At 46.0% G+C, this 57,671-nt stretch carries 51 protein-coding genes and 1 pseudogene (1 of these 52 running past the window's edge); 28 read left to right on the forward strand and 24 right to left on the reverse strand.

All coding sequences use genetic code 11. The annotated features are described in order from the left end of the window. Positions 1–71: 71 nt before the first annotated feature. The 6 genes and pseudogenes from AC1EK4_RS02350 to AC1EK4_RS02375 all read right to left on the reverse strand — a co-directional run. A pseudogene (locus tag AC1EK4_RS02350) lies at positions 72–4,133 on the reverse strand (N-6 DNA methylase); the annotation flags it as partial. Further along, on the reverse strand, positions 4,123–4,575 hold the full coding sequence (locus AC1EK4_RS02355) for a DUF1896 domain-containing protein (protein WP_004304266.1): 453 nt from the start codon (positions 4,573–4,575) through the stop codon (positions 4,123–4,125). The pseudogene AC1EK4_RS02350 and the gene AC1EK4_RS02355, both read right to left, overlap by 11 nt. Positions 4,576–4,737: 162 nt before the next feature. Then, complete coding sequence (locus AC1EK4_RS02360) at positions 4,738–6,825, reverse strand: type IA DNA topoisomerase (RefSeq protein ID WP_004291456.1); 2,088 nt, start codon at positions 6,823–6,825, stop codon at positions 4,738–4,740. 60 nt (positions 6,826–6,885) lie between these two features. Next, positions 6,886–8,457: a DUF3945 domain-containing protein gene (locus AC1EK4_RS02365; RefSeq protein ID WP_004291455.1), complete on the reverse strand. Its 1,572-nt coding sequence runs from the start codon at positions 8,455–8,457 to the stop codon at positions 6,886–6,888. Between the two features lie 20 nt (positions 8,458–8,477). Beyond that, the gene (locus AC1EK4_RS02370) at positions 8,478–8,828 is read right to left on the reverse strand and encodes a helix-turn-helix domain-containing protein (protein WP_004291454.1); all 351 of its coding nucleotides are present in this window, start codon (positions 8,826–8,828) and stop codon (positions 8,478–8,480) included. A gap of 3 nt (positions 8,829–8,831) precedes the next feature. Next, positions 8,832–9,257, reverse strand: coding sequence for a helix-turn-helix domain-containing protein (locus AC1EK4_RS02375; RefSeq protein WP_004291432.1), 426 nt, complete (start codon positions 9,255–9,257; stop codon positions 8,832–8,834). A gap of 138 nt (positions 9,258–9,395) precedes the next feature. Here AC1EK4_RS02375 and AC1EK4_RS02380 point away from each other — a divergent pair, with 138 nt between their 5' ends. Together AC1EK4_RS02380 and AC1EK4_RS02385 are read left to right on the forward strand one after the other, a co-directional pair. Next, positions 9,396–9,695 (forward strand): helix-turn-helix domain-containing protein, encoded by a 300-nt coding sequence (locus tag AC1EK4_RS02380; RefSeq protein WP_004291426.1) that lies wholly within the window; start codon positions 9,396–9,398, stop codon positions 9,693–9,695. Between the two features lie 31 nt (positions 9,696–9,726). Next, entirely contained in the window at positions 9,727–10,032 is a 306-nt protein-coding gene (locus tag AC1EK4_RS02385) for a helix-turn-helix domain-containing protein (protein WP_004291424.1), read from the forward strand. A 77-nt stretch (positions 10,033–10,109) separates the two neighbouring features. Here AC1EK4_RS02385 and AC1EK4_RS02390 read toward each other — a convergent pair whose 3' ends face one another. Beyond that, positions 10,110–10,472, reverse strand: coding sequence for a hypothetical protein (locus AC1EK4_RS02390; protein ID WP_004291423.1), 363 nt, complete (start codon positions 10,470–10,472; stop codon positions 10,110–10,112). Between the two features lie 11 nt (positions 10,473–10,483). Beyond that, the gene (locus tag AC1EK4_RS02395) at positions 10,484–11,719 is read right to left on the reverse strand and encodes a site-specific integrase (protein WP_004291422.1); all 1,236 of its coding nucleotides are present in this window, start codon (positions 11,717–11,719) and stop codon (positions 10,484–10,486) included. Between the two features lie 335 nt (positions 11,720–12,054). On the opposite strand from AC1EK4_RS02395, the gene AC1EK4_RS02400 reads away from it, so the two are divergent. The 5 genes from AC1EK4_RS02400 (at position 12,055) to AC1EK4_RS02420 (ending at position 19,590) form a co-directional block, all read left to right on the forward strand. Then, the gene (locus AC1EK4_RS02400; protein WP_480356879.1) at positions 12,055–13,347 is read left to right on the forward strand and encodes an MATE family efflux transporter; all 1,293 of its coding nucleotides are present in this window, start codon (positions 12,055–12,057) and stop codon (positions 13,345–13,347) included. Then, positions 13,338–14,615: a DNA recombination protein RmuC gene (locus tag AC1EK4_RS02405; RefSeq protein WP_480356880.1), complete on the forward strand. Its 1,278-nt coding sequence runs from the start codon at positions 13,338–13,340 to the stop codon at positions 14,613–14,615. Before AC1EK4_RS02400 ends, AC1EK4_RS02405 begins: the two co-directional genes overlap by 10 nt. Before the next feature lie 152 nt (positions 14,616–14,767). Beyond that, positions 14,768–17,035, forward strand: coding sequence for an aconitate hydratase (locus AC1EK4_RS02410; RefSeq protein ID WP_480356882.1), 2,268 nt, complete (start codon positions 14,768–14,770; stop codon positions 17,033–17,035). Positions 17,036–17,049: 14 nt separating this feature from the next. Then, on the forward strand, positions 17,050–18,231 hold the full coding sequence (gene icd / locus AC1EK4_RS02415) for an NADP-dependent isocitrate dehydrogenase (protein ID WP_036895950.1): 1,182 nt from the start codon (positions 17,050–17,052) through the stop codon (positions 18,229–18,231). Positions 18,232–18,243: 12 nt separating this feature from the next. Further along, a complete protein-coding gene (locus AC1EK4_RS02420; RefSeq protein ID WP_036895949.1) occupies positions 18,244–19,590 on the forward strand; it encodes a citrate/2-methylcitrate synthase in 1,347 nt (448 codons plus the stop codon). Between the two features lie 186 nt (positions 19,591–19,776). Here AC1EK4_RS02420 and AC1EK4_RS02425 read toward each other — a convergent pair whose 3' ends face one another. The 3 genes from AC1EK4_RS02425 to AC1EK4_RS02435 are packed head-to-tail and all read right to left on the reverse strand — an operon-like array spanning position 19,777 to position 22,212. Then, on the reverse strand, positions 19,777–19,911 hold the full coding sequence (locus tag AC1EK4_RS02425; protein WP_036895947.1) for a hypothetical protein: 135 nt from the start codon (positions 19,909–19,911) through the stop codon (positions 19,777–19,779). A gap of 10 nt (positions 19,912–19,921) precedes the next feature. Then, a complete protein-coding gene (locus tag AC1EK4_RS02430) occupies positions 19,922–21,358 on the reverse strand; it encodes a DUF4270 domain-containing protein (protein ID WP_480356885.1) in 1,437 nt (478 codons plus the stop codon). Between the two features lie 41 nt (positions 21,359–21,399). Next, positions 21,400–22,212 (reverse strand): glycogen/starch synthase, encoded by an 813-nt coding sequence (locus AC1EK4_RS02435; RefSeq protein WP_036895942.1) that lies wholly within the window; start codon positions 22,210–22,212, stop codon positions 21,400–21,402. Between the two features lie 162 nt (positions 22,213–22,374). On the opposite strand from AC1EK4_RS02435, the gene panC reads away from it, so the two are divergent. Next, entirely contained in the window at positions 22,375–23,226 is an 852-nt protein-coding gene (gene panC, locus AC1EK4_RS02440; RefSeq protein WP_480356887.1) for a pantoate--beta-alanine ligase, read from the forward strand. Positions 23,227–23,228: 2 nt separating this feature from the next. Further along, positions 23,229–23,570, forward strand: a complete 342-nt coding sequence (gene panD / locus AC1EK4_RS02445) for an aspartate 1-decarboxylase (protein ID WP_036895938.1) — start codon at positions 23,229–23,231, stop codon at positions 23,568–23,570. A 77-nt stretch (positions 23,571–23,647) separates the two neighbouring features. On the opposite strand, the gene AC1EK4_RS02450 is transcribed toward panD, so the two are convergent. The 6 genes from AC1EK4_RS02450 to hisG form a co-directional block, all read right to left on the reverse strand. After that, positions 23,648–24,073, reverse strand: a complete 426-nt coding sequence (locus AC1EK4_RS02450; RefSeq protein ID WP_036895936.1) for a biotin/lipoyl-containing protein — start codon at positions 24,071–24,073, stop codon at positions 23,648–23,650. Positions 24,074–24,077: 4 nt separating this feature from the next. After that, positions 24,078–24,227: a hypothetical protein gene (locus AC1EK4_RS02455; RefSeq protein ID WP_197421711.1), complete on the reverse strand. Its 150-nt coding sequence runs from the start codon at positions 24,225–24,227 to the stop codon at positions 24,078–24,080. A 22-nt stretch (positions 24,228–24,249) separates the two neighbouring features. Continuing rightward, positions 24,250–25,815 carry an acyl-CoA carboxylase subunit beta gene (locus AC1EK4_RS02460; protein ID WP_480356888.1) on the reverse strand — a complete coding sequence of 522 codons (1,566 nt, stop codon included), beginning with the start codon at positions 25,813–25,815 and terminating at the stop codon, positions 24,250–24,252. Positions 25,816–25,928: 113 nt separating this feature from the next. Beyond that, entirely contained in the window at positions 25,929–26,969 is a 1,041-nt protein-coding gene (gene hisC, locus AC1EK4_RS02465) for a histidinol-phosphate transaminase (protein ID WP_480356890.1), read from the reverse strand. 35 nt (positions 26,970–27,004) lie between these two features. Then, positions 27,005–28,294: a histidinol dehydrogenase gene (gene hisD, locus AC1EK4_RS02470; RefSeq protein ID WP_480356891.1), complete on the reverse strand. Its 1,290-nt coding sequence runs from the start codon at positions 28,292–28,294 to the stop codon at positions 27,005–27,007. 7 nt (positions 28,295–28,301) lie between these two features. Next, entirely contained in the window at positions 28,302–29,153 is an 852-nt protein-coding gene (gene hisG / locus AC1EK4_RS02475; RefSeq protein ID WP_480356892.1) for an ATP phosphoribosyltransferase, read from the reverse strand. 89 nt (positions 29,154–29,242) lie between these two features. On the opposite strand from hisG, the gene AC1EK4_RS02480 reads away from it, so the two are divergent. Then, positions 29,243–30,451 (forward strand): transglycosylase SLT domain-containing protein, encoded by a 1,209-nt coding sequence (locus AC1EK4_RS02480; protein ID WP_062432599.1) that lies wholly within the window; start codon positions 29,243–29,245, stop codon positions 30,449–30,451. Between the two features lie 575 nt (positions 30,452–31,026). Here AC1EK4_RS02480 and AC1EK4_RS02485 read toward each other — a convergent pair. The 5 genes from AC1EK4_RS02485 to mazG all read right to left on the reverse strand — a co-directional run bounded on the left by AC1EK4_RS02485 (position 31,027) and on the right by mazG (position 34,687). Further along, entirely contained in the window at positions 31,027–31,470 is a 444-nt protein-coding gene (locus AC1EK4_RS02485) for a hypothetical protein (RefSeq protein WP_062432601.1), read from the reverse strand. 99 nt (positions 31,471–31,569) lie between these two features. Further along, positions 31,570–32,289 carry a GYF domain-containing protein gene (locus AC1EK4_RS02490; protein WP_480356893.1) on the reverse strand — a complete coding sequence of 240 codons (720 nt, stop codon included), beginning with the start codon at positions 32,287–32,289 and terminating at the stop codon, positions 31,570–31,572. Positions 32,290–32,324: 35 nt separating this feature from the next. Then, entirely contained in the window at positions 32,325–33,239 is a 915-nt protein-coding gene (locus AC1EK4_RS02495; protein ID WP_036895923.1) for a ribonuclease Z, read from the reverse strand. Between the two features lie 3 nt (positions 33,240–33,242). Further along, positions 33,243–33,806, reverse strand: a complete 564-nt coding sequence (locus AC1EK4_RS02500) for a lipocalin-like domain-containing protein (protein ID WP_480356895.1) — start codon at positions 33,804–33,806, stop codon at positions 33,243–33,245. A gap of 5 nt (positions 33,807–33,811) precedes the next feature. Next, entirely contained in the window at positions 33,812–34,687 is an 876-nt protein-coding gene (gene mazG, locus AC1EK4_RS02505; RefSeq protein WP_480356896.1) for a nucleoside triphosphate pyrophosphohydrolase, read from the reverse strand. 102 nt (positions 34,688–34,789) lie between these two features. Here mazG and AC1EK4_RS02510 point away from each other — a divergent pair, with 102 nt between their 5' ends. Together AC1EK4_RS02510 and AC1EK4_RS02515 are read left to right on the forward strand one after the other, a co-directional pair. Continuing rightward, on the forward strand, positions 34,790–37,435 hold the full coding sequence (locus AC1EK4_RS02510) for a valine--tRNA ligase (RefSeq protein ID WP_480356897.1): 2,646 nt from the start codon (positions 34,790–34,792) through the stop codon (positions 37,433–37,435). 69 nt (positions 37,436–37,504) lie between these two features. Further along, a complete protein-coding gene (locus tag AC1EK4_RS02515) occupies positions 37,505–38,749 on the forward strand; it encodes a clostripain-related cysteine peptidase (RefSeq protein ID WP_036895915.1) in 1,245 nt (414 codons plus the stop codon). 60 nt (positions 38,750–38,809) lie between these two features. Here the strand turns inward: AC1EK4_RS02515 and AC1EK4_RS02520 are convergent, their stop codons facing one another. Continuing rightward, positions 38,810–40,558, reverse strand: coding sequence for a phospho-sugar mutase (locus tag AC1EK4_RS02520; RefSeq protein ID WP_036895913.1), 1,749 nt, complete (start codon positions 40,556–40,558; stop codon positions 38,810–38,812). 176 nt (positions 40,559–40,734) lie between these two features. Here AC1EK4_RS02520 and AC1EK4_RS02525 point away from each other — a divergent pair, with 176 nt between their 5' ends. The 11 genes from AC1EK4_RS02525 to AC1EK4_RS02575 all read left to right on the forward strand — a co-directional run bounded on the left by AC1EK4_RS02525 (position 40,735) and on the right by AC1EK4_RS02575 (position 48,956). Beyond that, positions 40,735–41,052: a DUF4491 family protein gene (locus tag AC1EK4_RS02525; RefSeq protein WP_036895911.1), complete on the forward strand. Its 318-nt coding sequence runs from the start codon at positions 40,735–40,737 to the stop codon at positions 41,050–41,052. Between the two features lie 14 nt (positions 41,053–41,066). Next, positions 41,067–41,537: a 23S rRNA (pseudouridine(1915)-N(3))-methyltransferase RlmH gene (gene rlmH, locus AC1EK4_RS02530; RefSeq protein ID WP_480356899.1), complete on the forward strand. Its 471-nt coding sequence runs from the start codon at positions 41,067–41,069 to the stop codon at positions 41,535–41,537. Positions 41,538–41,913: 376 nt separating this feature from the next. Next, positions 41,914–42,225 carry a T9SS type A sorting domain-containing protein gene (locus AC1EK4_RS02535; protein WP_480356901.1) on the forward strand — a complete coding sequence of 104 codons (312 nt, stop codon included), beginning with the start codon at positions 41,914–41,916 and terminating at the stop codon, positions 42,223–42,225. A 170-nt stretch (positions 42,226–42,395) separates the two neighbouring features. Then, on the forward strand, positions 42,396–43,793 hold the full coding sequence (locus AC1EK4_RS02540; RefSeq protein ID WP_480356902.1) for a L,D-transpeptidase family protein: 1,398 nt from the start codon (positions 42,396–42,398) through the stop codon (positions 43,791–43,793). Beyond that, a complete protein-coding gene (locus AC1EK4_RS02545; RefSeq protein ID WP_231725581.1) occupies positions 43,790–44,335 on the forward strand; it encodes an RNA polymerase sigma factor in 546 nt (181 codons plus the stop codon). Before AC1EK4_RS02540 ends, AC1EK4_RS02545 begins: the two co-directional genes overlap by 4 nt. Before the next feature lie 222 nt (positions 44,336–44,557). Then, entirely contained in the window at positions 44,558–44,929 is a 372-nt protein-coding gene (locus AC1EK4_RS02550; RefSeq protein ID WP_062432613.1) for a hypothetical protein, read from the forward strand. A 2-nt stretch (positions 44,930–44,931) separates the two neighbouring features. Then, entirely contained in the window at positions 44,932–45,375 is a 444-nt protein-coding gene (locus tag AC1EK4_RS02555) for a hypothetical protein (protein ID WP_036895991.1), read from the forward strand. Then, complete coding sequence (truA, locus tag AC1EK4_RS02560) at positions 45,372–46,109, forward strand: tRNA pseudouridine(38-40) synthase TruA (protein WP_480356905.1); 738 nt, start codon at positions 45,372–45,374, stop codon at positions 46,107–46,109. The genes AC1EK4_RS02555 and truA overlap by 4 nt, the downstream gene beginning before the upstream one ends. Further along, positions 46,109–47,029, forward strand: a complete 921-nt coding sequence (locus AC1EK4_RS02565; RefSeq protein ID WP_036895903.1) for a DMT family transporter — start codon at positions 46,109–46,111, stop codon at positions 47,027–47,029. Before truA ends, AC1EK4_RS02565 begins: the two co-directional genes overlap by 1 nt. A 139-nt stretch (positions 47,030–47,168) precedes the next feature. Further along, a complete protein-coding gene (gene dapA, locus AC1EK4_RS02570) occupies positions 47,169–48,056 on the forward strand; it encodes a 4-hydroxy-tetrahydrodipicolinate synthase (RefSeq protein ID WP_036895901.1) in 888 nt (295 codons plus the stop codon). A 12-nt stretch (positions 48,057–48,068) separates the two neighbouring features. Continuing rightward, the gene (locus tag AC1EK4_RS02575; RefSeq protein WP_036895899.1) at positions 48,069–48,956 is read left to right on the forward strand and encodes an AraC family transcriptional regulator; all 888 of its coding nucleotides are present in this window, start codon (positions 48,069–48,071) and stop codon (positions 48,954–48,956) included. A 9-nt stretch (positions 48,957–48,965) separates the two neighbouring features. Here AC1EK4_RS02575 and AC1EK4_RS02580 read toward each other — a convergent pair whose 3' ends face one another. Further along, complete coding sequence (locus AC1EK4_RS02580; protein ID WP_480356908.1) at positions 48,966–50,000, reverse strand: asparaginase; 1,035 nt, start codon at positions 49,998–50,000, stop codon at positions 48,966–48,968. A gap of 136 nt (positions 50,001–50,136) precedes the next feature. On the opposite strand from AC1EK4_RS02580, the gene uxaC reads away from it, so the two are divergent. The 5 genes from uxaC to carB form a co-directional block, all read left to right on the forward strand. After that, entirely contained in the window at positions 50,137–51,540 is a 1,404-nt protein-coding gene (gene uxaC / locus AC1EK4_RS02585; protein WP_480356909.1) for a glucuronate isomerase, read from the forward strand. A 256-nt stretch (positions 51,541–51,796) separates the two neighbouring features. After that, a complete protein-coding gene (locus AC1EK4_RS02590) occupies positions 51,797–52,594 on the forward strand; it encodes a polysaccharide biosynthesis/export family protein (RefSeq protein ID WP_036895894.1) in 798 nt (265 codons plus the stop codon). A 143-nt stretch (positions 52,595–52,737) separates the two neighbouring features. Continuing rightward, positions 52,738–54,624 carry an amidophosphoribosyltransferase gene (locus tag AC1EK4_RS02595; protein ID WP_062432617.1) on the forward strand — a complete coding sequence of 629 codons (1,887 nt, stop codon included), beginning with the start codon at positions 52,738–52,740 and terminating at the stop codon, positions 54,622–54,624. A gap of 20 nt (positions 54,625–54,644) precedes the next feature. After that, positions 54,645–55,721, forward strand: a complete 1,077-nt coding sequence (gene carA, locus AC1EK4_RS02600; protein ID WP_036895891.1) for a glutamine-hydrolyzing carbamoyl-phosphate synthase small subunit — start codon at positions 54,645–54,647, stop codon at positions 55,719–55,721. Positions 55,722–55,729: 8 nt separating this feature from the next. Next, on the forward strand, positions 55,730–57,671 hold the 5' portion of the coding sequence (carB, locus tag AC1EK4_RS02605) for a carbamoyl-phosphate synthase (glutamine-hydrolyzing) large subunit (protein WP_036895889.1). It continues 1,283 nt past the right edge of the window; 1,942 of the gene's 3,225 nt are visible here — the first part of the coding sequence; its start codon is at positions 55,730–55,732; its stop codon lies beyond the right edge, outside the window.

Genomic DNA, 57,671 nt, shown 5'->3' on the forward strand with positions numbered 1-57,671 from the left:
AAGAAACAAGCAATATCCGCTGTATTTCAGTCAGATATGAGTTTTATGCCATTTTCTGCTTTCTACTCCCATACTTCATTATAGAAGGCGGCAAGCTCCGGCACTTTGATGAAGTAGCGGAAACGCTCCTTCTGGACCACATTGTTCGTCACGTTAAATTCAAAATCCGTCGTCTTCTTGGCAAATATCGCCGCCCAAGCGTCGAAACACCTTATGTCCTGCCGTTCCAGCTCCTTCGGGCGCAGGTACTTGAACAGCAGGTACAATTCAGTCAGTGAGTTGCTGATAGTCGTGCCGGAGAGGAAGGTCGCACCCAAGTCTTTTCCTGTGCGCTCCTGTATGGTGCGTATGGCAAAGAGCATGTTAAGTGCCTTCTGGCTTCCCTCGCTGTTTCCCAATCCCGCCACACGGTCGTGGCGCGTGTTGAAAGTCAGATTCTTGAACTGGTGGCTCTCATCTATGAAGATGTGGTCGATGCCCATCTGCTTGAAATCCACCACGTCGTCCGTGCGTGACTTTATGGCGTGTTCCACCTTCTCCAGCTTCGCTTCAAGGTTGTGCTTGCGCTTCTCCAATCCTTTCAGCATCGCCCGCGACACGTTCTTTCCCTGCTGCCGTAGCACTTCGAGGTTTTCCTCCACCGTGTCAAGCTCTGCTTGCAGGATGCGCTGCTGCAATTCCGGCGACTGCGGTATCTTGCCGAACTGGTCGTGCGACATGATGACGCAATCGTAGTCGTTGTTCTTTATATTATTGAAGAAGCGCACACGGTTGGCGGTCGAAAAGTCCTTCTCCGAAGCGTACAGAATACGTGCGTTGGGATATGCCGCCTGATAGGTGGCTGCAATCTCCGCAACGTTGGCTTTCAGCCCGATAATCATCGGCTTGTGTGCCAAATTCAGACGCTTCATCTCATGCGCGGCGATGCACATTATCAGCGTCTTACCGGTTCCCACCTCGTGGTTGCAAATTCCGCCGCCGTTCTGTTTCAACATCCAGACGCAATCCATCTGTGAGGGATAGACGCTCTTGATACCCCGGCTTGCCAGCCCTTTCAGGTTGAGGTCGGGAAAGGTCTGATGGGAGCCGTCGTAGCGCGGGCGCACGAAACAGTTGAACTTGCGGTTATACATCGTCACAAGCCGCTCCTTGAACTGCGGCGACTGCTCTTCGAGCCATTCGGAGAAGCCGTTTCGTATCTCGTCAATCTTGGCGTTGGCGAGTTGTATTCCCTCGCTGTCGCGCATCTTGATGTCGTTGCCATGCTCGTCCTTGCCGATGGACTTCATCATGTCAGGGCAGGTGTTGTGCAGGGCGTGTTTTAGGAGGTGCATACCGTCATAGTTCCGGTAATACCCCTTCACCAGAAACTCGTCCGTGATTTTCATGGTGCGGTAGCCGCACACCACCGAAAACTCGTCCATGCTTGCGGAATAGGCGATTTTCACCTCCGTGTCGAACAGCCGGCTCATGTAGGCGGCATAGACACCCGTCGGAATCCAGCGTTCCCCGAAATTGAAGTCCAGATCCTCGAAGGCGATGCGCTGCGGCTCGGCATCTTTCAGAGCCTCCAACGCCTGCTTCACCTCCGGCATACGCTCATTTTCGGGATTGTCACCCATCCATGCCTCTATGCGTTCCGCTTTCTCTATGACATTTCCGGCGATGAAACGGTCTTTGATTTCGTAACCGGTCACGAGCGGATTGTAGTAGATGCGCCCTTGCAGGGCAGTGAGCAAATCCTCCGCCGTGCTGTCGGTTATCTCCCGCATATAGTCGAGATTGACCGTACCATATTTGTTGAGCGACGCAGACAGGGCTTCTTCGGGAGAGCCTACGTTGGCATGGCTCTCCACCGCGAAGGAAACAGGATGCTCGAAGATGTCCGCCTTGACGAACTTTCCGTTTTCCATCCGTTCCAGCGAAAGGATGTCGCGCCCGCCCGCATCCATCATCACTAACTTCACGTTCTGCTTGGCGTTGAGGTTGCCGTAGCGCATGACAAACTCATCGTAACAGGTATTCAGATGCTCTCGCCACGGAACATTTGCCTCGCGCCGGAGCGATTCATAACGGTACAGACGCTCGTAGGCGTCACGCAGCGACACATACAACAACGCCTTTTCCTTCTGGTATCCTTTCAGGTCGAGCGGCTGGAATGTCGCCCCGTATGGCGTGATGTCTTTCAGGTAGCCGATGTTATGACGCCCCCGGTCAGCCACCAGCGACCCTTCGCGCAGGTGCATCTCCGGCGTGCGGTGGTAGGCACGCGGAGAAAGGTCCACGACTTCCTCCTTCGGCTTTTCCGCTTCGATGTCGGGGAAAAGGAAAGTCCCCACCGCTTCCGATGGGGTATCTGTAACGGCAGGTGCGGCGACTGCCTCCGGCTGTGTTTCCTCCTGTCGTGGCTGCTCACGGGAAGTTTCCGGCACGGCTTTCACTTCCGTCTTTTCCGCCACTTGTTTCTCGTTATGCTGCCTTGCCAGTTCCCGAAGTTCTTTCCTACGCTCCGGCGTCAAACCCATCATCATTTCATAGAAACCGTTGATGGGAGGATTGGTATCCCAGTCCAGTGTGGCATAGATGTCGTCCGGGTCGGCAGGCTTGGCGGTGTTCTCCGCTTTCACCTCCTTATTCTCCATTGCGGGTTTTGCAGTTGGAGCTGTCGGTGTAACCGTGACTTTCGGTTTGGGCGGAGTGGACTTTGCCGTAACTGCCTTTTTCACCGTCTTTTTCTTTTTGGAGGTTTTCGGTTGGCTGACCTCTTCCGTCATCCCCCAGAGGTCAAGCAGGGTGAGCTGCACGCCTGCGGAATATTGCGGGCGCGGTTCTATCTCCGGCTTTTCATCTGCGGGTTGCGGCTTTTCTGTCGGAGTTTCCACCGTCTGCGCCGAGGATACTGTTTCCAATTTTATGGCAGGACGCTCTACTTTATTTTGAACGGCAACTTTTTCTTCCGTTCCTGCCTGCCGGATTGAACCCGAATACAAGCGCATGGCAAGCCTGTAATGGAAATCCTCGTCGAGCATACGGCGCAAATCCCCGGCGATGCCTGCTGCCTTGCCCTCGTGCAGATAAACCATAGCGGGCTTCCCGTAGGGGTCTGTGTCAAGTTTCGCCATCGTATGCACGATGCGTTCCGGGTGGTGGATGAAATAGGCGTTGTCGGTCAGGGCGGTTTTCGTGTCCGTCTGTATCACGGTCATCAGCCGCTCGTCCTGCGACATTTCCTTCTTGCTGAGGTTCTTTTGCAGGACAATCAGGTCACTGCCCACCTCCGTGCCCGCGTTGTCCGTGAACAGGTTGTTGGGCAGGCGTATCGCGGATACCAGATTGGCCTGACTGAACAGCTCGTTACGCACGGAGGTCTTGGTGCTATTCAATACCCCTTGCGAGGTGATGAACGCCACGATACCGCCGTCACGCACGGCATCCAGTCCTTTGAGAAAGAAATAGTTGTGGATGGTTTTCTGGGCGGAGCGTCTGCCGAAAGAGTCGCTCCGCTGAAACTCCGCGTCGAACACGGCAATGTCACCGAACGGAATGTTGGACACCGCCAAGTCGAAATAATTGTTGAACGGTCTTTCGATTTTCTCAAAACCGCAGGTGCGCATTTTCTGGTCGGGATAGAGATGCCTCAAGATTGTACCCGTGAGCAGATCCTTCTCGAAAGCCATCACATCCGCATTGGGGCTGTGCCGCAGCATGGAATCCACGAACACGCCGACACCTGCCGACGGTTCGAGCATACGGGCGGGGCGGACGCTGTAATCTGCCAGCACGTCCGCGATGGTGTCGGTTATCTCTTTGGGGGTGTAGAAAGCGGTCAGCACGGACGCTTTCAGCGAATCCACAAACCGCTTGTACTCTGTTTCGTCCTTGCTGTTCTCACGGATAAGCCTGTGCAGCTCCACCGTCGGGGCGAACAGTTCGAGGTCGGATTTCGCCCACCGGACGGCATCCGTCAGTTCCTTTGCAGGGTTGAGGATACATTTCAGACCGCCGAAACCGCAGTACCTTTGAAGTATGGCACGCTCTTCGGTTGTCGCTGTCCTATTTTCCCTGTCAAGGATGAATGCCGTCCGTATCGCCTCGATGTTGTCCCGCAGTTTCTGTTTGCGGTTAAACGCCATATTCGTCTAAGTAAAGGACGGTTGCTCCCGTCAGCTCCGTGTAGAGCAGGTCGTAATCGGAAGACAGGGCGAAATTGTCATCCGAGAGGTCATAGACGGAGAACACGTTGCCGACAAGCGGCAGCAGTTTCAGGACAAAGGCTTCACGCTTCTCTTCCGGCACTTCATCGGCAAACTCGTTTTCCACGACTTCGCGGAGGATGGCGTAACGGGAATAATGCAGCCCGCGCAGCAGCGTGTCCATCGCCAGTTCCTGCGCACCATCGGCGGGATAGCCTTCAAGCCGTGCCCTCTCATACGTTTCGGCGGCACGGTCGGCCCGTTCCCGTATGAAAGCGGTGTCGTCAGCCTGTTCAAACTTGTTCGTGCGGAGATAGTCCAGCAGGTACAGACCGTAATAGGAAAAGTCGGTCTGACCCTCGTTTTTCTTCTTGTTGTTCATTACTTTGGATTTAGCGGATTGATAATTAACGGGATAATCGGTTGGAAAAAGGAAGAAAAAGGCACTCGGTATCCCTCCGAGTGCCACCACTAAATCCAAAGTATGAGTGTAATCCGGTATCGAAGAACAATTCATTACTCTGAACAAGTGGCAAAGTTAATACTATTTCTTCCGTCCTGAAAATTTCTTGTCCTTTTTAGCCTCCGGGAACACAAAAGTCGTGTTATATTCCCCGTCAAAGGCGACAACAGCATCGAAACTCTTGCCCTGTTTGCTCTTGAACCCTTTGAGCAGCTTGGTATGCCCTTCGGTGAGCAGGTCTTTGATTTCATCGTCGGACAGGGTGCGTCCCGCTTTCAGCCGGAACACGGGCAGTCCGCACTCCGTGTTGTCGCAGCGTACCACCTTGCCGTAGAACCGCATCCTGCCCGTGCCACACTTGGGACACGCGCAGCCGGAGTCACGGCTGCCGAAGAGCTTGTCGCACGAGATCAGTTCGGAGGTTATCTCACGTGTGTACGCCTCTATCTCCTTGCGGAAGGTGTCGTCGGACAGTTCCCCGCGCTCGATACGCGCCAGCTCCTTTTCCCATTCGCCCGTCATGGCAACATCGGCGATGCGCATCGTCTTGACGACGGAATTGAGGGCAAGTCCTTTTTCGGTGGGAACAAGCGACTTCTTGCAGCGTTCCATGTAACCGCGCTTGAAAAGCGTTTCGATGATGGAGGCGCGTGTGGCGGGAGTACCGATGCCACAGTCCTTCATCGCCTGCCGCAGTGCGTCGTCCTCAATTTCCTTGCCCGCCGTTTCCATTGCCGAGAGCAGGGTGGCTTCGGTATGCAGCGGCTTGGGTTTGGTCTTTCCTTCGGTAATGGACGAGCCTTTCGGTGTCAGCGTGTCGCCTTCCTGCCAGCCGGGGATGGTAATTTCCTCTTTTTCCTCGCCATAGACGGCACGCCATCCGGTTTGCTTCACGACGCTGCCTTTTACGGTAAACTCCACTCCGGCACATTCCGCCGTGACAGTGGTCACATCCTTGACGCATTTCTCAGAGAATGCCTCGACCATGCGCCCGGCAATCATCTGATAGATGGTATTGTCCTCTTTGGAGAGGAAGAGCGGTTTCTCACCCGTGACGAGCAGGGCATGGTGGTCTGTCACCTTGCCGTCGTCCACGCTGCGGCGTGTCGGGGCGGCTTTTGCCCGCACCTTGTCTTTCCATTCGGGCTGTGTGCCGATGAAAGCGAGCAGTTTGGGAATTTCGGCAAACACGTCTTCGGGGATGTAGCGGCTTCCCGTTCTCGGATAGGTTATCAACTTCTTTTCGTAGAGTTTCTGCGCGATTTCAAGCGTCTGTTCCGCCGTGAAGCCGTGCTTGGCGTTGGCTTCTTTCTGGAGCGTGGTCAGGTCGTAGAGCAAGGGAGTTTCCTCCGTCTTCTCCTTGCGCTCGGCTTTCGTGACAGTGGCGCAACCTGCCGCCTTTACCTTATTATATAGTTCCATCGCCGGTTCTTTCTCTTTCCATTTCTCGGAGGATGAGAATTTCACGACTTCGCCGTCGCAACCGTCCGTTGCGATATGGAGCTGCCAGAATGCTTCGGACGTAAAGCGGCGGTTCTCCCAGTAGCGTTCACATACCATAGCCAACGTTGGTGTCTGCACCCGCCCCACGGAATACGTGCCGTGTCCGGCGGCGATGGATAACGCCTGTGTGCCGTTGATGCCCACGAGCCAGTCGGATTCGCTCCGCGCTTTGGCGGCGAGGTAGAGGTTGTCGTATTTGCTGCCGTCTTCGAGTTTCCGCAGTCCCTCGCGGATAGCTTTGTCGGTGAGAGAGCTGATCCACAGGCGCACGAAAGGAGTGGTGCAACCCGTATAGTGGTAGAGGTAGCGGAAGATAAGCTCTCCCTCGCGTCCGGCATCGGTCGCCACGATGATATGTTCGCTTGTGTCGAACAGTCTTTTGATGACTTTTATCTGCGACACCACGCCGCTGTCGGGCTTGTAACCTTTCTCCGTCCTGACCTGACGGGGGACGAGCGTGAATGTGTCGGGAATAATCGGGAGGTTGTCACGGACAAATCCGCGCACGCCGTAGCCGTCGGGCATGGCAAGCTGAACGAGGTGTCCGAATGCCCATGTCACGGCATAACCGCCTCCCTCGAAATATCCTTCCTCTCTCTTTGTCGCGCCCACGATGCGGGCGATTTCACGTGCCACGGAGGGCTTTTCTGCAATGATTGTCTTCATGTCTTCTTCTTTTTTGTTGATACTTTGGATTTTATTTTGGATTCAGTGGCGGACACGGGATTACATTTTCATGCCCTTGCCCGTTTTCTTCTGCGGCTTCTCCTGCTGCTGTTGCTGGCGGGCGTCCTTCGGGTTGGTCTGACCTTTCTGCAACGGCTCTCTCAGATTCTTTGTAGCCTCGTTGGTCTTGCCATCGTTGTTCACCGCCACCTGCGTGCGGCTCTCGTTGGACGGAGCAACCTGCTGTGCATTGTCAGGGTTCGTGTCGTAGCGGTACGGGCGTCCCTTCTCCGGGTTGAACTTGATATACATCGTGGCATGGAAGCCCTGCTTGTCGGTCACGTTCTCCAGCTTCACGGCTTTACCCGCCACATAGTCGGCTTTCTGCTGGTCGGTGAAGCTCACGCCGCTCCATTTGCTGATGGGGCGGATGCTGCCGTCCTCGTTCGTCCACGTGTTGCGGCGTTGCTCCTTCTTGGTCTGTGCGGCATTTTCCCCGCCCTGCGCCTGACTTTTCGATGTGTCGCCTTTGGTTTCCTGTGTCTGTGCGGTACGGGGCGACTTGCCGGTTCCCGGCACGAACTCCACGCCGCGCTGCTCCACGTTCACTTGCAGGGTGGTGACGAACTTTCTGCCGTCGTTGCGCTCGATGAGCTTGTCGCGTACGGGCAGTCCGGCGCGGAGCATGTCCCGCTCCTGCGTGGTGATTTCCGTCTTGCCGATGCGCTCCGGGATGCGCACCCTGCTTGCCGGAATGTCCGTGATTTCATTCGTCTTGCGGTCGATGCTGATGTAGGAGGGGATGATCTCGCCCGTTTCCCTGTCCACAATGTCCACGACCCTACCGAGATTGCCCGTTTCGCGGAGGTTCTTCCGGTCATTGTCGGAGAATTTGTGTTCCTTGTACTCATCCAGCTTCTGCTCCTTGCGGATGAAGTGCGGCACGAGGCTGATGTTTCCCTCACCGTCCTTCTTGAAGGAGAGGCGGGCGTCCAGCTCGAATGATTCGCCGCCGAAGGTCGGTTTGACCTTTACCAAGTCGGACTTGCCATAGTTGAGCATCTTCGTAAGGTCGCCGGACTTTTCAAGGTTGTCCCGCTTTACGCCCCATCTGTCCTCCAGCTCCTGCCAGTTGATTTTACTCTCGTCGATGGGCTGGTAGCCACGTTTGCCCTGCATCTGTTCGGATTTGTCCTGTTGCTGTTCTTTCCGTTGTTCCATGTTCTCCTGTTTTTGAGGTTCTTGTTTCTCTGTCTGTTGTGCTGCCATCTCTTCCTGCACCTTCTTCTCATAGTCGGAGGTGTCCACCTTGTGAGGGGCGAGCAGCTCCTTGTTCGCTTCGGGGTCTTTCAGCAGTTGCTTCATCACCTCTAAGAGATTTTCAGCTTGGTCTGCCGCAATGCGGTAGAAACCGAAGCGGCTGGGTTCCTTGCACTGCCGGAAGAAGTTCTTGAAGAAGTTGTCCAGCACGTCGCCATGTCGGTCGAATTGCAGGAAACTCTGCGCGTTCTCCGCTTTTGCGGGGGTGCGCTTGGGTGTGCCGTCCGCGTTCAGCCCGGCTACCACGCTGATCTCGCCTGTCTTCTCGTCACGGACTACCAGCACGTCCTTTTCGTCTTTTTTCTTTGCCATCTGAAAAATGTTTTAATGGGTTATTTATGAAAGAAATTATGGATACGAGCCTTGTAGAAGGCTATATCTTCCTTTTTGAAGTCCTTGATATGGTTGGAAAGGAATGTCAGCACGTCCTCCTCGCTGTAATAGGTCTTCTTGCCCAGCGTCTTGTAGGGCAATGCGCCTACGCTGCGGTAGCGTTGGAGGGTGCGTTTGCTTATCTGGAGCAACATGCACAAATCCTGATTGTCGAAAAGGCGGATGCTTTCCGTGATAGTGGGCTGTTTCCCCTCAGCCTTCATCGCCAGCAGCAGTTCGTCCTGACGGTCGAGCCGTTCCATCAGCTTCTGCATCCAGCCCTCGAAGTTGTTTCGTGTGAGCAGTTCCATGACCTATGTCCTCCTTCCTTTTGGTTTGCCGCCCGTGCGCAGCGTGTGGTTGTGGAACAGGGTGTCTATTGTCCCTTCCTCGTTCCTTACTGTGTTGTCCTCCAATAGCCGCAGTATCTCGGAAAGGCGGTAGCGGCAGCTTCCGCGTACCACCACATACTCGATACGGTGGTCGGTGCGCATACGCTGCATGGTGCGCTTGCTCACGTTGAGCATCTTCGCCGCCTGTGCCGTGTCAAGCAGCTTGTCTTCGGTTTCCCGCTTCCGTTTCTTCTCGTCCCTTGCCTCGCGGATGTACCCTGCGATGTTCGCAATCTGCGCCATCATCTCCTTGTAGGCGGAACTTTCCATTGTTATCACTTTCATGTTCAGTCCTTTCTTTTTGTTTCTGCGACAAAATTCGGCAATAAACAAAAGGGGCTTTAACAACTCACTACGTGACTCACGTAAGATTTTTGCGGAAGATGGCTCCGTAACCCGGTCAAACGGCGCAACAGGCAGCCTTTCAGCGGAAAACGATACGTCTTGTATGCCGTTTCGTTACCTTTGCGGCAAACTCTAAATGACATGAATATGGAAATAGTATCTATCGAGAAAAAGACTTTCGAGATGATGGTGGCGGCATTCGGCGCACTCTCGGAGAAGGTCGCCGCCCTGAGGCGCAAAAGCGACACGGGGCGCATGGAAAGATGGCTCACGGGCGAGGAGGTCTGCGGGCAGTTGAGAATAAGCCCGCGCACGTTGCAGACGCTGCGTGACAGGCGGCTTATCGGCTACTCGCAGATAAACCGCAGGTTCTATTACAAGCCAGAGGAGGTGAAGCGGCTGATACCGCTTGTCGGCACGCTCTATCCGCACGGCAGATGATTTGATTTATTCACCCACTGAATCCGAAGTTATGATGAACGAGAACAACGATGTTTTTACGATGGAAGACGAGCCGATAGCCTCTGTGGTGCAGGATATGCGCAAAGGCTCGAAATGGCTGTCCGCATTTCTGGAAAGCTACCGTCCTCCGCTGGACGGGGAACGTTACCTGACGGACGGCGAGGTGTCGGAACTGCTCCGTGTGAGCCGGCGCACCTTGCAGGAATACCGCAACAACCGCGTGTTGCCCTTCATACTTTTGGGAGGGAAGGTGCTTTACCCGGAAACGGGGCTGCGCGGGGTACTGGAAGCGAACTACCGCAAGCCGCTGGAGTGAGGCGGTTTCATGAAAAAGTAAACGGGTGACACCTTTTGTGGTGCTACCCGTTTACTTGTCTTATGGGGTATGTGCAATCAGCAATACCCGGCTTTTCCGTTCTGTATGAACATCACGTATGTCTGCCGTTTCTCTTGTGAGAGTGCCTTTCCCACCAGCCATGTGCGGAACAGGTGGGTGTTGTAGGTATTCACCCTGAAAGCGACCGGGATGATGATTTCAAGGGCGTACACGTCCGCGTGCAGCCCGTTTTCAAGCTGCATGTAGCGGCACACCTCGTAGTCGTTCAGCACGTCCGACTTGCGGACGGCTCTGATGGCGGCGTTCACTGCCGGGACGGTCGTATGGAACAATCCGGCTATTTCGGTGGCGGTCATCCACACGTCGTTACCGGTTACGCTGACTGCCTTGTCCTCGATGATGATTGTGTCACGTTTCATGGCTTTTCTTTTTAGATGGTGCAACCTGCAAATTCCTCGACGCCGTTCAATCTTGCGGCAAGGTTCTCCATGTCCTGATTGAGCTTCTCTTTGGTTATCTTTGCGTAAATCTGCGTCGTCTTTATGCTCTTGTGTCCGAGCATGGAGCTGACCGTTTCGATGGGAACACCGTTGGAGAGGAATATCGTCGTGGCTGCCGTGTGGCGGCTCTGATGCCACGTGATATGCTTGGTGATGCCGCAACGCTTGGCGACGGCACGGATACCGGCAAGGCACGTGTTATAATGCGGAACGGGAAATATCCTGCCGTCCCCGCACAGTCCCCGGTATTTGCCGATTATGCGGTTGGCGATGTCGAGCAGGCGGATGTTGGACACCACGCCCGTTTTCTGGCGGTTGATGTTTATCCACTCGTGTTCGTCGAAGTAGGTGCGGATATTCTCTTCCGTAAGGTTGCGCATATCCGCGAACGACAGCCCCGTGAAGGCGCAGAACAGGTAGAGGTCGCGGTACAATTCCTGTTTGGCGTTTTTCAGTTTCCCCTCCATCAGCAGGCGGATCTCATCTTTGGTCAGGAAACTGCGTGTTGTTTCCTCCTTCTTGATTTCATACTCGCGGAACGGGTCGCGCGTCAGCCACTCGTTGTTGATGGCGATGAATACCATCGTCCGTAACGGGCAGACGTACAGCCACACGGTATTGGTGCAGCAGTGCTTGTCCGTGCGCAGGAACATCTCGAAGTCGGAGATGAAAGCCGGGGTAAGCTCTTTTAGGGCGATGTCCTTCACATGGTAGCGGATGTCGAGGAACTCTTGCATGTGCTTGTAAACGGTGCGGTACTTCAGCAGCGTGCCTTTGGCTTTCATGCCTGCCTCCACCTGCTTCTCGTAGTCCTCGTTGTGCTGGCGGAACACCTGCATCAGCGTGTGGTAGCGGTGTTCCAGTCCGAGAAAGGCGTTCTTCACCTTCTCCGCCGTGACGAAGTTGTCACGCTCCATGATTTCCTGATAATGCCTGTTGATGCGTACCCGCATCTTGTCAAGCATACGGTTCGTTTCGAGTGCCGCCGTGCTTCTGCCCGTGACACGTCCACCTTTGGTGTCCCACAGTTTCGGATCGACAGTCAGTTTGCAGCTGAACTGTGTCTGGCTGCCGTCCACCGTGATGCGTCCCATGACGGGAACTGTCCCGTCCTTTTTCACTACCTGACGCTTGAGGTAGTAGATTACTGAAAATGTACTCTTCATTGTCCTTAATTTTTGGGTTTCAAAATTAGTTGGTGAAGAGTCCGGTGTTGGTACGCAAAACGGGGAGGAACGGCGCAATCTTTTTCCGTAACCTGATTTTTCGCATGAGTTATGGATAACTCACTATTCCTTAGAGCCTTGTTTCGCTATTCGTACCCGTTTGTCGCATTTTCGGGCATGGTTACGAACAAGTAACGTAGCGGCGTCAGGATTTGGCTTCGGCAGGGATTGTAATGGCTTCACGGATTATCGCCACTTCAACCAAAACCCTTGTAACTCAATTCTATCACTATATCTTTCCGCATTTCACTTTTTTGTAGTAACTTTGCAGACCAATGAAACCGATAGATAGGCGCATACTTCAACTAGCCGTTCCCTCCATCATCTCTAATATCACCGCCCCATTACTGGGTATGGTCGATTTAGCGATAGTTGGTCATCTCGGCGATGTGGCTCTTATCGGTGCTATTGCGGTGGGTTCAATGATATTCAATGTGATGTATTGGCTGCTTGGTTTCTTAAGAATGGGAACCAGCGGTATGACTTCGCAGGCATTGGGAAAGCGAGACTTCCAAGAAGTAATGACGCTGTGGCTGAGTTCTATGGCTGTGGGCATGGGCTTAGGATGTCTCCTCATTCTGCTGCAATGGCCCATTAGCCAACTCTCTTTTATAGCGATTCACCCCTCAGATAATATTTGGCAGTTTGTAGAAACCTATTTCAAGATTTGTATATGGGGCGCTCCTGCCATGCTAGGACTCTATGGATTGACCGGCTGGTATATCGGAATGCAGAATACGCGAGTACCGATGCTTGTGTCGATAGTACAGAATGTGGTGAATATCGTGGCCAGTCTGATTTTAGCACTAGGCTTGGATATGAAATTGGAGGGTGTGGCGCTCGGAACGGTAATAGCCCAATGGACTGGTTTTCTGCTTTCTCTGTTGATTTGGTTCCGGTACTATGGAAAGCTTAAAGGTTATATGACCGGTGTTCATCTGACGGGCAACTTTTTTACAGTGAACCGAGATTTATTCCTACGTACTGTATTTTTGGTGTCTGTCAATCTGTTTTTTGTTTCGGCGGGAGCAAGGAGTGGCGATGTGGTATTGTCGGCTAATACGCTGTTGATGACGCTTTATACCCTGTTCTCTTATATTATGGATGGCTTTGCCTTTGCCGGTGAAGCGCTTGGCGGTAAGAGTTATGGTCGGCAAGATCGCGCTGAATTCAATGAGGTCTGTCGTCGTTTAGCTTTATGGGGTGGCGGTATGGTGGTCTTGTTCACCTTATTATATATAGCGGGTGGGCACTTATTGCTCAGCTTGTTGACCTCTGATGCTGCCGTACTGGCTGTTACTGATAGTTATATGGGGTGGGCATTGCTGATTCCTGTTGTCGGTGTCGGGGCTTTCATATTAGATGGTATCTTTGTGGGATTGACTGCAACGCGAGGTATGATAGTCTCGTCGTTTTTGTCGACGATGTTGTTTTTGGTTGTTTATTTCGCAGGAATGAATGTTTGGAGTAATCACGCTCTGTGGCTGGCGTTTATTCTTTATCTGTTGAATCGTGGTGTTGTACAATTTATTTGGTTGAAAAAAATAAATCGAGTTATATGGAAATAGTTTATCTATTAATAGGTTTGGTAATTGGAGCATTGGTGGCTTATCTGGTTCTTAAGAGCAAAGCGCGTGAAAAATATATGAAGATGCTCATGGAACAGCAGCAAGAAACCAATATGGTCAAGCTGGAACTGGAACGTACCAATACTCAACTGGAAGAAGAGCGGAAGCATAATGAAAAGGAAACCGCACTGCGACAAGAGCAGATGAATCAACAGTTGGAAACGGTAAGGGAACAATTGGTGAACGCTGCTAATAAGATTTTGGACCAGACGACAGACAAATTGAAAGGACAGAACGTGGAGTCTATGGGGCATCTGACGAAGCCTTTGATTGACAATATGGCTCAATTGGAGCAGGCTATTCATCGTACTAACCAAGAAACTGCGAAGAATACGGCTTCCTTATCACAGCAGTTGAAGTCGATGGTAGAGCATACCGACAAGATAGATGCTACCGCTACGCGACTTGCAAACGTGATGAGAGGAGCTAATAAAGTGCAAGGATCGTGGGGCGAATTGGCTCTACAAAATCTTTTGGACAGCCAAGGATTGCGTTTAGGTATTGACTATGACATTCAACAAACAATTACCGACGAGAAGGGAATGGTGATTCTGAATGAGGATAGTGGTCGGCGTATGATTCCCGATGTGATACTTCATTATCCAAATAACGAAGATGTGGTCATCGATTCCAAGATGAGTATTGATGCTTATTCGAAGTACATGAATGAGGAAAATGAGGAGTTGAAGCGGAAATATGCCGACGAAGTAGTTCGCAGTATTCGTACTCAGTTTCAGAGTCTTGTGAAGAAAGACTATAGTCGGTATATCAAGAAGCCACGAAGAGCTATTGATTTCGTAATTATGTATGTACCTTATGATGGTGCGTTGCAGCTGGCTTTGGAGACAGATCCGAAACTTTGGAGTGAAGCTTTCGACAAGCAAGTGTTCATAACTAGCCAACAGAACCTGATGGCTATATTGAAAATCATTCAGATAGCTTGGCGACAATACTCGCAAACTGAAAACCAGAAGAAGACGTTTGAGTTGGCTGAAGAGATGTTAAAGCGCGTTGGTGACTTCATCAAGAAGTTTGATAAGCTCGGCAAAGACATTGATACGCTCCACAATGATTATACGGAGGTTTACAAAAAAGCGTATACCGGTAGACAGAGTATTGTGCAAAAGGCGAATGAATTGAAAGAACTAGGGGTGAAAGAGACAGCAACTCATCCTATTCCCACAACGGTAGCTGAACTAGAAGAATAGCTAACAAGATGTCGATAATTGCATATTAATACGACATATTTTTCGTTTTCATCAAATAATTGTTTCAATTTGGTGAAATAAAAGCGTTTGTAGTTATAGATAATTTTATTTTTGTATATTTGCAAAAATGAATTATTAAATAGCGAGAAGATATGATACTAGACATTGATATGCTACAATCGTTCTACTCTTCCTATGTAGGGAGGGTTCAAAAAGCCAAGGAGAAGATTCGCCGTCCGCTTACTTATGCAGAGAAAGTATTGTTTGCTCATCTATATGATATAGCAGATTTGAAGCCTTATAAGCGTGGAGTAGACTATGTGAACTTTCGTCCTGATAGGGTAGCGATGCAAGATGCGACCGCTCAAATGGCTGTATTGCAGTTTATGAATGCCGGAAAGAGTCGTGTAGCAGTTCCTGCTAGTATTCATTGTGACCATTTGATTCGTGCGGATGTGGGTGTACAAGCCGACCTACCGCAGGCAATGAAGACCAATAAGGAGGTATATGATTTCTTGAAATCGGCTTCTCAAAAGTTTGGTATTGGTTTCTGGGGCCCCGGAGCAGGTATTATCCATCAAGTCGTTTTGGAGAATTATGCATTCCCTGGCGGCATGATGATAGGCACAGATTCGCATACTCCTAACGCTGGAGGATTGGGAATGGTGGCTGTTGGAGTCGGTGGAGCAGATGCTGTAGACGTTCTTACGGCACAACTGTGGGAACTCAAGATGCCGAAATTGATTGGTGTGAGGCTTACGGGCAAGCTTTCCGGATGGGCATCTCCTAAAGATGTCATCTTAACGATACTGGGAATATTAACGGTGAAAGGTGGTACAAACTCCATTTTGGAATACTTTGGTGAGGGATTGGACTCTATCAGTACTACCGGTAAAGCCACGATTTGCAATATGGGAGCTGAACTTGGTGCTACATGTTCTATCTTTCCATTTGATACGCAAGCCAATGATTACTTACGGAATACCGGTCGTGAGGCGGTAGCATCGCTTGCTCAACAGTGTGCCGGTGAGCTTCGGGCAGACGCAGAGGTGTATGCTTCGCCCGAAAAATTCTATGATCAACTGATAGAACTCGACCTTTCGAAGATAGAACCTCATCTGAATGGCCCATTTACACCGGATGCTGCTACGCCAATTTCTCAAATGACTGCGAAGGCATCGTCCAATGATTATCCGCTGACTGTGGAGGTTGGACTCATTGGAAGTTGCACTAATTCTAGCTATGAGGATTTATGTAGGGCTGCAAGTGTGGCTCGACAGGCTGCTGAAAAGCATATCCGGGTGAAGGCACAGTTGATTATTAATCCCGGTTCGGAGCAAATAAGATACACCGCAGAACGCGATGGTGTACTCGCAGAATTTACCAAAATAGGAGCTGTTATTATGACCAATGCGTGCGGACCATGTATTGGTCAGTGGAAAAGACATACCGATGACAACGAACGCAAGAACTCTATTGTGACCTCATTTAATCGTAATTTCCGCCGTAGAGCAGACGGAAATCCCAATACATACGCTTTTATTGGCAGTCCGGAGTTGACTATTGCCTTGGCGATAGCAGGCAGATTAGATTTTAATCCGGCTGTAGATATGTTGTTGGATGAGGATGGTCATGCCGTAAAGTTGGATGAACCAACGGGTTATGTCTTCCCTCCGAGAGGCTTTGAAGGGCAAGATAAAGGTTTTATAGCGCCTTCGGATGAGTACAATGACATCGAAGTTATCATTGATGCACAATCTAATCGCCTGCAAAAACTGGCTCCGTTTGCTGCTTGGGATGGCCAAGACTTCACAGATATGCCACTGCTTATCAAGACCCAAGGGAAGTGTACGACCGACCATATATCCATGGCTGGGCCGTGGTTGAAGTTCCGTGGACACCTGCAAAATATCTCTGATAACCTGTTAATGGGGGCTGTGAACGCCTTTAATGGGGAGAGTAATCGAGTCAAGTGCCAAGAGAACGGCGCGTATATGGAGGTCTCTTCGGCTGCGAAAGCGTATAAGGAAGTTGGTCAAGGAAGCATTATTGTAGCTGAGGATAATTACGGTGAGGGCTCTAGTAGGGAACATGCAGCCATGGAACCTCGCTTCTTGAATGTGAAAGTGGTGCTTGCTAAGAGTTTCGCTCGTATTCATGAGACCAATTTAAAGAAGCAAGGTATGTTGGCATTGACCTTTGTTGATAAGGCCGACTATGATAAAATAGGCGAAGACGACCGCATTTCTGTGATGGGACTTACCGACTTTGCGCCCAGTAAATCGCTGCGTGTAGTCGTCAAACATCCCGATGGGACGCAGGAGGAATTCCTTGCCGAACATACATATAATGCGGTTCAAGTGGCTTGGTTTAAGGCTGGGAGTGCGTTGAACTATGCAAAATTGAATGAAAACTCATAAATCTCACGACGAATATGGCAAGAGTAAGTAAGACAGGACAGACGTTGAATGTACCCGATGTGGTCACTGTCCCGTTTATAGAGGGTGACGGTGTAGGACGCGAAGTCATGCCCGTGTGCCAAAAGGTTGTTGATGCTGCCGTGAAGAAAGCCTATCACGGCGAGCTTTCTATTGAATGGCTGGAGGTTTTGGCGGGTGGAAAAGCTTTTGAGCAGACCGGCGAATGGTTGCCAAAAGCGACGATAGATGCTTTCCAAGACTACCTTATCGGCATCAAAGGACCACTGATGACGCCCATAGGTGGGGGGATTAGGTCGCTCAATGTTGCTTTGCGACAAACACTTGATTTATATGTTTGCCAACGACCGGTGCGCTATTATCAAGGAATTGTATCTCCTGTCAAGCAGCCGGAGAAGGTAGATATGTGTATATTCCGGGAGAATACGGAAGATATTTATGCCGGTATCGAGTGGGAGAGTGGCAGCGATGAGGCTCGGAAATTCTATAGATTTCTGCATGATGAGATGGGGGTAGAGAAGGTAAGATTTCCGGAAACGTCAGGATTTGGGGTGAAACCGGTGTCTCGTGAAGGCTCAGAGCGCCTTATCAGAAGTGCTATTGAATACGCTTTGGCGCATAAATTACCCTCTGTTACACTTGTACACAAAGGCAATATCATGAAGTTTACCGAGGGTGGATTTAAGAAATGGGGCTACGAACTAGCTGAACGTGAGTATGGAGATGTCCTTAAAAGCGGTGCATTGGTGGTGAAAGATTGTATCTGTGATGCTTTCCTTCAGAACGCATTATTGAAGCCTGAAGACTATAGTGTGATAGCTACGATGAACTTGAATGGCGACTATGTGAGCGACATGTTGGCTGCTCAAGTAGGGGGTATCGGCATAGCTCCGGGGGCAAATATCAACTATCACACCGGACATGCCATCTTTGAAGCCACTCATGGCATTGCTCCCGACATCGTTGGAAAGAATATCGTGAATCCATGTTCACTGATATTGTCGGCTGTGATGATGCTTGATTATTTGGGATGGAGGGAAGCTGGCGAGCTCATCAACCAAGGATTGGAATGCTTGTTCTCCCAAGGTTATGCTACGTCAGACCTAGCTAAGTTTATGCTGGAGGGCAAACCGCTTGGCACATGTGAATTCGGTGATATGCTGATAAACTCACTTTAAAACGTAAAGACAATGAAGAAAGAATATCTAATATATAAACTTAGTGACGAAGTAAAGAATTCAAGCAAGATAGACAAGGATGCTTTTGCCAAGTTTGGAGTCAAACGCGGTCTGCGTAATGAAGATGGTAGCGGTGTACTAGTGGGCTTGACGAATATCGGAAACGTTGTAGGTTATGAGCGAGATGAGGATGGTAAGCTGCAACCTACGGAGGGAAAGCTCTTCTATCGTGGCTATGAACTTGACGATTTGGTATCGCCTTTGCTTAAAGAGAAGCGTTTCGGATTTGAAGAAGTGGCCTTTCTGCTCTTGTCGGGTAAGCTACCTGATAAGGAGGAACTGGGCGCATTCAAGGAATTGCTCAACGATAATATGCCGCTAGACCATCGTACCATCGTGCATATCATTGATTTAGAAGGCTCTAATATCATGAATATTCTGGCGCGATGTGTACTAGAAATGTATACCTTCGACCCTAATCCAGATGATATTAGTCGTGATAATCTGATGCGTCAGAGTATCGAATTGATAGCTCGTTTCCCCACGGTTATCGCGTATGCTTATAATATTTACCGTCATTCTGTGCAAGGACGGAGCTTGAATATCCGCCATCCGCATGAGAATTTGAGTATTGCAGAGAACTTCCTCTATATGCTGAAGCATAAAGATTATACCGAGTTGGATGCACGAATGCTTGACTTATTGCTCATCATTCAGGCTGAACACGGTGGCGGTAATAACTCTACTTTTACAGTACGTGTTACATCTTCCACTCGCACAGATACTTATTCTAGTATTGCAGCCGGTATTGGTTCGCTGAAAGGCTCGCTACATGGAGGTGCCAATATCAAGGTAATCAATATGTTCCATCATCTGAAAGAACAGATAAAAGACTGGAAGAATGTGGACGAGATAGATACTTATCTGAACCGAATGTTGAACAAGGAAGCATACGATCATACTGGATTGATTTATGGTATTGGGCATGCAGTCTACACCATGAGTGATCCTCGCGCAGTAGAATTGAAGCGCTTGGCAGGTGAATTGGCCAAAGAGAAAGGGCGTACAGAAGAATACGACTTCCTTTGTACGCTGGAACAAGAGGGGATTAAGTGTGTCTCGGCATTCCGTAATACTACAAAACCTATTTGTGCGAATCTTGATTTCTATAGCGGATTCATCTATGAGATGATAGGATTACCACAAGAAATCTATACGCCTATCTTTGCTATGGCGCGTATTGTAGGTTGGACGGCACATCGCATTGAGGAACTTAACTACGAAGGACGGCGCATTATTCGTCCTGCTTATCGCAGTGTACAGAACCAAAGAGAATATGTAAGCATTGATAAGCGTTAATTTTTACATGCTCATTGATATAGAAAAAGAGGCGAGGAAATTATCTTTCCTCGCCTCTTTGCATTATGTTAGCAAACAAATATTGCTATAGTTGGATTGCTGCTGTGGCTTTCCACATTTGCTGTTGGGGCTTGGCAGCATTGCTGCCTGATACGAACAGCGATGTTGCCATGCCTTTGCAGTCGGCTAAAGTGCTTCGTCTTCACCTCTTGATATGTTACCCTGAGGTTTCAAGCGAGGCAATCCTCGCTTTTTACGCAGCCACTCGGCTTTTCTTTTCTCGTAGTCTTGACGCTGACGTTCCAAAAAGTTGTCTGCCATGTGTCGAGGACTATTTGAACTTACTATAGATTACATTAATCTTAATAGGTGTGTCACCTCCCACGAGTTTCGTGCTCTTGAGCGTCATATCATGATAGATACCCGATGTGACAGTCTTGGAATTGGTAGTTACTGTGGTTGACTTGACCGGTATGATGAGTACCTTGTTCCAGTTGGCAGTAGCTTTTCCTGCTTTCTTGTTATCGTACATCTTCTTGATGAGAGAGCCGATGTTGTGGAACGTGTAAGTATTGGTATAGCTTGTTGTCTTATTATCTATCTTCTTTATGTCGGCCGTAGTGAGGAATGAGGTTCTTGAATCTGTGACCTTTTTGTTCTTGAAGAATGAGTCCAAACTGTCGGACGGAATGAGCAACAATTCTTTGGGGAAGTCGAAAGCATACTTGCTTGTCGTGGTGTTGTTAAGACGTTGTAGTACGATTTCGGCCGTGTTGATAGAGTCACGCTCATGGTTCTGCATGATTTTCTCAACAGGAAGAGTCATCTCGGTATAGATTCCTGCAGGACTCTTTAGATAGGTGCACGACTTATCTGCAATGAGTGACTCGATATTTTCGTTGGTAATTTCGTTGGATTGCAATACTTCGGTCGTACCGGAGAATCTTGCCGAAGCTGTATATTTCGCAGTATCTTTGGCGGTGTAGTAGATATTCATGAGACTGGCATAGATATATACCATTGAATTTTGTCCGCTCTGAGTCTTGAAATAGAATCCCGGAAGCACATTTTTGATAAGATTGTATGAGTTCTTGAAGTATTCTGGGTGTGTATAATAAGTCTGCAAAACGTAAGTACCAAAATTCTTATAAGTCTTACCGTCGGCTGCCGTATATGGCTCGTTCAAGCTAATTTTGATATTCCTAAAATATTTTTTGTCAGCACGTTCACGCTTTGAAAGTCCTAAGTCGGTGATAGTATAAGCTTTATCAACTTTCACCCCGTTGCTACGAATCATGCCTTCGGCTTCCGGATTGAAGTTGGTGTAGTAGTCTTTGCCTTCACTATAAGGTGTCTTTAGCTCCATAGCACGTACTTTCATGATTGCCAAGGTGTCACCAAAGTAATTGTCAAAGAACAGGCGGATGTCGCAAGAGTCTGCATAAATCTGTCCATCCGTTTTGCTGCTGATGTTGTCTAGAGGCGGAAGTTTGAAGTCTTCCAGCACATGGAATTGTGTCATAAAGTTGCCGGTAACGTAAGAACCAGTTTCCGTGTCCTTCACTTTTCCTAATGCTCCAAACGAACTTCGCGAGAGAACTTTATCTGCTGAGACTGATTGTGTGGTAACTTCGAAAGCATCGGTAGACACAATTATTTGGTCTCCGCTATTATTATTGAGTGATGTTCCAATTTCCTCTGTGGTACTATCGCATGCAGTAACCATCAGAACAGTAAGAATTGCACCTGCAAAAAAACTGAATTTCATACTTTGAATAGTGTGAATTAGTATTTAAGATTTGCCCCTTCTTATTCTTCAGTGGGGCAAATCTTATGATAGAATTCTGTATATGCACCTGAATAATCCTCTCCCGGATAATTCAGAATCTCTATTTTCCTGTCTTTGGCATAGCTTAATAGCTCTTGATTGACATTGGGGCCTGCCTCGATGATAGCATCGCTGTAATCAATAGCAAGCTTTCCGAGTTCTTTGAAATCAAAAGTCTCATTGTAGTTTTTCAGTAAAGAAGCTTTAGCACTACGGAACTCTACACAACTCTTGAAGTTTTTACCAAGATCGGTTTTTAACTGACTTTGGAAGAGAGAGGTAATGACTTTGGTATTGGCAAAGCATGGCTCTTCGTGGTAGGCAGTCTTGATATAGAGAGGAATGACAGCTCCCATCCATCCTTGACAGAGGATGATGTCGGGCGACCAACGCAACTTCTTGACAGTTTCGAGCACACCGCGAGCAAAGAAGATAGCTCTCTCGCCATTATCGGGGTACTCTGTGCCATCTTCGTCTTCTGTCATCTGGCGCTTCATGAAGTAATCGTCGTTGTCGATGAAGTAAACTTGAATGCGTGAAGTGGGTATAGAGGCCACCTTGATAATCAGTGGGTGGTCGGTGTCGTCGATGATAAGATTCATCCCCGATAGACGTATTACCTCGTGTAGTTGTCCGCGTCTCTCGTTTATGTTACCCCATTTAGGCATAAACGTCCTGATTTCAAAACCGCTCTCTTGTGCCTTTTGTGGGAGATCTCTTCCCATAATAGACATCTCTGATTCCGCTACATAAGGTGCAATCTCTTGGTTGATGAATAAAACTTTTTTGGCCATATAATCAAATTTATATCTTGCAAAGGTACAAAAAAAACTTCACATTATCGGTGGGGGTAGTTTTAAAACAAGTTATTCTAGGTTTTATTGGCATATTTTTAATAATATTCTTTCCCATTTAAGAAAAAAGTTGTTATTTTGCGGTGATTAAATTTTAAGGGAATGAAAGTTTTTCATACGGTAGTTGAACTCCAGAATGAATTGTTTTTAGTGCGTAAACAGGGTAAAACGGTCGGTTTGGTACCTACTATGGGTGCACTCCATGCAGGCCACGCATCGCTCATGAAGAAGTCAGCATCCGATAATGACGTAACAGTTGTTTCTGTTTTTTTGAACCCAACTCAGTTTAATGACCCTGCTGATTTGAAGCGTTATCCACGCACTTTGGACTCGGATTGTGCTATAGCAGAGCAGAGTGGAGCCGATTACGTGTTCACTCCATCGGTAGAGGAAATGTATCCAACGCCTGATGAGCGTCACTTTGAGTTTCCGCCTGTGTCTACAGTCATGGAAGGAGCGAAGCGTCCCGGCCATTTCAATGGTGTTTGTCAGGTGGTGAGCAGGCTTTTTTATATAGCCACTCCCGACCGTGCTTATTTCGGAGAGAAGGACTGGCAGCAGATAGCTGTGGTCAAACAACTCGTTAAGTATATGGGACGTGATATTGAAATCGTGGAATGTCCGGTTATACGAGAGGCTGATGGGCTAGCTATGAGTAGTAGAAATGCGTTGCTGGCGGCTGCTGAGCGTGCTATAGCTCCAGCAATCTATAAGGCTTTGAAAGAAAGCGTGAAGTTGTCGGAAAGTAAGAGTGTGTCCGAAATCCACGATTATGTGGTATCTACCATCAATGGGGTAGACGGATTGGATGTGGAATACTTTGAAATCGTAGATGGCAACACGTTGCAGAAAGTGGGTTCTTGGGAGGATAGTCCATACGTAGTTGGCTGTATTACAGTAAATTGTGGGAAGACTCCGATTCGTTTGATAGATCATATAAAATATCGTTCATAGGCATGTTGATAGAAGTATTAAAGAGTAAACTTCATTGTGTTAAGGTGACGGAAGCCAATCTTAATTACATGGGGAGTATCACGATTGATGAGGATTTGATGGATGCTGCCGGCATGATTGCGGGCGAGAAAGTCCAGATAGTGAATAATAATAATGGTGAACGATTTGAGACTTATATCATCAAAGGGGAACGTGGAAGTGGTTGTATCTGCTTGAATGGAGCGGCAGCACGTCGGGTTCAGGTCGGAGATGTTGTCATTATCATCTCTTATGCACTGATGGATTTCGAGGAAGCAAAGACATTTAAGCCTACAGTTGTATTCCCGGAGAACAATAAGGTATAAGTTTTTAACTAACAATAAACAGAAAAGGGATGACTTGCTTGAGCATGTCATCCCTTTTTATTTCCTGTTGGTGGCGATTATTCAATCACTACCAGCGCATCTTCTTCCATAACAGCCTGCCCTTGCTTTACGCAAATAGCTGTCACCTTACCGTCTTTCTCGGCTTCAATATTGTTAGCCATCTTCATAGCTTCCAATACTACGACCGTGTCACCGGCTTTTACCTCGTCGCCTACAGCCACGTTGATAGCTGTAATCGTGCCGGGTAGCGGTGCCTTGATGGCATTGGCAGTATTTACATTAGCTGCAGGAGTAGCTGAATCTTCGGTATCTTCCTGTACAGGTTTACCCAAAACAACCTTCTCTTTCTTGGGCTCTTGCTCCTGTTCCATCTCTACTTGATAGGCATCACCATTGACTGTGACGTTGGCAATGTTGTTCTCTATGTCGCCGATAGCAACCTTGTATTCCTTGCCATCGATTGTATATTTGAATTCTTTCATCTTTTTACGGTTTAGCGGTGAAACTCAGAAACTTGGCATTCCATAGCGTTTGCTTAGGCTTAATGGTTATAATGCCCGGTTCTTTATCATGCACATTGTTGCCTTGGTATTCAAATAAGGCAAGTGCAATGGCTGCATATACGTTTTTATCCATTTCTTTTCCTTATTAATTGAAATTACATTGGCATACAACCATGCTTCTTAGTCGGTAAGCTTTGGCGCTTTGAAGCCAATTGAGCCAGTCCTCGACAAATGCGGAAGCGAGTGTTACGTGGTTCGATAACATCGTCGATGTAACCAAACTGTGCTGCCTGATAAGGATTAGCAAACTTCTCTGTGTACTCATCTTCTTTCTCCATGAGGAATGCTTTGACGTCACCGCCGGCCTCTTTGATATCCTTTGCCTCTTTACCACAGAGCACTGCGACAGCTCCACTAGCTCCCATTACAGCGATTTCTGATGAAGGCCAAGCGAAGTTTAAGTCGGCACGGAGTTGTTTGCAGCCCATAACGATGTGGCTACCACCGTAACTCTTGCGCAGCGTAATGGTAATCTTTGGCACCGTAGCTTCACCGTATGCGTATAACAACTGTGCTCCGTGGAGGATAACGGCATTGTACTCCTGACCTGTACCGGGCAAGAATCCGGGCACGTCTACCAATGATACGATTGGAATATTGAAAGCATCGCAGAAGCGAACGAATCTAGCTCCCTTGCGACTTGCATTTACATCCAACACACCAGCGTATGCTGAAGGCTGGTTAGCTACGATACCTACGCTCTGACCATTAAAGCGTGCGAAGCCTGTGATGATATTTTTTGCAAACTTAGGCTGTACTTCAAAAAATTCACCGTTATCTGTTACGGCGGTAATTACCTTGTACATGTCGTAAGCTTTGTTTGGATCGTTGGGGATGATTTCGTTCAATAGGTCGTCTTTACGGTCTATTGGATCGGTGCATTCCACGCGTGGTGCCTCTTCTGTATTGTTGCTTGGAATGTAGCTCAACAGTGTCTTGATAATCTGAAGACATTCCTCTTCGGTCTTTGCTGTGAAGTGAGTAACACCACTCTTGGTAGCATGAACACTCGCACCACCTAGATGTTCGGCATCAATATCCTCACCGGTAACAGTCTTTACCACCTTCGGACCAGTCAAGAACATATAAGAAGTATTCTCGGTCATAGTGATAAAGTCGGTCAACGCAGGTGAATACACCGCTCCACCGGCGCACGGACCCATGATAGCACTGATTTGTGGAACGACTCCACTAGCCAAAATGTTGCGCTCAAAGATTTCGCCATAACCAGCCAAAGCAGAGATTCCTTCCTGAATACGAGCACCACCAGAGTCGTTCATACAGATGACCGGCGTTCCGTTTTGCATAGCCATGTCCATGACCTTGCATATCTTTTGCGCCATGGTCTCGCTCAATGAACCGCCATTAACGGTGAAATCTTGAGCATAGAGATATACTAAACGGCCGTCGATAGTAGCACTTCCGGCAACAACACCGTCACCAAGATACTGCTTTTTCTCCATGCCGAAGTTGTGGCAACGATGAAGTTTGAACATATCATACTCTTCAAAGCTTCCTTCATCCACCAACATATCTATTCTCTCGCGTGCTGTATACTTGCCACGTGCATGTTGCTTCTCGATAGCTTTAGCACCACCGCCCAAGCGAGCTTGCTCACGTTTGGCAATCAGCTCCTTAATCTTTTCAACTTGTTTACTCATAAATATAATTATGTATTTTTGGATTTTCGGGATTATATATTCGGTACAAAGTTACTAAAACTAATTGAAACTCGGAAATCCATCATTGTAAATTATGTTACACTCGGCTTGTGTCAGAGCCCATAGACGCGCAGTGCAGCCAACAACTCGTTGTTTTCAGACTTTGCACCGATTGTTATTCGCAGGCAGTTGTTACATAATACCACCTTTGTTCGGTTTCTGACAATGATTCCTTTGGCCACTAGATAGTCGTAAATCTGTTGTGCCCCATCCATCTCTGCAAGGAAGAAGTTGGCGTCAGAAGGGTATACCTTCTTGCATATAGGTAACTCTTCAAAAGCCATACACATTCTTCGTCTCTCTGCCAAGAGGGTTTTAACCCATTTTTCAACCTCAAAAGCGTCGTTCAAAGCTTCCATAGCTTGTTGCTGTGTCAGCAAATTAACGTTGTAGGGATACTTCACCTTGTTAAATAAGTCAATGATTTCTTGGCTCGCAAAAGCCATACCTAGTCGGATAGCTGCACATCCCCACGCCTTACTCATGGTGTTAAGAACGATGAGATTGGGATAGTTGGCCAGTTCAGAGCGCAATGTCTTTGCACCGGAAAAGTCGCTATAGGCTTCATCGACAATCACAATTCCATCGAATAGGGTAATTACTTTGACGATTTCTGCCCTGTCAATATTGTTTCCCGTAGGGTTGTTAGGGCTGCAAATCCAAATTATTTTGGTGTTTTCATCGGCTGCTTCCAACAGCTTCTCGGCCGAGATTTGGAAGTTGTTGTCCAACAATACCGGGCGGTATTCAACGTCGTTGATGTCAGCACACACCTCGTACATGCCGTAGGTGGGTGCTATGGCGACCACATTGTCTATTTCCGGACGGCAAAATATACGATAGGGAAGGTCTATAGCTTCGTCGCTACCGTTGCCAAGGAATATACATTGGGTCGGCACACTTTTTACTCGGCTTATCTTCTCTTTGAGTTCCGTTTGCAACGGATCCGGATACCGATTGAAAGGTTTATTATATGGATTCTCGTTGGCATCTAGAAACACATGTGCCCGATGCCCGGAATACTCGTTTCTGGCACTAGAGTAAGGTGCCAAATTCCATATATTCTCTCTGCAGAGTTCTTTTAATTCTTTCATGAATATCTCTTTTTGAGGGTGCGCGAAACCTTCATCTATTGTTCACCCAGTTGCTGAAGTCTAATACGCATAGCGTTGGCATGAGCTTCTAACTGCTCGTTCTCGGCCATGCTAACCACTGCTTTACCTATCGAATAAACGCCCTTTGGTGTCAATTCTTGGAAAGTCACCTTCCTATTGTAGCTATCTAGGTTCACTCCATTGTAGGCGTGGGCATATCCGTGAGTCGGTAATGTGTGGTTAGTACCACTTGCATAGTCACCGGCACTTTCACAAGCATACTGCCCCATGAACACACTGCCGGCATTGACAACCTTCTCTGCTAATGTCGTATAGTCTTCCGTGCAAAGTATCAAGTGCTCCGGTGCGTAAGCATTACTTAGTTTCATGGCCTCGTCTGTGTCATGGACAAGTACCAATTTTGAGTTCTCCAACGTTTTTGCAGCTACCTCTTTGCGTGGCAGACGCTCTAGTTGAAGTTCTATTTCCTGCATCACGGCATTAAGTTTCTGTTCACTTGTACATATAAGGATGACTTGCGAATCTACTCCATGCTCCGCTTGTGACAATAAATCGGCCGCAACAAAGGCCGCATTACTCTTATCATCGGCAATGACGCAAACCTCTGAAGGACCGGCCGGCATATCAATTGCCACGTCGTGGAGGCTTACTTGTTGTTTTGCAGCCATCACATATTGATTGCCGGGACCAAATATCTTGTAGACTTTTGGAACGCTTTCCGTTCCATAAGCCATTGCTCCGACAGCTTGGATACCACCAATCTTGAATATTTTACTGACTCCGGCGATGGAGGCAGCCATCAATATGGCAGGGTTCACCTTGCCCTCTTTATCGGGTGGGGTGCATAGTACAATCTCTTTACAACCCGCTATTTTAGCAGGAGTGGCAAGCATTAATACCGTAGAAAAGAGGGGAGCGGTACCTCCGGGAATATAAAGTCCAACCTTTTCGATAGCTACCGGCTTCTGCCAACAAGTGACTCCGGGGCATGTCTCAATCTTTTCAGGCTTGAAAGTCTGTGCTTGATGGAACTTGGCAATGTTGTTATGAGCCAAGACAAGAGCGTCTTTCAATTCCTTACTGATGAGATTTTTAGCTGCTTCCATCTCTTCCGCACTGACAGCCAAAGACTCCAATGCAGCATGGTCGAACTTCAGTTCATACTCTTTGACGGCTTGGTCGCCACGCAGTTTGATGTCGCTTAATACTCCGGCAACGATGTCGTTTAACTTCGAGACGTCCAAGTGCGGACGCTCGGTTATCTCCGTCCATTCCGAAGAGGTAGGATATTTATATATTTTCATTGCTTGCTTATAGAATCATTTTCTCGATTGGGCTTACGAGAATGCCTTGTGCTCCGAGTTCCTTTAGCTTTCCGATAATCTCCCAAAAGCGTTTTTCTTCGAGCACAGTGTGGATAGAACACCACTCGGCATCGGCCAATGGGATGATGGTGGGGCTCTTGATGCCGGGTAATACAGCCACAATCTCCTTCACCTTGTCTTTAGGTGCGTTCATCATGACGTATTTCTTGTCTTGCGCCGAACGCACTGCTTCGAAACGGAACAGCATCTCATTGAGAATTCGATGCTTGTCTTCGTCCATCTTCCAATTGCCGATGAGCAGGGCTTCGCTCTTCATCACGACTTCTACCTCGCGTAGATTGTTGCTCACCAGCGTACTGCCTGAGCTTACAATGTCGAAGATTCCATCGGCCAAACCGATGCCCGGACTGATTTCCACAGAACCTGTAATGACGTGGATATCGGCTTGTATGCCCTTCTCATGCAAGAAATTCTCAAGTATATGAGGGTAAGAAGTCGCTATCTTGCGACCGTTAAACCATTCGGGACCGGTATATTTTATTTCCTTGGGGATAGCGAGAGAAAGGCGGCACTTGCTGAATCCGAGTCTAGAAATGATTTGGGCGTTCTCGTTTCGTTCCACAAATTCATTCTCACCAACTACACCTATGTCGGCAACACCGTTTGCTACGCTTTGGGGAATATCGTCGTCGCGCAAATAAAGTACTTCCAACGGGAAGTTGAATGATTGTACGAGGAGGGTGCGCTTGCTTGAGCTCACCTTGATATCGGCCTCCGAAAGAAGATTCATAGTGTCTTCAAAGAGGCGACCTTTGGATTGTACGGCAATTCGTAACATATAATAATCTAATTCAATTAATTAGGCAAATTTACTTATTTCCAAGGATATGTGCAAATTAAATCTTAACTTTGTGCCGTTTTAAGAATATGGTATACACACTTACAAACAGCAAGTTGAAATACGCCTTATTCATCTTGGTGACGCTATGCTTAATCTTTGCGTCTTGTCAAGAAGCGAAAAAGCCGGAGTTGACACCGTGGGGAACGGTTCTAGGAGGTGATACAGCCACTGTATCATCTTCGCTTACATTCAGCGATATGGTGAACAATGGCGAACTGATAATGCTTACGCTCAGTGGGCCGGAAACTTACTACGACTATCACGGTCGTGGTATGGGTAGCCAATATCTGCTTTGTGAGAAGTTTGCGGAGAATATTGGTGTGTCGTTGCGCGTGGAAGTGTGCAAAGATACAGCCGAACTTGTTTCTCGATTGAAAAGTGGTGATGGGGATTTGGTCGCTTTTCAGTTGCCCGAAACCTATCGAGGTATAGTCTATTGTGGTGCTCGTGTAGATTCCGCAAAGACCCAATGGGCTGTACGCGAAGATAGTCGGGAGTTGGCCGATACGCTGAATCGTTGGTTCAGACCGGAATTGCTGACCGAGGTTAAGCGTGAAGAAGATTTCGCGCTATCTACTCGTAGTGTCGTGCGTCGCGTCTATAGTCCGATGCTCAATCGGAGTGGTGGCATCATTTCGCATTACGATGTGCATTTCAGACGCTATGCACCGATATGCCGATGGGATTGGCGTTTGCTTGCCGCTCAGTGCTATCAAGAATCTACTTTCGACCCTCAGGCGCGTTCATGGGCCGGAGCTTGCGGTCTCATGCAGATTATGCCGGGGACTGCTAGTCACTTAGGTTTGCCGCAATCTCAAATCTTTGAGCCCGAAGCCAACATCGCAGCGGCTTGTAAATACATTGCTGAATTGCGCCAACGTTTTAATGATGTGCGTAATCCCATGGAACAGTCGCTATTTGTATTGGCTGCTTATAATGGTGGCTTTTTCCATATTCGTGATGCCATGGCGTTAGCACGGAAATATGGTCGCAATCCTTATAGTTGGGGAGATGTGCGTGAATTTGTGTTGAAACTTAGTACACCGGCATACTATTCTGATGCTGTGGTGAAGTATGGGTATATGCGTGGCTTGGAAACGGTGGACTATGTCGACCGCATTAGAATGCGATGGGCGCAGTATCGGGGTGTTGCCGGCGGTGGTATTTCTATGGGGGGAATGTCTATCGGAGCTACTCCGAAGAAAGCAAAAAGGCGGAATCGCTTTCAGATATAAAAAAAGCGATAACCTTCACAGGCAACCGCTCCAAATCTTCAATAGGTATTAGTCTCTTTAAGGTAAAAAGATTGTTTTCAGGATAACGATTGCAAAGTTAACCTAATTTTTTTAACTTGCAAATGTTTCATACTATTTTTTTGCTCAAAACGGACTTTATGTGTATTAAATCGGAATTTTTTAGCAACCGCTGCAAGGACATTGCAATGATTTGAGTTTATAAGTTTTTGAATTCGTAAGTTTTTGAGATGATAAATGAGTTATTTAGTTTTTAAGTTTGTAAGTTGCTGAGTTGGAGGATAAGTTCTTTTGTATTGTCATTCTAACTTTCTTTACTCGATTTACTGCAAGGGTTCGGCAGGGATGCTGCAAGGGCGTTACTGCATTGCTGAAAAGGCGAGGCAGCGATGTTGTCGTGGCTTTGCAGTGCGTTAATAGTGTATTGACGAGTTTATAATATATACAAAAACCGGAGACAGTTTACGCTTATTTCAACTGTCTCCGGCTATGAATAGGTAGCTCTTTAGGCTATATTTGCTTGATTACTAATATTTCTCTATAGGTGGATTGAGATCTTATTTGTTGATAAGGTCATTGAAGAAATTATCCAAATCGTCGTCTAGCCCACTCATCAAGTCGCCACCTATAATAATAGTATCGTCGTCGGCCACATAAAGTTCGGCTATATTTTCGTTCTCATCGTCTTCCAATACGAAACTGTAAGGTTTGAGTAGACCTAGATTATTGGCTATGTCTGCGTTCTTGTGAAGGAAGTCTCGTAAGATTTTCGTCACACACTGATAGAAGTTATCATCCTTGTTGTCTATCCATTCTTCAACCACGCATCTTGTTATCTCAACATCGCTATCGTCTAGAGCCAACATTTCGCCGGAGTCTTGAGAGACCTTGATGTGGATGTCGGTCATCATTGTGGGAGTCTCGCAAGGTGACAATTTATGGGCAATCTTGTTGAGAAAACGTTCTAATTGCAGATGAGTTTGTTCGGTTGGTGATGTCATATTCTATATTAGTTTAGATGAATCGTTACAAAAGTAAGATAAAATTGTAAAGCACACAAACTTATATTGATAAATGTTGAAGCCTTTTTTATTTATCTATCAGAGCGATTGCAGGTCTTCGGTGTTATCATTACTATCACCGATGGAGTCTTCGGAAGAGATTCCATTCTTCTTTAATGCTTTCTGAATATCGCTCTTGTCGAACGTGTAGACGTGTCCTAAAACGCCGTATGAGACGGTGTGCGATTTGCCGTCTAGGCGAATGCTGCCGATAGAGAAGAGACCGTAGTTGTCTACATCGAGCATTTGGTCGACGATGGCAGCAGTGACGTGCTTCGTTATGAAGCCACTGATGATGCTCATGCCTTGTGAGAAAATGTCATCATCATTGTTGGTTTGCTGGTCGTCTATGACTTCTTTTACCGCTTTCTGAATAGCTTCGTTATGGTCTTCACGGCTGGGATTGGTGATGGCCAAGGTACCTAGGATGATGGCAATAGCCACAAATACGATGCTTCCCCAACGACTTTGCTTCTTTGCTTCGACGATAGTAACGGCTTTTGTTGGCTTTTCAGTCTCCGCCTGTGTCGTCTTTTCTTGTGTTGTTTGTTCTGTTTGGGGTGGGATGGGTGGCGGAACTGTAGAGGCAGAAGATAATTTAAAGAGTGGTTTTAGCTCTTCTACTTCCCATGCCGGTGTCCATTTGTCTAGTCCGGCCGACCATACCAATGTCTCTTGTCCGATGTGCAGGTCTTGCAGTTGAACAAGTGTGTAAGGTCCTTTTTGCTCGTTGTCGACGATGATAAAATATTGTGTCATATGTTGTATCGTTTTATGGTAGGTCTCCACCAGCATTAAACATTGATTATCATGCCCTCTGTTGTCAGTTCGGTATTGGGGAATATGGCTTTGGCTTCGTTGAGTAGAGTCGATTCATCGTTGTATCTGGCACTGTAATGCCCTAGCAACAACTTCTTCACCTGCCCATCCTTGGCTACCGTGGCAGCCTGTTCGGCCGTGCTATGGTAGTAAAGACGGGCGCGTTTTATTTGCGAAGCGTCGTACGTACTCTCATGGTAAAGCAAGTCTACTCCGGCTACACGGCGATGTAATTCGGGCATATATTTGGTATCACTGCAATAGGCGTAAGCCCTTGGAGGGTCGGCTGGTGTTACCAAGCGGGTGTTAGGGATGAGGTCGCCATCCTCGTTTGTCCAGTCTTTACCGGCTTTGATGTTGTTGATTTGGCTGATGGGGATATGGTAGAAATCTATCATATCGCGACGTATATGAGGTAGAGTGGGCTTCTCCCGGAATAAGAAACCGCAGCAATCAATGCGATGATTCAGTGGTATAGTCTCCACGCTGACGCCTCGATCTTCATAGATTATCTGTGCGACTTTGGTGTCTACGGCATGGAATGTCACCTGATATTCCAATCCGCTGCAAAACATTGGCAACTCTACATCTAGCAGTTTGCCCAGTTCGGCAGGCCCGTAGACGTGCAAAGGAGCGGTTCGTCCCAGCATGCCGAAAGTGGAAATCATGCCTATCAGTCCAAAACAATGGTCGCCATGGAGATGGGATATGAAGACGGCATTGATTTTTGTGAAGCCAATATGCAGCTTTCTTAATTGGTTTTGCGTGCCCTCTCCGCAATCTATCATGAAAGATTTGCCCCTCACTTCCACTATTTGTGAAGAGGGCTGGTGCTTCATTGTGGGCAGTGCACTGCCACAACCGAGTATGTAAACGCGGAAAGGTTCCATTTGTTATTTGCTACGCTTGTAGGTGAAGATGCCATCGTTGTTTCCCAAATACAGGCTGTCGGCACCTAGATTGTCAATATCGAAGGTGTCTTTATTGAGCACCAAACGGCCATTCCAAATCTTCCATTCGGTCCAAGGGTTGCTCTCGGCCTTGACATTACTGTTGACAATGCCACCCTCAAGAATCTCGAAGTTCTTGTCGAGGCTGATCCATTTGCCTAGGAGTGTGGTTAGATTGATGACTTTCAAAGCCACATTTCCCTCCACAGATTTCTTCGCAATGACGGCCATACGGTCTCCGGCAAGGAGTCCACCGCGCACAATGGCGGAGTCGGTTCCTTCGTCTAGCATCGCGTAGGTGAGTGTATCTCCACTGTCCGAGATGATTTCGAGATTGTGCATGGCTGTAGATTCGCCACATACACCATAGATGGTGCTGTCTGGTACGGTCGATATTGTCAAGCTATCTGTGATTTGCGGTGTTGCCACTTTGCCTTTTTGCTGGTGGCAAGCAGAGATAATGACAGCGCTTATGGCTACAAAGGCCAGTATCAATTTCTTAGTCATACGTGTTATTCTCCTTTCTTTAGTTGTGTCTTAGCCTCATTCCAAAGTGCATCCAACTCTGATAAAGTGCAGTCGTCGAATGTTTTCCCTTGTTCTTTGAGGCGTTTTTCAATATATTCAAAACGGGTTATAAATTTCTGATTGGTGCGTTCTAGAGCTGTTTCCGGATTCAGATGGTAGAGTCGGGCAGCGTTGACGAGACTGAAAATGTAGTCTCCCAGCTCGTCGGTGGCAGCTTCCTTATCTCCTTTGTTAAGTTCTGTCTCTAGCTCGGCAAGTTCTTCTTTCACCTTATCCCATACGTCTTCACGTTTCTCCCAATCAAATCCTACATTGCGAGCTTTGTCTTGTATGCGGTAAGACTTAATGAGAGCGGGCAGTGCTCCCGGCACTCCTGAGAGCACAGTGCGGTTTCCATCTTTCTCTTTTTGCTTGATTTGTTCCCATGTTCCCTCCACTTGTGCGGCGGTTTCGGGGCGATCTGATGTGACGTTGGTGTCTTCTTTACTCACCACTTGGCCTGCTTCGTTGATGGTCATATCGGGATTTGATACCTGCCAACCGGTCCAATCTATAAACGGATGACGGAACATCAGCTTGTCGGCTTCCTGATTACATACATCGGAAACATCGAAATGACTATCTTCAGCTCCCAAAATAGAGTAAAAAAGTACGTGCTCCATGACGTCTCCCAACTCCTTACATACATTCTTGAAATCACCCTTTGCGAGCGCATCGCAGAGCTCGTAGACTTCTTCAATGGTGTTAGGTCTGAGACTCTCGTTGGTTTGTTTGCGGTCCCAAGGGCATTCCTTTCTTAATCTATCCTGTACATCAAGCAGTCGACCGAATGCTTCTAGTTTCTCTTTGCGTGTATGCATGTCCTTAAATATTTCTGCAAAGATAATGAAATTCAATTATAAATTCGTAATTTTGCAACGTTTATTAAACAAGATAGAAATCAACATTACGCTATAAAACAGATGGAATTAGCAAGCAAATATACCCCACAGGAAGTGGAGTCTAAATGGTATCAGTACTGGTTGGATAACAAACTCTTTAGTTCTAAACCCGATGGGCGCGAACCATATACGGTGGTTATTCCCCCACCTAACGTGACCGGTGTGCTTCATATGGGACATATGCTGAACAATACGATTCAGGATATTCTCGTGAGAAGGGCTAGAATGGAGGGTAAGAATGCTTGTTGGGTTCCCGGAACAGACCATGCTTCCATCGCTACTGAGGCTAAAGTAGTGGCTCGTTTGGCTGAGCAAGGTATCAAGAAGACCGACCTTTCGCGTGAGAAATTCTTGGAACATGCGTGGGATTGGACTAACGAACACGGTGGAATTATCCTCAAACAACTTCGTAAACTAGGCGCTAGTTGCGATTGGGAGCGTACTGCTTTCACCATGGACGAGACTCGTTCAAAGGGTGTTATCAAGGTTTTCTGCGACTTATATAATAAAGGTCTCATCTATCGTGGGGCTCGAATGGTCAATTGGGATCCCCAAGCTCAGACGGCATTGAGCGATGAAGAGGTAGTATATAAGGAAGAACATTCGAAGCTTTATTACCTTAAATACATGGTAGTAGAGGAACCCGGCAAGTATGCTGTGGTTGCTACGACTCGTCCGGAGACTATTATGGGAGACTCGGCAATGTGTATTAATCCCAATGATCCAAAGAATACATGGCTCAAAGGTAAGCATGTCATCGTACCGTTGGTTAACAGAGAGATTCCAATTATCGAAGATGAGTATGTAGATATAGAGTTTGGAACGGGCTGTTTGAAGGTTACTCCGGCTCATGACATCAATGACCACGCGCTTGGACTCAAGCATCATTTGGAGACAATTGACATCTTTAACGACAATGGAACCATCTCTGAAGCTGCAGGATTGTACGTAGGACAAGACCGAATGGACGTACGTAAGCAGATAGCAAAGGACTTAGAGGCTGCTGGATTGATGGAGAAAGTGGAAGACTACAATAATAAAGTGGGCTTCAGCGAGCGTACCAATGTGCCAATAGAGCCGAAGTTGTCTACTCAATGGTTCTTGAATATGCAGCATTTTGCTGATTTAGCACTGTCTCCGGTAATGGATGATGAAATTGAATTCTATCCTAAGAAGTATAAAAATACATACCGTCACTGGCTTGAAAATATCAAAGACTGGTGTATCAGTCGCCAACTTTGGTGGGGACATCGCATTCCTGCTTACTATTTCACGACTTCTGATGGTAAGAGAGACTTCGTTGTTGCAGAGTCGGCAGAGCTAGCTTTGGCGGCAGCACAGGTCAAAGATGCCTCTTTGACAGCTGCAGATTTGGAGCAAGAGAGCGACTGTTTGGATACATGGTTCTCTTCTTGGTTGTGGCCAATATCTGTTTTCGACGGTGTGAATAATCCCGATAACGAAGAAATTAACTATTACTATCCCACCAGCGACCTTATTACCGGTCCGGATATTATATTCTTCTGGGTGGCCAGAATGATTATGGCTGGTTACGAATACCGTGGCAAGATGCCGTTTAAGCATGTCTATTTCACCGGTATCGTGCGTGATAAGCTGGGTAGAAAGATGAGCAAATCGCTCGGAAACTCTCCCGATCCACTCGCATTGATAGAGAAATATGGTGCTGATGGAGTGCGTATGGGTATGATGTTGTCGGCTCCTGCGGGCAATGATATACTCTTTGATGAGAGCTTATGTGAGCAAGGACGCAACTTTAACAATAAGATTTGGAATGCTTTCCGACTGGTAAATGGATGGGAAGTTGCTGATATTGCACAGCCGGAGGAGTGTGCTATCGCAGTGAAATGGTTCAAATCGAAGTTGAAGATAGTCAATGCCGAGTTGAACGAGCAGTTCCGTCAATATCGTATTAGCGAAGCATTGATGACTGTTTATCGCCTTTTCTGGGATGAATTCTCTAGTTGGTATCTTGAAATGATTAAGCCTGAATACGGCAAACCCATTGATAAAGCCACCTATGAAGCAACTCTTGAGGTGTTTGAAAGCTTGCTGAAGATGCTCCATCCATTCATGCCTTTCATCACGGAAGACCTGTGGCAGCATATCTATGAGCGCAAAGATGGCGAGTCAATCATGACTCAACAACTCGAAATCGAGGCTCCTACAGAGTCTGATCATGTGTTGGCTCAATCTATTGAGAACGTAAAACAGATTATCGGTGGAGTTAGAATGATTCGTAATCAGAAGAATATTTCTCCGCGTGAGCAGCTTGTTTTGCAGGCAGTGAAGGCTTTCAACGAGGCCGACTTCATCTCTGTTGTCTTGAAGATTGGTAACCTTGAGAAGGTAGAAGTGGTAGATGAGAAGGCTTCGGATGCCGCTCAATTCATGGTGGGAACCGATGAATATGCTGTTCCTATCGGTTCGTTGATAAATGTGGAAGCTGAAATTGAAAAGGCAGAAGCACAGTTGAAGCACTTAGAAGGGTTCTTGGCAGGTATCAAGAAGAAACTTTCTAACGAGAAATTCGTGGCTCATGCTCCTGCTCAAGTAGTAGAATTGGAACGTAAAAAGCAAAGCGACTCTGAGGAAAAGATAGCTGCGCTCAAGCTCACCATTGCTGATTTGAAAAAGACTCAAGCCTAATTATAACACTCCTTTCGTAGTTCTTGTTTGTAAACTACGGAAGGAGTGTTTTCTTTTAAAATTATTTTTATGCATAAGAAATTTCTATTCTATCTGTCACTAACTTTTAGTTTGCTTTTCATGGTGGCTGCTTGTCATGAAAAAGACCCTGAAGATGATGAGCAGAAGAAAGAGCCAAAAGCAACTTCAAAAACAGTTTTTGTCTATATGCCATGGTCGGCTAATACGACTGGAACGGTTAAAAATAACTCTCTTTATACTGATTTCTTGCAGAATATCAGTGATATGAAGGCGGCAATCAAGACGATGGGGGGACTTGGAGACAACCGTTTGATAGTGTTTATCAGCCAAAGTTACAAGAAAGCTCACATGTTTGAAATCTCTTATGACAAAGGGCAAGTGACTTGTGATACGCTCTTTACCTATGGCGGAACCAAAGCTGATGCTTCTTCAAAGTTGAAACCACTGCCTACGTTGGGTGAGTCGGCTGGTGTCACGAGCATCTTGAATGATGCTTACTCGCTTTCTCAATCGAAGACTTATGCCACTGTTGTGGGTTGTCATGGTATGGGGTGGTTGCCAAAGGGGAGTTATCCGGCTGGAAGCCGAGCTTTTGGAGGAAGTGTTGCAGCCACTCAAATTAACATAGTTGACTATGCTGCGGCTATTAAAAACTCTGAAATAGGAAAAATGCAGTATGTTGCTTTTGATGATTGCTATCTCTCTAACGTAGAGACGGCATACGATATGCGAGATGCAACCGACTATATGGTGGCATCGACGAGCGAGATTATGAGTGCAGGAATGCCTTATGCGCTTGTCTTACGATACTTGTTGAATACGCCGGATTATAATAATATCTGCCAAACATTCTACAAATTCTATTTAGATTACACGTATGGTGGTACGCCATATCCCTATGGTACGCTCTCGGCGATAGATTGTAGTCAGGTGGAGAAGATGGCTCTGTTTATGAAGACCATCAATAAACAATATTCGTTTGCCCCATCGGACCTTGTCAAACTGATTACTTTGGATGGTTTCAACAATCATGTGTTCTACGACATGGAGAGCTATGTGAACTTGTTATGCCAAGATAAGACATTGAAAGAGCAGTTTGCAATGCTATTAAAGAGTTTGGTGCCTTATACTGTTTGTACACCTTATATATATAGTGCATATCTAAATAGTAATAATGGTGGTCCTTTTGCCGTCTCCAAGAGTTCGGGTATCACGATTAGTGACCCTAGTTTGAACGATGATGCCATTGAGAGTAAGAAGCTTACTGCTTGGTGGAAGGCTACACACGAATAGATATAAAAGTAAAAGAGACGAGGTGTTTCCTCGTCTCTTTTTTATTTTCACGCTGGAATATTAATCCAAATTCAGTGATCTCTTAATAGCTGCAATCTTCACATCGCCCTTCTTGTCAAGTTCTACGTAATCAGATTTCTTTGTCATCTGGTCTTTTACTTCCAAATAGAATTTAATCTTAGGCTCTGTGCCCGATGGACGTACCGAAACCTTGGTGCCGTCGCTGCAGAACCATTGTAGCACGTTGCTGGTATCAGGCATATCAAGTTTGGTTACATTACCGTTCTCGTCGGTCTGCTCCAAAGTCTGATAATCTTTCCAGCATACAACTTTACTGCCGCCTAAATCCTTAGGTGGATTGTTACGGAAGTTGCTCATCATCTGCTTAATCTCGTCAGCTCCGCTCTTACCGGGGCGTACTACGTTGATGGTAAACTCTTTAGAGAAACCGTATTCCAAGTAGATGTCCATCAATAAGTCGTACAGTGTCTTGCCTTGGTCTTTGGCATAAGCGCATATCTCAGCTAATAATGACATGGCAGAAACAGCATCCTTGTCGCGAACAAAGTCTTCGGCCATGAATCCGTAACTCTCTTCGCCACCACCGATATACTGCTTTTTGCCTTCGCTGATTCTGATTTCGCGTGCAATCCACTTAAAGCCGGTGTAGCAATCGCGCATCTCAATGTTGTTCTTATCGGCAATCTTCTTGATAACCTCTGTGGTTACAATGGTCTTTACGATATAGTCGGTAGGTTTCAACAGGCCTTTGTTCTTGCGATTGGTGATGATGTAGTACAAGAAAATCAAGCAAGTCTGGTTACCATTGATTAATACCCATTCGCCTTTATCGTTCTTACAAGCCATACCAACACGGTCTGCATCGGGGTCACTAGCCATTACGATGTCGGCATCCAGTTTCTTTGCATCGCGTATAGCCAATGTCAAAGCCTCGCCATTCTCAGGGTTTGGACTAACCACTGTTGGGAAGTCACCACTCTTTACCATCTGTTCTTCTACACAATGTACCTCGTCGAAGCCCCACAACTTCAAACTGCGAGGAATCATCGTCATACCTGTACCGTGCAATGGAGTGTAGACAATCTTCAAATCGTGCTGACGTTTGATAACCTCTGGGTCGATACTGAGCGTATGAACCTGCTCCAAATATATCTTATCTACCTCTTCGCCGATGATTTCGATAAGTTCTTTGTTGCCTGTAAACTTCACGTCGTCTACGGTAACCTTATTTACTTCGTCGATGATACCCTTATCGTGAGGTGCCAATACCTGTGCACCGTCTTCCCAATAAGCCTTGTATCCGTTGTATTCCTTGGGGTTGTGGCTGGCTGTAATGTTCACACCTGCCTGACAACCGAAGTGGCGAATAGCGAACGAACACTCCGGTGTAGGGCGCATATCATCGAATAGATAAGCCTTGATACCGTTAGCTGAGAAGATGTCGGCAACGGTCTCGGCAAACTTTCTAGAGTTGTTACGGCAGTCATGGCATACTACTACAGAGATTTGTTCCTTATCCTTGAAATTGATTTTGAGGTAGTTGGCAAAACCTTGGGTAGCCATTCCCACGGTGTAGATATTCATTTTGTTGGAGCCAGAGCCCATGATGCCACGTAAACCTCCTGTTCCAAACTCTAAATCTTTATAGAAACTCTCAATGAGTTCTGTTTTGTCTTCGGCGTCAAGTTTTGCTTGTACGTCTTTACGAGTGTCTTCGTCGAAAGCCGGAGACAACCATTGCTTAGCCTTGGCTTCGCATTGTGCAATAAGTTCTGCGTTGTTTGCCATAATATATATTAATAATGTGTCAGTTCTATGATAAGGCAAAGATAATCAAATTATTTGAATGTATCTCTACAAATCCATTAATTTTTCGTATCTTTGACAGCGTTTATAGCCCTTTTGCAGCAGCTTGTGGAATTGCAAGGGATATGCTGTACGGGCGCATTTAAAATTAAAAACTTATGTATTTTACCGGTTTAATCATCGCTATAGGAACTTTTCTCATTATTGGTTTTTTTCATCCTGTCGTTATCAAGGTCGAGTATTATTTTGGCACGCGATATTGGTGGGTGTTTCTTCTACTTGGTATCGTAGCTGTCATTTGTTCCATTTGTGTGGCCGATGTTATTTGGAGTAGCTTGTTAGGCGTCTTAGGCGCATCGTTGTTGTGGAGTATTGGCGAGATATTCAGCCAAAAAGAACGTGTAGAGAAAGGCTGGTTCCCGGCCAACCCTAAGCGTATCAATGAGTATAAATTTAAAGACGGAGTGCGTCGTTAAGTCTTGATAAGCCGATGAAAACAGAACTCCTTGTGGTAGGGAAGACCGTCAACAAACATTTTATAGCCGGTATTGAGGATTATACGGAGCGTATCAGCCATTATATGCCTTTTGAGATGACCGTGATACCTGAACTTAAAAATACAAAGAGCCTCACCGAAGAGCAGCAGAAGGAACGCGAAGGTGAATTATTGTTACGGCGTTTCCAACCCGGCGATACCGTCATATTGCTCGACGAGCATGGTAAAGAATTCCGCTCCATAGAGTTTGCACGGTGGATAGCCAGGAAGCAATCGACTGCTCGCAAATTGTTTTTTGTGGTTGGTGGACCTTATGGTTTCTCTCCGGCAGTGTATCAACGAGCCGATGAAAAGATTAGTCTCTCGCAGATGACGTTCAGCCATCAAATGATAAGACTCATCTTTGTGGAGCAGATTTATCGCGCTTGTACTATAATCAAGGGCGAACCTTATCACCATGAGTGATAATTCTTATCTATCAACTCTATAACTCAAGAACACACAATCTCAAAGACTTATACTCTAACTCACAAACTAAAGAACTTAAAAACTCATGAACTTACTTTGCTGCAGGGGCATGGCAGTATTGCTGTTAAGCCTATGCAGCGATGCTGAAGAGTCGAGGCAGTGATGTTGCCGTGGCTTGGCAGCAAAGTGAGTTCGTGAGTTTCTAAGGTCGTAAGTTTATGAGTTGTTGGATAAGCGAGTGCTTATTTTAAACTGAAAGCATTTTTATTGTGCCAACATTGTGAAAAAAAAATAAAATAAATGTGCGAAAAATGAACAAGAGGTTTTAATTACTTGATATTTCATATCTTTGTCTTATAAATAGAGTAATGGTATGATGAAGCGATTGTTTACAGTATTGACTGTCGGGATGTTGGCAATGACAACACCCCAGTCGGTGCATGCTTCGTCGTTGGAATATTCTATAGACGATGAATTTTCTAAGATTTCTATATCAATTATGAACCGTAATGTTTTGGCAATTACGGGCGCAACCGGTCAGGTGGTGCGTGTTTATAACCTTACCGGTCTGTGTGTGGTTAGCTATAAGGTTGATGTAGACAACTTCCACTACGATTTGAATCTGCCCAAAGGTTGCTATATTGTCAAGGTGGGAACTTTTGTTCGTAAAGTCTCTGTTAATTGAAGTGTCTGAAATTAGGTCTTTTGGTTGCAATGAGTTTCTTGTTGTTGGAAGCTTGTAACGAGAAGGCGGTAAATCCAAATAGAAATTTGAGCTTGGATAGTTTTTCAAGTTTAGACTCTAGTGCTTTCTCCTTAAATTCTCATCGCATACGTGAATATATTGATGTGGCTATGAGAAATGATGCAGACTCGATGAAAGCCGACTATGAAGCACGTCGCTATTATCGAAATAAAGGGGTATTTGTGTGGATAGATAGGCTTGGTGTAGACCATCGGGCTATGCAATTGTTGGAGCAATTGAAGACAGTGTCGAGCATGGGATTTTCCGAGAAAAAGTTCTGTGTGAAGCAGATTGAGGACGATTTAGCGCGTGTCCGTGAACTCGAATTCGATTCCGATGAGAATCAAATCAATCAAGTGTTTGGTCGATTGGAGTATCGTTTGACCAAGGCTTATTTCCGTTTTGCTGTCGGACAACGGTTTGGTTACGTCAATCCGCGCCGTTTGTTAAATGCTTTAGACGTGCGCGATAGCGACTCTATACATGTCAGTTACCGTCAACTGTTTGATGTTCGTCAAGACGAAGTTGATAAATCGTTTTATCGTCTAGCCCTGCGTAAAGTGCACCAAGATAGTGTTGCCATCTTCTTAAAGGAGATTACGCCGAGCAGTGCCCTCTACACGCTGTATCTCAAGCAACTGAACGATGCTCATAACAGATTTGAACGCGCTAAGATTTTATGTAATCTGGAACGGGCACGATGGCGTACGCACGATAATCCCTCAATGCATCAGAAGTATGTAATGGTGAATATTCCGGCTTTTAGATTGATGGGTGTGGATGGTAAAGACACTATTACGATGCGTGTGGGATGCGGTAGTTTGGAGACTAAGACGCCACTGTTGTCGAGCCAAATGGAGCGAATGGATTTGAATCCTCGGTGGGTATTGCCGGCCAGTATCATCAAAAAAAGCGTGGCACATCATGCCGGTGACAGTGCTTACTTTGCTCGTAAACGCTTCTCGGTGATTGACCGGCATACGGGAAAGAAGGTTTCTGTGCACCATGTCACAGCCGATATGCTCACTTCGGGTAGTTATTATGTGGTGCAGACCGGTGGTGTGGGCAACTCATTAGGTAGAATCATTTTCCGCTTCAAAAACAATTTTGCCGTGTATCTACACGATACTTCGCAGCGAGATTTCTTCAATTTGCACGACCGCGGTGTCTCTCATGGATGCGTGCGAGTGGAAAAACCGTTTGATTTAGCCGTGTTTTTATTAGGAGATAAGGACGAGAAGGTGATTGATAAAATCAAATATTCGATGTTGGCACCGATAGGTGTGGAGAGCGAAAAGACTGATGATGAGGATGCGGAAGAGCCCAAGAAGAAAGAGATAGATAAACGTATGCTCATTCATTCGGTCTCTGTGAACCCGAAAGTCCCACTTTTTATCACTTATTACACGCTTTATCCCGGTCGCTGGGGAGTATTGGCAGAATATCCCGATGTGTATGGTTACGATCGCGTGATATATGGAATGCTTAAAAATTACGGCGTCCAATGAGTGTTCAAGTAGATATGTGGCAAAGCCAGTTGGCCGATCCTGCCCAGCGACGAGAGACCTTTTCGAAGGCGGTACACCAGTACAGTGAACCCTTGTATTGGAAGATTCGTCGTATCGTATTGACCCATGAGGATGCCAACGACGTACTTCAAAACACCTTTATCAAGGCTTGGAACAATCTGGATAAATTTAAGAGTAATTCTAAGTTTACTACTTGGTTGTTTCGGATCGCTATCAATGAGAGTTTGGACTTCGTACGTAAGCAGAAAGTAAGGGCGTCTATAAGTCAGGATGGGGATACAGCGGTGGTCGATACGTTGCTTGCCGATGAGTATTTTGATGGCGATAAGACACAGGCTTTATTACAAGAATCCATTGCACAATTGCCCGAAGTGCAACGTGCCGTCTTTACTTTGCGCTACTATGATGAGATGAAATATAGTGAGATGAGTGAGGTGTTGAGAACTAGCGAAGGGGCTTTGAAAGCGAGTTATCACTTGGCTGTGAAGAAAATAACGGAATATTTACGGGATAAGGATTAAACCTTTGCGGTGAATTTACGTCTTAATAATAAAAAGAGATAAATTTTCAAGCTTGAAGATAAACGGAAGTCAATAGGAGTTAAAGCCTTTTTGCGGCTTGGAGTCAACAGACAAATGTCCGTTAACTTCACCTGTTACTCCAACGCCTACAAGGCGTTTAACTTCCGATAACTTCGAAGTAGGGCATAATTGAGAAACGAGTATAAAAAGGAGATAAATAAAATGATAGACCAAGACGAGGATATATTGAAACGGAAATACGGGAAAGCAACCGGCTTTCGCGCACCCGATGGCTATTTCGACCAATTGGCTAGCGATGTCATGAGCAAGATACAGGAGCCTCAACAAGCTGCTGTAGTCCCACTCAAGCGTCGGGTGCATCGTCGTGTTAACTCTATTATAGCTGCTGCAGCGTGTGTTGGTGTGGTCGGAATAGCCTTGTGGACGTATTTATCTAAGTCAGAGCAGACGCCAACTGTACCTTCTGAACATTGGATAGCCAATGTAAATGCCGGCGAAATATCGGCAGACGAAGTGGTAGATTATACCATGATGGACAATGAGGCCATCTATGCGTCTTTGGTAAACGAATGAATATGAGAAAGATTATAGTCATGAAGAAAGCTGCTATCATTGCGCTGACACTCATCATATCGCTTGCAGTGAATGCTCAAGGGCCGAAACGGAAGTTTGATCCGGTTCAGTTTGAACGCGAAATGGAACAGTATATCACGAAAGAAGCTAGTCTTTCGGTGTATGAATCGTCTGTATTTTTCCCTTTGTATCGAGAGATGATGGGGAAACAGCGTGTTATTTTCGGTCAGATGAAGCGTTATCGCTTCATCGATGTGCAAGATAATGAGGCGTGTGCCGATGCTATTGCCCAGCAAGACGCGCTCGATATTAAGATGAAAGAGTTGCAACAAGAGTATCATCGTAAGTTTATGAAGGTGTTACCTGCTGGAAAAGTGTTTCAAATAATTAAGGCCGAAGCACGCTTTCATAGGCAGGCTTTCAGACGAGCAGCTAGGGGTAGATGATGGAAAAACGTTATTTTATATGGCTGCGATATGATGGCACGCGTTATCATGGATGGCAAATACAACCTAATGGCAACTCTGTACAGAACGAAATACAGAAAGCTTTGTCGCTATTATTGTGCGAACAGGTAGAGATAGTGGGCGCAGGAAGGACCGATGCCGGCGTTCATGCCCGCATGATGGCAGCACATTTCGATACCGAAGCGGTGTTTGAATGTGCCCAATTGGCCTATCGGATGAACAGTTTGTTGCCCCGTGATATTTCAATAGATAAGATAGAGGAGGTAGAGAATGACTTGCATGCACGCTTTAGTGCCAAAAGTCGCACCTATCATTATTTCATTCATCAAGGTAAGAATCCTTTTTTGAATGCTTATTCCTGTGAATTGAGATACCCACTCGATTTCAATTTGATGAATGAAGCGGCTCGTCGATTGCTTGAGGTGAAAGATTTTGCAGCTTTTTGTAAGACGCATACCGATGTCAAAACGACGTTGTGCGATGTGACTGAAGCCCATTGGATGGAGCTACCCGATAAGCAATACATGTTTGTTATTACCGCTAATCGGTTCTTGCGTAACATGGTGAGAGCCGTGGTGGGTACGTTGTTGGATGTTGGGAAGCATCGTTTGACACTTGAAGAGTTTGATGAAGTGGTAAAGAAAGGTAACCGTTCGAATGCCGGAGAGAGTATGCCGGCCAAAGCTTTGTTCTTAGAAAAGGTGGTATATTGATGGCTTGGTTAATGTTTGCATTCCTATCAGCTGCGCTGTTAGGATTCTATGATGTGTTTAAAAAGAAAGCATTGCGGGGAAATGCGGTTATTCCTGTGTTGTTTCTGAACACTATTTTCTGTTCTTGTATATTCCTTCCTTTCATCTTATTTTCGGCATTTACGCATGTATTGGACGACAATATGTTTTATGTTCCGGTATCCGATTGGAGCGTACATAAGTATATTGTGCTGAAATCTTGTATTGTATTATCAAGCTGGGTGTTTGGTTATTTCTCGATGAAACATCTCCCTATCACCATTGTAGGGCCTATTAATGCCACTCGTCCGGTGATGGTGTTGGTGGGAGCAATGCTCGTTTTTCAGGAAAGATTGAACGTTTGGCAGTGGGCTGGTGTGCTTTTAGCCATCTTTTCATTGTGGATGTTAAGCCGAAGTGGGAAGCGTGAAGGTATCGATTTTAAGCATAACAAGTGGGTGGTCTCATTGCTTTTGGCTGCCATATTGGGTGCTGTCAGTGGCTTGTATGATAAATATTTGATGGCCGGAATAGCTGACAGCGGAGTCGGTTTGAATCGGATGGTGGTGCAAAGTTGGTACAATATCTATCAAATGGGAATGATGGGAGCGATGATGTTGCTCATTTGGCTGCCCACTCGTAAGCATACGACACCGTTTCATTGGGATTGGAGTATCATCATGATATCTGTTTTCCTGTCTATAGCCGACTTTGTTTATTTCTATGCACTGTCTAAACCCGATGCCATGATATCTATTGTGTCGATGATTAGAAGGGGAAGTGTGTTGGTAAGTTTCCTTTTTGGTGCGATGATTTTCCATGAAAAGAACCTTAAGGCTAAGGCTTTAGACTTGTTCTTTGTCCTGCTCGGCATGATATTCTTGTATATCGGATCGAAGTAGAAAGTGTATCATTGTTGCATAAAACAATACTTCTATTTCGAGATTGATATAATTTGAGTGTTTTTCTTTGCACATTTATTGAAATCATGTAACTTTGCAATGAGAACTTGACGGAACATCTAAGGAATATATAGAAGCTATGGCACAGAATATTTTCAGGGGTTTAGGCGTTGCTGTGATAACTCCTTTTACATTAACAGGGGAGGTAGATTACCCCTCATTGAAGCGTTTGGTTGAATATCAGATTAGCAATGGCGCTGATTTCCTGTGTATTTTGGCCACTACAGGTGAGTCTCCTTGTTTGTCGAAAGAGGAAAAAGATAAAATAACCGAGCTTGTCAAGACTGTTAATCAAGGCCGTGTGAAGATCGTGAAGTATTGCGGTGGTAATAATACGGCGGCTGTAGTACGAGAGATTCAGACCACGGATTGGAGTGGGATTGATGGTATTCTGAGTATTTGCCCTTACTATAACAAGCCTTCACAAGAAGGTTTGTACCAGCATTTCAAGGCTATTGCCGAAGCAAGTCCGTTGCCAATCATCCTTTATAATGTTCCCGGAAGAACGGGAATCAATATGAAAGCGGAGACAACCATACGTTTAGCGAAGGATTTTCCCAACATTGTGGGTATCAAAGAAGCAAGTGGTAGTCTTGAGCAGGTGGACGAAATCATCAAAGGAAAGCCCGATAATTTCGATATAATCAGTGGTGATGACGCCCTGACATTCTCTATGGTAGCCAGTGGGGCAGCCGGTGTTATTTCGGTAATCGGTAATGCTTTGCCTAAAGAATTCTCACGAATGATTCGTTTGGAGTTCAAGGGTGAGTTTGAACCGGCACGCAAAATCCATCACATGTTTACCGAATTGTACAGTCTTCTGTTCGTAGAAGGCAATCCGGCCGGTGTGAAAGCCTTGCTAAGTGATATGGGAATGATAGAGAATGTGCTTCGTCTTCCGTTGGTTCCAACAACGATTAAGACCCGACAGAAGATGTCTGCAATTTTGAAAGATTTACGAATTTAAACTCTATATGGTATGAGTGAGGATAGGAGAGTAATTCATGAGATAACTCCTCTTATGGGTAAAGACGTGCTATACATTGCCGATCGCCATAAGAAAGAATTCACATACCCTATCCACAATCACGAAGTATACGAGTTGAATTTTGTGGAACGCGCTGCCGGAGTGAAGAGAGTGGTGGGCGATTCCAGCGAAGTAATAGGTGAATATGACCTTGTCTTAATCACTAGTCCCGACTTGGAACATGTCTGGGAACAGCATGAATGTCGCAGTGAGGATATTCGTGAGATTACCGTTCAGTTCGATTTTAATATGACGGAAGACAATCTCTTTGGTCGAAATCCGTTTGTTAGCATGCGTAAGATGATGGTGGAGGCGCGTAAAGGGCTATGCTTTCCGATGAGTGCTATCGTACGCGTGTACAAGATGTTGGACGGTTTGAGTGCCATACAAGATGGATTTTATGCTGTCACTCAGTTCCTTTCAATCCTCTACGAACTTTCAAAATGCTCTGATGCCCGTACACTTTCGTCGTCTAGTTTCGCCAAAATTTCAGTGGAAGATGATAGCCGTCGCATCCTCAAGGTGAAGAATTTCATCAGTAAGAATTACATGGATGAGATTCGATTGTCGGTATTATCAGAGATGGTTGGTATGAGTCCGAGTGCATTCAGTCGCTTCTTTAAGTTGCATACAGGGCGTAGTTTGTCCGACTACATTATCGATATTCGTTTAGGATATGCTTCGCGTATGCTGGTAGATACGGCAAAGAGCATCTCCGAAATCAGCTATGAATGCGGATTCAACAATCTTAGTAATTTCAATAGAATATTCAAAAAGCGCAAAGACTGTTCTCCTTCTGGGTTCAGAGAGAACTATCATAAGACGCGCGTTATCGTCTAGTCGGCTTGTTTATTTGACTGTTATTTCGCCTGCAATACAGGTATTCATCTGCTTTCTTATTATCTTTGGGTTGTCGTAGATGTCTAGCAGATACATCAATTTGGTGACGGCTGCTTCCACAGTACTATCATATCCGCTGATGACACCGGCTTCCTTGAGTTGGTATCCCGTGTCGTATCTAGCCATTTCTACTGTTCCCGAAATGCATTGACTGATGTTTACGACTGTTATTCCACGTTTACATGCTTTGGTCAGGAGCTCCACAAGCCATGGACTTTGTGGAGCATTGCCACTCCCGTAACTCCTCATGACGATACCTTTTAGCTCCGGTGCGTCAATGACGTGTCCCACAATACTGTCTTGTATGCCCGGAAAGAGCGAGAATACGATAACATTCGGGTTCATCGAAATGTGCGGAATCATGGGCTTAGTGTAGTCGGGCGTGAGGATATGATGGTCGTGAAAGGTGAAGTTTACGCCTGCATCGCACAGGTGGGGATAGTTGAATGAGTCGAAAGCATTGAATCCATCGGCATTCTGCTTGGTCGCTCTATTGCCTCGAATCAACTTCCCGCCAAAATATATCGACACCTCTGGGACAGCCGGGCGCCCATCTATGTTTTTCATAGAGGCCAACTCGATACTTGTAACGAGATTCTCCTTGCCGTCGGTACGAAGCAGTCCGATGGGCAATTGGCTACCTGTGAGTATCACAGGCTTGGTAAGATTGCCCAGCATAAAGGACAATGCCGAGGCTGTATAAGCCATCGTATCGGTACCATGTAGCACGACGAAGCCATCGTACTCGCCGTATTTCTCACTGATAATTTGGACAAGTGTGCCCCAAAGATGTGGAGACATGTCGCTAGAATCAATTGGTTCGCTGAATTGGTATACATCTACGCCAACCGATAGCAGGGCAAAATCGGGAATCTTACCAATGAAATGGTTGAAATCAAGTGGCTCCAGTGAGCCTGTCTTCGGATTTTGTCCCATGCCGATAGTCCCGCCTGTATATATCAAAAGAACCTTTGAATCTTTCATGTGTCGTTATTTCTTTCGTTTGAAATGCAAATATAGCTTAAATTACTTAGCTACACAAAAAAATGAATTATATTTGCATTACAATCTAAGACAGACGAACTCGTTGTCATAACATATAAAGAATATTCGATTACCGATGAAAGAATTTATGGATGAGAACTTTTTGTTGGAGACCACTGTCGCCCAAGAATTGTATCATAATCATGCTGCACAGAAGCCAATCATAGACTATCACTGTCACTTGAATCCCAAGATGGTAGCCGAAGACCATCGTTTCGCCAGTATCACGGAGCTGTGGTTGGGTGGCGACCACTATAAGTGGAGAGCCATGCGTACTAATGGAGTGCCCGAAAAGTATTGTACCGGCGATGAGACTTCGGACTGGGAGAAGTTTGAAAAATGGGCCGATACAATGCCTTATACCTATCGTAACCCCCTGTTTCATTGGAGTCAGCTGGAGTTGAAGACCGCTTTTGGTATCACGAAGCTACTTTCTCCGCAGACGGCACGTGAGATATACGACGAGTGTAATGAGAAACTTGCTTCGTCGGAATATAGTGCTAGAGGACTGATGAGACATTACCATGTGGAGACGGTATGTACTACCGACGACCCGATAGATGATTTACGGTATCATCAAGCAACTCTCCAGAGCGACTTTGAAGTGAGAATGTTACCCGCATGGCGTCCGGATAAGGCCATGAATATAGAGAAAAAGGAGTATGCTGGCTATGTTAAACAACTCTCTGAGGTATCGGGTATAGACATCAGACGATTCTCCGATTTGGTCGATGCCTTGCAAAAAAGGCATGATTTCTTTGCCGAAAACGGCTGTAAACTCTCCGATCATGGTATCGAAGAGTTTTATGATGAGCCTTATACGGATAGCCAAGTAGAGACCATTTTTGAGAAGGCGATGCGCGGACAAATGCTCTCTGCGCTTGAAATACGGCAATATAAGCATGCCTTTTTGACCATGTGTGCAGAAATGGATGCTGCGTCTGATTGGGCACAACAATATCATTATGGTGCTATTCGCGACAATAATGGACTGATGCTTGGTAGAATTGGCGTTGACACTGGATTTGATTCCATTGGTACTTTTAGCACGGCGAGAGCCATGAGTCATTTCTTTGACGAACTGAATCAGAAAGGAATGCTGACGCGTACCATCGTTTATTGCTTGAATCCTTGCGATAATGAGGTGGTGGCAACGATGATGGGAAACTTTCAAGACGGCAGTGTGCCGGGGAAAATGCAGTTTGGTGCCGGTTGGTGGTTCAATGATCAGTTAGACGGAATGACCCGCCAAATCAATGCTTTGTCGAACCTTGGACTGCTAAGTAGGTTTATAGGGATGCTCACCGACTCCCGTTCTTTCTTGAGTTATCCCCGACATGAGTACTTCAGAAGGTTGCTTTGTAACATCATTGGTAATGATGTTGAGCGTGGATTGATACCTAATGACCAAGCTGAATTGGCTCGTATGGTGGAAGACATTAGTTATAATAATGCACGCAATTATTTCAAGTTGTATTAGTGCAGGGATTTGGCAAGCTTGCTGAAGAGGCTTGGCAGCGTTGCTGTTAGGGCTAGGCAGCAATGTTGCCGACGCCCTGCAGTGAGTTGATATTCTTATTTTCATGCTTTTACATGTATGTTAATGAAGGCTCATGTGGGTGTAGTCATTAAACTTAAAAGGTGCAAACATTTTATTGGAATAAAAACTTGTCAAATTAAAAAAATACAATTATATTTGCACAATATTAAACGATAATTATGCTATTATTGTAGTTATGAAAAAAACTCTAACGATTCTACTCTTTATTGCGGCTGTCTTGGTATTAGGTAGTTGCTCTGGTGCGAAGAATGTAGCTTATTTTCAGAACATTGATTCTATAAGTTTGCAGGCTTCTCAAGGTCTTTACGATGCGAAAATCATGCCGAAAGACATGCTTACTATTACGGTTATCACGACCGATCCCGATGTGGCTGCACCTTTCAACCTCTCTGTTCAGAACACGATCGGTTCGGGCGGACAAATTAGCAGCGGCTATGGCTCGCTTCAAGGCTACTTGGTAGACAATGAAGGTAACATTAACTTTCCGGTTGTTGGTAAGTTGCATGTTGTAGGATTGACGAAGTATCAGTGCCAGAACTTAATCAAAGAGAAGATAGCTCCTTACTTGGCTAAATCTCAAAATCCAATTGTGACAGTTTCGATGGCTAGTTATCGAGTTACTGTTATCGGTGAAGTCGGCCATCCGGGAGTAGTGCCGGTGTCTACTGAAAAGATGAGTGTGGTAGAGGCTTTGGCGCAAGCGGGCGACTTGACCATTTATGGTAAGCGCGACAATGTGATGCTTATCCGAGAAGATGCTACCGGAAGAAAGGAAACTCATCGCCTCAATTTGAATGATGCGAACTTGATTAATTCTCCATATTATTATCTACAACAAAATGATATTCTGTATGTTGAACCCAATAAGGTGAAGGCACAGAATGCTGCTATTGGTTCTTCGACAACCATTTGGTTCTCGGTTATTGGTATTCTAACTAGTTTAGCATCGTTGGTAATAAATATTGTAAGATAAACAAAGAGAAAGTGAAAGATTGATAAGGTTATGGTTTCAGTCTTTCACTTTTTTGATTTGAGCTTCTGTGAGGCATAAGGTGCGACCATGTTGTCGCGCCATTTGTATAATAGGGAAACTGTAGTTAAAAGGAATATAGAATAGTGGAAACTCTAAAGCATGAATGTGGTGTAGCCTTGGTGAGGCTGCTGAAACCTCTGGAATATTATCAGCAAAAGTACGGTACATGGATGTATGGCTTGAACAAGCTATACTTAATGATGGAGAAACAACATAACAGAGGGCAGGAAGGTGCCGGTATGGCCTGCGTGAGTCTGGAAGCTGAGCCCGGACAAGAGTATATGTTTCGTCAGAGAGCAGAAGGTACGAAAGCCATTACAGAGATCTTTGGCGAGGTACATCGCTCGTTTAAAGACTTTTCTCCGAAGAAGTTGAACGATGTGGAATACGTGAAACGTCACGTTCCTTTTGCGGGAGAAATGTATATGGGACACCTCCGCTATTCTACGACTGGCAAGAGTGGTCTCTCGTACGTGCATCCGTTCTTGCGTAGAAACAACTGGCGTGCGAAGAATCTGTGCCTGTGTGGAAACTTCAATATGACTAATATTGATGAGATTTTCGGTCGCTTGAGGGCACAAGGGCAGTGGCCACGTATTTATAGTGACAGTTATATCATGCTCGAATTACTAGGTCATAGGCTGGATAGAGAGGTTGAACGGAATTTCGTTCAGGCTCAAGCGCAAGGCTTAGAGGGCATGGATATTACAGAATACATTGAGAACAACGTGCAGATGTCTAACGTGTTGCAGACGTCCATGACCGGCTTTGATGGTGGATATGTAGTCTGTGGACTCACCGGTTCGGGCGAGATGTTCTCTATGCGCGACCCTTGGGGTATTCGTCCGGCTTTCTATTATATCAACGACGAGATTGCTGTATTGGCCAGTGAGCGCCCTGTATTGCAGACAACATTTGATTTGGAATGTGACGATGTGAAAGAGCTGCCAGCCGGTGCCGCATTGTTGGTGAAGCGGAATGGTGAGTGTTCCATCGAACAAGTGTTGGAACCTAAAGAGAGTCAAGCCTGCTCTTTCGAACGAATCTATTTTAGTCGTGGCTCCGATCGCGATATATATAAGGAGCGTAAGAAGCTAGGTGAGCAGCTTACGCAACCTATTTTAAAAGCCATCGACAACGATACGCAGCACACTGTGTTCTCGTTCATTCCGAATACAGCCGAGGTTGCCTTCTATGGTATGCTTGATGGATTCAAGAACTATGTTAATGAGCAGAAGATAGCAAGGTTGTCGAACCTTGGACATACGCCAAGTCATGAAGAGTTAATGAGTATTCTGCAAGAAGATGTACGCAGTGAGAAGGTGGCATGGAAGGATATTAAACTTCGTACCTTTATTACTGAGGGTAACTCGCGCAACGATTTGGCATCACATGTTTATGATATTACCTACGAAAGTATTGAACCTCATGTAGACAATCTCGTTATCATAGACGATAGTATAGTACGTGGTACGACGTTGAAGGAGAGCATTTTGCGTATCTTGGATAGGCTTCATCCTCATAAGATAGTTATTGTTAGTAGTGCTCCACAGATTAGATACCCCGATTATTACGGTATTGATATGCCTCGATTGGAGGAATTCTGTGTGTTCCGCGCAACCATTCAATTGCTTAAGGAACGTGGTTTGCAACATGTGATAGAGGATGTATATCGCTCATGTAAGGCCGAACTAGAGAAGTCGAAGGATGAAATGAAGAATGGAGTGAGGGAAATTTATAGTCCGTTCACGACCGAAGAAATCAACAATAAGATTGTTGAGATGTTGCGTCCTGAGGGTATGAAGACTCCTGTGGAGTTGGTCTATCAGTCTATAGAGGGCTTGCAGATGGCTATACCTAATCACAGAGGTAATTGGTATTTTACTGGTAAGTATCCTACTCCCGGTGGTACAAAGTTGTGTAATGAGGCCTTTGTGGATTACTTTGAGAATGTGTATAAGAGTGAATAATATTCAATAAAGAGAATAGAATGAAGAAAGTAACATTAATATTGGAAGACGGAACAAAGTTTCATGGTAAGTCTTTCGGCTACGATGCGCCTGTAGCGGGCGAGGTTGTATTCAATACTGCCATGATGGGATACCCGGAGAGTCTTACAGATCCATCTTATGCTGGGCAGTTGATGACGTTGACTTATCCGCTTGTAGGTAATTATGGTGTGCCTGCATTTACGGTTGAGCCATCTGGTTTGCCCACTTTTATGGAGAGTGATAAGATATATGCTTCTGCCATTATTGTTGCTGATTATAGTGAAGAGTACTCTCATTGGAATGCCGTAGAGAGTTTATCCGACTGGTTGAAACGCGAACATGTGCCGGGAATAACGGGCATTGACACGCGAGAGTTGACCAAAGTGTTGCGTTCTCATGGGGTGATGATGGGGAAAATTATCTTTGACGATGAGCCCGATAATATTCCTGAAGCTGATTATGAAGGTGTAAACTTCGTGGATAAGGTTTCGTGTAAGGAGATTATTCGTTATAATGAGGGTGCTGGAAAGAAGGTTGTTCTCGTGGATTGTGGCGTGAAAGCCAACATTATTCGTTGCTTGATTAATCGCGGAGTAGAAGTGATTCGAGTGCCTTGGAATTATGATTATACCGGAATGGAGTTTGATGGTCTCTTCTTGGGTAATGGTCCCGGTGACCCGGATATGTGTTCCGAGGCTGTCGATGTGATTCGTAAGCAAATCAGTATGAGCCGTAAACCGATATGCGGTATCTGCATGGGTAACCAACTCTTGGCTAAAGCAGGTGGTGCATCCATCTATAAATTGAAATATGGACACCGTTCTCACAACCAGCCGGTGCGTATGGTAGGCACGAATAAGTGCTTTGTGACCAGTCAAAACCATGGCTATGCCGTTGATATCAAGACCATCGGAAAAGATTGGGAAGAACTCTTTGTGAATATGAATGATGGAAGTAACGAGGGAATCAAGCATAAGACGAATCCTTGGTTTACTAGTCAGTTCCATCCGGAAGCATGTTCCGGTCCCGTAGATACGGAGTTTGTATTTGATGATTTTGTTGCAACCTTAAAGTAAAAGAGAAGATGAAAGATGAAAAGATAAAGAAAGTACTCCTCTTAGGTTCTGGTGCTTTGAAGATTGGAGAGGCCGGTGAGTTCGATTATTCGGGTTCACAAGCCCTTAAAGCCATGCGTGAAGAGGGTATTTATACCGTATTAATCAATCCTAATATTGCAACTGTTCAAACATCGGAAGGTGTTGCCGATCAGATATATTTCCTGCCTGTGCAGCCTTACTTCGTTGAACGTGTCATCGAAAAGGAGCGTCCTGATGGTATCTTACTGTCGTTTGGAGGTCAAACAGCACTCAATTGTGGTGTGGAACTCTATAAGAGTGGCATCTTAGAAAAGTACAATGTACAGGTACTAGGAACTCCCGTTCAGGCCATTATGGATACAGAAGACCGTGAACTTTTCGTTGAAAAACTGGACGAAATAGATGTCAAGACTATCAAGAGTGAGGCTTGTGACAATATTGAAAAGACTCGTAAAGCTGCTCGCGAACTCGGTTATCCGGTGATTATTCGCGCTGCTTATGCCCTTGGAGGACTTGGTAGTGGTTTCGCTGATAACGAAGAAGAACTAGATAAGCTTGCAGAAAAGGCATTCTCTTTCTCACCTCAGGTACTTGTTGAGAAAAGTTTGAAGGGCTGGAAGGAAATAGAATACGAGGTAGTACGCGACCGTTTCGACAACTGTATTACCGTATGTAACATGGAAAACTTTGACCCTTTGGGCATCCATACGGGTGAAAGTATCGTCATTGCGCCCTCTCAGACATTGACAAACAGCGAATACCATAAGTTGAGAGCATTGGCTATACGCATCATTCGACACATCGGTATCGTCGGAGAGTGTAATGTTCAGTATGCATTCGATCCCAAGAGCGAAGACTATAGAGTCATTGAGGTGAACGCACGATTGAGCCGTTCGTCTGCATTAGCGTCTAAGGCGACCGGTTATCCCTTGGCTTTTGTCGCTGCAAAGTTAGGTCTTGGATATGGTTTGTTCGACTTAAAGAACTCTGTTACAAAGACTACCAGCGCTTTCTTTGAGCCTGCATTGGACTATGTAGTGTGCAAGATTCCACGCTGGGACTTGTCAAAATTCCGTGGAGTAGACAAGGAATTGGGTTCTTCCATGAAGTCTGTCGGAGAGGTAATGGCGATCGGTCGAAACTTCGAAGAAGCCATCCAAAAAGGCTTACGCATGATAGGGCAGGGCATGCATGGCTTTGTCGAGAACAAGGAATTGGAAATAGAAGACATTGATGCAGCTTTGAAAGAACCTACCGATAAGCGCATCTTCGTCATCTCAAAGGCTATGCACAAGGCCTATACGGTTGATCAGATTCATGAATTGACGAAGATTGATAAGTGGTTCTTGCAGAAATTGAAGAATATTATTGATATTGATGAGCAGTTGAAGACATGCAATATCAATACACTTGATAAGGAATTGCTACAGAAAGCCAAAGTTTATGGCTTCACAGATTTCCAAATTGCGCGTGCCGTAGGGCTTGAAGGAGAACTCCATAACATGTTCAAGGCACAGCTATTGGTACGAAATCTGCGTAAGAACTATGGCATATTGCCGGTGGTAAAACAGATAGATACTTTGGCAGCAGAGTATCCGGCGCAGACTAATTATCTCTATCTGACCTATGCAGGAGTACAGAATGATATTGACTTTGAGAAGGATAAGCGCTCTATTATCGTGCTTGGGTCGGGAGCATACCGTATTGGTAGCTCAGTAGAATTCGACTGGTGTGGTGTTCAAGCTTTGAATACTATTCGCAAAGAAGGTTACCGTTCGGTGATGATTAACTATAATCCGGAGACTGTTTCTACCGATTATGATATGTGCGACCGTCTTTATTTCGATGAATTGACGTTTGAACGTGTCATGGATATCATTGAATTGGAGACTCCGCATGGTGTCATTGTCAGCACAGGAGGGCAGATTC

The sequence above is a fragment of the Prevotella sp. C0026C3 genome (assembly GCF_056590795.1).

Bases quoted from the DNA above. Each gene is read 5' to 3' on its own strand.
- AC1EK4_RS02355 (WP_004304266.1), bottom strand. From the start codon at position 4,575: ATGAACAACAAGAAGAAAAACGAGGGTCAGACCGACTTTTCCTATTAC.
- AC1EK4_RS02360 (WP_004291456.1), bottom strand. From the start codon at position 6,825: ATGAAGACAATCATTGCAGAAAAGCCCTCCGTGGCACGTGAAATCGCC.
- AC1EK4_RS02365 (WP_004291455.1), bottom strand. From the start codon at position 8,457: ATGGCAAAGAAAAAAGACGAAAAGGACGTGCTGGTAGTCCGTGACGAG.
- AC1EK4_RS02370 (WP_004291454.1), bottom strand. From the start codon at position 8,828: ATGGAACTGCTCACACGAAACAACTTCGAGGGCTGGATGCAGAAGCTG.
- AC1EK4_RS02380 (WP_004291426.1), top strand. From the start codon at position 9,396: ATGAATATGGAAATAGTATCTATCGAGAAAAAGACTTTCGAGATGATG.
- AC1EK4_RS02385 (WP_004291424.1), top strand. From the start codon at position 9,727: ATGATGAACGAGAACAACGATGTTTTTACGATGGAAGACGAGCCGATA.
- AC1EK4_RS02390 (WP_004291423.1), bottom strand. From the start codon at position 10,472: ATGAAACGTGACACAATCATCATCGAGGACAAGGCAGTCAGCGTAACC.
- AC1EK4_RS02395 (WP_004291422.1), bottom strand. From the start codon at position 11,719: ATGAAGAGTACATTTTCAGTAATCTACTACCTCAAGCGTCAGGTAGTG.
- AC1EK4_RS02400 (WP_480356879.1), top strand. From the start codon at position 12,055: ATGAAACCGATAGATAGGCGCATACTTCAACTAGCCGTTCCCTCCATC.
- AC1EK4_RS02405 (WP_480356880.1), top strand. From the start codon at position 13,338: ATGGAAATAGTTTATCTATTAATAGGTTTGGTAATTGGAGCATTGGTG.
- AC1EK4_RS02410 (WP_480356882.1), top strand. From the start codon at position 14,768: ATGATACTAGACATTGATATGCTACAATCGTTCTACTCTTCCTATGTA.
- icd (WP_036895950.1), top strand. From the start codon at position 17,050: ATGGCAAGAGTAAGTAAGACAGGACAGACGTTGAATGTACCCGATGTG.
- AC1EK4_RS02420 (WP_036895949.1), top strand. From the start codon at position 18,244: ATGAAGAAAGAATATCTAATATATAAACTTAGTGACGAAGTAAAGAAT.
- AC1EK4_RS02425 (WP_036895947.1), bottom strand. From the start codon at position 19,911: ATGGCAGACAACTTTTTGGAACGTCAGCGTCAAGACTACGAGAAAAGA.
- AC1EK4_RS02430 (WP_480356885.1), bottom strand. From the start codon at position 21,358: ATGAAATTCAGTTTTTTTGCAGGTGCAATTCTTACTGTTCTGATGGTT.
- AC1EK4_RS02435 (WP_036895942.1), bottom strand. From the start codon at position 22,212: ATGGCCAAAAAAGTTTTATTCATCAACCAAGAGATTGCACCTTATGTA.
- panC (WP_480356887.1), top strand. From the start codon at position 22,375: ATGAAAGTTTTTCATACGGTAGTTGAACTCCAGAATGAATTGTTTTTA.
- panD (WP_036895938.1), top strand. From the start codon at position 23,229: ATGTTGATAGAAGTATTAAAGAGTAAACTTCATTGTGTTAAGGTGACG.
- AC1EK4_RS02450 (WP_036895936.1), bottom strand. From the start codon at position 24,073: ATGAAAGAATTCAAATATACAATCGATGGCAAGGAATACAAGGTTGCT.
- AC1EK4_RS02455 (WP_197421711.1), bottom strand. From the start codon at position 24,227: ATGGATAAAAACGTATATGCAGCCATTGCACTTGCCTTATTTGAATAC.
- AC1EK4_RS02460 (WP_480356888.1), bottom strand. From the start codon at position 25,815: ATGAGTAAACAAGTTGAAAAGATTAAGGAGCTGATTGCCAAACGTGAG.
- hisC (WP_480356890.1), bottom strand. From the start codon at position 26,969: ATGAAAGAATTAAAAGAACTCTGCAGAGAGAATATATGGAATTTGGCA.
- hisD (WP_480356891.1), bottom strand. From the start codon at position 28,294: ATGAAAATATATAAATATCCTACCTCTTCGGAATGGACGGAGATAACC.
- hisG (WP_480356892.1), bottom strand. From the start codon at position 29,153: ATGTTACGAATTGCCGTACAATCCAAAGGTCGCCTCTTTGAAGACACT.
- AC1EK4_RS02480 (WP_062432599.1), top strand. From the start codon at position 29,243: ATGGTATACACACTTACAAACAGCAAGTTGAAATACGCCTTATTCATC.
- AC1EK4_RS02485 (WP_062432601.1), bottom strand. From the start codon at position 31,470: ATGACATCACCAACCGAACAAACTCATCTGCAATTAGAACGTTTTCTC.
- AC1EK4_RS02490 (WP_480356893.1), bottom strand. From the start codon at position 32,289: ATGACACAATATTTTATCATCGTCGACAACGAGCAAAAAGGACCTTAC.
- AC1EK4_RS02495 (WP_036895923.1), bottom strand. From the start codon at position 33,239: ATGGAACCTTTCCGCGTTTACATACTCGGTTGTGGCAGTGCACTGCCC.
- AC1EK4_RS02500 (WP_480356895.1), bottom strand. From the start codon at position 33,806: ATGACTAAGAAATTGATACTGGCCTTTGTAGCCATAAGCGCTGTCATT.
- mazG (WP_480356896.1), bottom strand. From the start codon at position 34,687: ATGCATACACGCAAAGAGAAACTAGAAGCATTCGGTCGACTGCTTGAT.
- AC1EK4_RS02510 (WP_480356897.1), top strand. From the start codon at position 34,790: ATGGAATTAGCAAGCAAATATACCCCACAGGAAGTGGAGTCTAAATGG.
- AC1EK4_RS02515 (WP_036895915.1), top strand. From the start codon at position 37,505: ATGCATAAGAAATTTCTATTCTATCTGTCACTAACTTTTAGTTTGCTT.
- AC1EK4_RS02520 (WP_036895913.1), bottom strand. From the start codon at position 40,558: ATGGCAAACAACGCAGAACTTATTGCACAATGCGAAGCCAAGGCTAAG.
- AC1EK4_RS02525 (WP_036895911.1), top strand. From the start codon at position 40,735: ATGTATTTTACCGGTTTAATCATCGCTATAGGAACTTTTCTCATTATT.
- rlmH (WP_480356899.1), top strand. From the start codon at position 41,067: ATGAAAACAGAACTCCTTGTGGTAGGGAAGACCGTCAACAAACATTTT.
- AC1EK4_RS02535 (WP_480356901.1), top strand. From the start codon at position 41,914: ATGATGAAGCGATTGTTTACAGTATTGACTGTCGGGATGTTGGCAATG.
- AC1EK4_RS02540 (WP_480356902.1), top strand. From the start codon at position 42,396: ATGAGAAATGATGCAGACTCGATGAAAGCCGACTATGAAGCACGTCGC.
- AC1EK4_RS02545 (WP_231725581.1), top strand. From the start codon at position 43,790: ATGAGTGTTCAAGTAGATATGTGGCAAAGCCAGTTGGCCGATCCTGCC.
- AC1EK4_RS02550 (WP_062432613.1), top strand. From the start codon at position 44,558: ATGATAGACCAAGACGAGGATATATTGAAACGGAAATACGGGAAAGCA.
- AC1EK4_RS02555 (WP_036895991.1), top strand. From the start codon at position 44,932: ATGAGAAAGATTATAGTCATGAAGAAAGCTGCTATCATTGCGCTGACA.
- truA (WP_480356905.1), top strand. From the start codon at position 45,372: ATGATGGAAAAACGTTATTTTATATGGCTGCGATATGATGGCACGCGT.
- AC1EK4_RS02565 (WP_036895903.1), top strand. From the start codon at position 46,109: ATGGCTTGGTTAATGTTTGCATTCCTATCAGCTGCGCTGTTAGGATTC.
- dapA (WP_036895901.1), top strand. From the start codon at position 47,169: ATGGCACAGAATATTTTCAGGGGTTTAGGCGTTGCTGTGATAACTCCT.
- AC1EK4_RS02575 (WP_036895899.1), top strand. From the start codon at position 48,069: ATGAGTGAGGATAGGAGAGTAATTCATGAGATAACTCCTCTTATGGGT.
- AC1EK4_RS02580 (WP_480356908.1), bottom strand. From the start codon at position 50,000: ATGAAAGATTCAAAGGTTCTTTTGATATATACAGGCGGGACTATCGGC.
- uxaC (WP_480356909.1), top strand. From the start codon at position 50,137: ATGAAAGAATTTATGGATGAGAACTTTTTGTTGGAGACCACTGTCGCC.
- AC1EK4_RS02590 (WP_036895894.1), top strand. From the start codon at position 51,797: ATGAAAAAAACTCTAACGATTCTACTCTTTATTGCGGCTGTCTTGGTA.
- carA (WP_036895891.1), top strand. From the start codon at position 54,645: ATGAAGAAAGTAACATTAATATTGGAAGACGGAACAAAGTTTCATGGT.